The 57,170-nt window shown below is 64.6% G+C and carries 50 protein-coding genes and 2 pseudogenes (2 of these 52 cut by a window edge); 29 read left to right on the forward strand and 23 right to left on the reverse strand.

Annotation, left to right across the window (positions count from 1 at the left end):
- Window positions 1-330: the 3' portion of a YccF domain-containing protein gene (locus ATC04_RS04990; RefSeq protein ID WP_181728127.1), read on the forward strand. The gene continues 69 nt to the left of window position 1, outside the view; 330 of the gene's 399 nt are visible here — the last part of the coding sequence; its start codon lies beyond the left edge, outside the window; its stop codon occupies window positions 328-330.
- Window positions 331-424: 94 nt separating this feature from the next.
- On the opposite strand, the gene ATC04_RS04995 is transcribed toward ATC04_RS04990, so the two are convergent.
- Complete coding sequence (locus tag ATC04_RS04995; protein ID WP_047119863.1) at window positions 425-1,609, reverse strand: TerC family protein; 1,185 nt, start codon at window positions 1,607-1,609, stop codon at window positions 425-427.
- Between the two features lie 246 nt (window positions 1,610-1,855).
- Complete coding sequence (locus ATC04_RS05000; protein ID WP_047119862.1) at window positions 1,856-2,359, reverse strand: DinB family protein; 504 nt, start codon at window positions 2,357-2,359, stop codon at window positions 1,856-1,858.
- Window positions 2,360-2,505: 146 nt separating this feature from the next.
- On the opposite strand from ATC04_RS05000, the gene clpB reads away from it, so the two are divergent.
- Window positions 2,506-5,097 (forward strand): ATP-dependent chaperone ClpB, encoded by a 2,592-nt coding sequence (gene clpB, locus ATC04_RS05005; protein WP_047119861.1) that lies wholly within the window; start codon window positions 2,506-2,508, stop codon window positions 5,095-5,097.
- A 104-nt stretch (window positions 5,098-5,201) separates the two neighbouring features.
- Here clpB and ATC04_RS05010 read toward each other — a convergent pair whose 3' ends face one another.
- Window positions 5,202-5,852, reverse strand: a complete 651-nt coding sequence (locus ATC04_RS05010; RefSeq protein WP_147407163.1) for a septum formation family protein — start codon at window positions 5,850-5,852, stop codon at window positions 5,202-5,204.
- 224 nt (window positions 5,853-6,076) lie between these two features.
- Here ATC04_RS05010 and ATC04_RS18700 point away from each other — a divergent pair, with 224 nt between their 5' ends.
- Both ATC04_RS18700 and ATC04_RS05015 read left to right on the forward strand, forming a co-directional pair.
- Window positions 6,077-6,295: a DUF3073 domain-containing protein gene (locus ATC04_RS18700; protein ID WP_082123962.1), complete on the forward strand. Its 219-nt coding sequence runs from the start codon at window positions 6,077-6,079 to the stop codon at window positions 6,293-6,295.
- A 290-nt stretch (window positions 6,296-6,585) separates the two neighbouring features.
- Window positions 6,586-7,380 (forward strand): annotated as a pseudogene (locus ATC04_RS05015) (Sir2 family NAD-dependent protein deacetylase).
- Window positions 7,381-7,385: 5 nt separating this feature from the next.
- On the opposite strand, the gene ATC04_RS20010 reads toward ATC04_RS05015, so the two are convergent.
- The 3 genes and pseudogenes from ATC04_RS20010 to ATC04_RS18705 form a co-directional block, all read right to left on the reverse strand.
- Window positions 7,386-8,159, reverse strand: a complete 774-nt coding sequence (locus ATC04_RS20010) for a LuxR family transcriptional regulator (protein ID WP_052772460.1) — start codon at window positions 8,157-8,159, stop codon at window positions 7,386-7,388.
- A gap of 36 nt (window positions 8,160-8,195) precedes the next feature.
- Complete coding sequence (locus ATC04_RS20015; protein ID WP_286158841.1) at window positions 8,196-8,324, reverse strand: hypothetical protein; 129 nt, start codon at window positions 8,322-8,324, stop codon at window positions 8,196-8,198.
- A 623-nt stretch (window positions 8,325-8,947) separates the two neighbouring features.
- A pseudogene (locus tag ATC04_RS18705) lies at window positions 8,948-9,586 on the reverse strand (transposase); the annotation flags it as partial.
- 232 nt (window positions 9,587-9,818) lie between these two features.
- Between ATC04_RS18705 and ATC04_RS05035 the strand changes: the two are divergent.
- Window positions 9,819-10,244 carry a hypothetical protein gene (locus tag ATC04_RS05035; RefSeq protein ID WP_047119859.1) on the forward strand — a complete coding sequence of 142 codons (426 nt, stop codon included), beginning with the start codon at window positions 9,819-9,821 and terminating at the stop codon, window positions 10,242-10,244.
- Window positions 10,245-10,362: 118 nt separating this feature from the next.
- Here ATC04_RS05035 and purM read toward each other — a convergent pair whose 3' ends face one another.
- The 5 genes from purM to ATC04_RS05060 form a co-directional block, all read right to left on the reverse strand.
- A complete protein-coding gene (gene purM / locus ATC04_RS05040; protein WP_047119858.1) occupies window positions 10,363-11,505 on the reverse strand; it encodes a phosphoribosylformylglycinamidine cyclo-ligase in 1,143 nt (380 codons plus the stop codon).
- Between the two features lie 84 nt (window positions 11,506-11,589).
- A complete protein-coding gene (gene purF, locus ATC04_RS05045) occupies window positions 11,590-13,113 on the reverse strand; it encodes an amidophosphoribosyltransferase (protein ID WP_047119857.1) in 1,524 nt (507 codons plus the stop codon).
- Between the two features lie 104 nt (window positions 13,114-13,217).
- Window positions 13,218-13,544, reverse strand: a complete 327-nt coding sequence (locus ATC04_RS05050; protein ID WP_047119856.1) for a hypothetical protein — start codon at window positions 13,542-13,544, stop codon at window positions 13,218-13,220.
- Window positions 13,545-13,548: 4 nt separating this feature from the next.
- Entirely contained in the window at window positions 13,549-13,929 is a 381-nt protein-coding gene (locus ATC04_RS05055) for a sterol carrier family protein (protein ID WP_047119855.1), read from the reverse strand.
- Between the two features lie 41 nt (window positions 13,930-13,970).
- Window positions 13,971-14,954: an asparaginase gene (locus tag ATC04_RS05060; protein WP_082123961.1), complete on the reverse strand. Its 984-nt coding sequence runs from the start codon at window positions 14,952-14,954 to the stop codon at window positions 13,971-13,973.
- Between the two features lie 98 nt (window positions 14,955-15,052).
- Between ATC04_RS05060 and purD the strand changes: the two genes are divergently transcribed.
- On the forward strand, window positions 15,053-16,339 hold the full coding sequence (purD, locus tag ATC04_RS05065; RefSeq protein WP_047119854.1) for a phosphoribosylamine--glycine ligase: 1,287 nt from the start codon (window positions 15,053-15,055) through the stop codon (window positions 16,337-16,339).
- Between the two features lie 14 nt (window positions 16,340-16,353).
- A complete protein-coding gene (locus tag ATC04_RS05070; protein WP_047119853.1) occupies window positions 16,354-17,259 on the forward strand; it encodes a phosphoribosylaminoimidazolesuccinocarboxamide synthase in 906 nt (301 codons plus the stop codon).
- An 83-nt stretch (window positions 17,260-17,342) separates the two neighbouring features.
- Here ATC04_RS05070 and ATC04_RS05075 read toward each other — a convergent pair whose 3' ends face one another.
- The 4 genes from ATC04_RS05075 to ATC04_RS05090 form a co-directional block, all read right to left on the reverse strand.
- Entirely contained in the window at window positions 17,343-19,151 is a 1,809-nt protein-coding gene (locus ATC04_RS05075) for an ABC transporter ATP-binding protein (protein ID WP_047119852.1), read from the reverse strand.
- Entirely contained in the window at window positions 19,148-20,971 is a 1,824-nt protein-coding gene (locus ATC04_RS05080) for an ABC transporter ATP-binding protein (RefSeq protein ID WP_231735912.1), read from the reverse strand. Before ATC04_RS05080 ends, ATC04_RS05075 begins: the two co-directional genes overlap by 4 nt.
- A 173-nt stretch (window positions 20,972-21,144) precedes the next feature.
- On the reverse strand, window positions 21,145-22,098 hold the full coding sequence (locus ATC04_RS05085; protein WP_047119850.1) for a metallophosphoesterase: 954 nt from the start codon (window positions 22,096-22,098) through the stop codon (window positions 21,145-21,147).
- Window positions 22,099-22,211: 113 nt separating this feature from the next.
- Complete coding sequence (locus ATC04_RS05090) at window positions 22,212-24,416, reverse strand: transglycosylase domain-containing protein (protein ID WP_231735913.1); 2,205 nt, start codon at window positions 24,414-24,416, stop codon at window positions 22,212-22,214.
- Window positions 24,417-24,755: 339 nt separating this feature from the next.
- Between ATC04_RS05090 and ATC04_RS05095 the strand changes: the two genes are divergently transcribed.
- Complete coding sequence (locus tag ATC04_RS05095; RefSeq protein WP_047119848.1) at window positions 24,756-25,232, forward strand: RidA family protein; 477 nt, start codon at window positions 24,756-24,758, stop codon at window positions 25,230-25,232.
- Window positions 25,233-25,293: 61 nt separating this feature from the next.
- Window positions 25,294-26,208 carry an NUDIX hydrolase gene (locus ATC04_RS05100; RefSeq protein ID WP_047119847.1) on the forward strand — a complete coding sequence of 305 codons (915 nt, stop codon included), beginning with the start codon at window positions 25,294-25,296 and terminating at the stop codon, window positions 26,206-26,208.
- A gap of 86 nt (window positions 26,209-26,294) precedes the next feature.
- On the opposite strand, the gene ATC04_RS05105 is transcribed toward ATC04_RS05100, so the two are convergent.
- A complete protein-coding gene (locus tag ATC04_RS05105; protein ID WP_047119846.1) occupies window positions 26,295-26,972 on the reverse strand; it encodes a Crp/Fnr family transcriptional regulator in 678 nt (225 codons plus the stop codon).
- 204 nt (window positions 26,973-27,176) lie between these two features.
- On the opposite strand from ATC04_RS05105, the gene ATC04_RS05110 reads away from it, so the two are divergent.
- On the forward strand, window positions 27,177-28,367 hold the full coding sequence (locus tag ATC04_RS05110; protein ID WP_047119845.1) for a MarP family serine protease: 1,191 nt from the start codon (window positions 27,177-27,179) through the stop codon (window positions 28,365-28,367).
- A gap of 36 nt (window positions 28,368-28,403) precedes the next feature.
- On the opposite strand, the gene aroQ is transcribed toward ATC04_RS05110, so the two are convergent.
- Entirely contained in the window at window positions 28,404-28,856 is a 453-nt protein-coding gene (aroQ, locus tag ATC04_RS05115; protein WP_047119844.1) for a type II 3-dehydroquinate dehydratase, read from the reverse strand.
- 168 nt (window positions 28,857-29,024) lie between these two features.
- Here aroQ and ATC04_RS05120 point away from each other — a divergent pair, with 168 nt between their 5' ends.
- Window positions 29,025-29,663, forward strand: a complete 639-nt coding sequence (locus ATC04_RS05120) for a hypothetical protein (protein ID WP_047119843.1) — start codon at window positions 29,025-29,027, stop codon at window positions 29,661-29,663.
- A 97-nt stretch (window positions 29,664-29,760) separates the two neighbouring features.
- On the opposite strand, the gene acs is transcribed toward ATC04_RS05120, so the two are convergent.
- The gene (acs, locus tag ATC04_RS05125; RefSeq protein WP_152666881.1) at window positions 29,761-31,737 is read right to left on the reverse strand and encodes an acetate--CoA ligase; all 1,977 of its coding nucleotides are present in this window, start codon (window positions 31,735-31,737) and stop codon (window positions 29,761-29,763) included.
- 236 nt (window positions 31,738-31,973) lie between these two features.
- Here acs and nth point away from each other — a divergent pair, with 236 nt between their 5' ends.
- The 3 genes from nth to ATC04_RS18710 all read left to right on the forward strand — a co-directional run bounded on the left by nth (window position 31,974) and on the right by ATC04_RS18710 (window position 35,471).
- Entirely contained in the window at window positions 31,974-32,756 is a 783-nt protein-coding gene (nth, locus tag ATC04_RS05130) for an endonuclease III (RefSeq protein WP_286158842.1), read from the forward strand.
- Entirely contained in the window at window positions 32,753-33,430 is a 678-nt protein-coding gene (locus tag ATC04_RS05135) for a CoA pyrophosphatase (protein WP_047119840.1), read from the forward strand. The genes nth and ATC04_RS05135 overlap by 4 nt, the downstream gene beginning before the upstream one ends.
- Before the next feature lie 607 nt (window positions 33,431-34,037).
- A complete protein-coding gene (locus ATC04_RS18710) occupies window positions 34,038-35,471 on the forward strand; it encodes a DUF4365 domain-containing protein (RefSeq protein ID WP_160309097.1) in 1,434 nt (477 codons plus the stop codon).
- Between the two features lie 561 nt (window positions 35,472-36,032).
- Here the strand turns inward: ATC04_RS18710 and ATC04_RS05140 are convergent.
- On the reverse strand, window positions 36,033-37,697 hold the full coding sequence (locus ATC04_RS05140) for a bifunctional 3'-5' exonuclease/DNA polymerase (RefSeq protein WP_047119839.1): 1,665 nt from the start codon (window positions 37,695-37,697) through the stop codon (window positions 36,033-36,035).
- An 87-nt stretch (window positions 37,698-37,784) separates the two neighbouring features.
- Between ATC04_RS05140 and ATC04_RS05145 the strand changes: the two genes are divergently transcribed.
- From ATC04_RS05145 to ATC04_RS05175, 7 genes are all read left to right on the forward strand, one after another.
- The gene (locus ATC04_RS05145) at window positions 37,785-38,921 is read left to right on the forward strand and encodes a hypothetical protein (RefSeq protein ID WP_047119838.1); all 1,137 of its coding nucleotides are present in this window, start codon (window positions 37,785-37,787) and stop codon (window positions 38,919-38,921) included.
- Complete coding sequence (locus tag ATC04_RS05150) at window positions 38,918-40,159, forward strand: TadA family conjugal transfer-associated ATPase (RefSeq protein WP_047119837.1); 1,242 nt, start codon at window positions 38,918-38,920, stop codon at window positions 40,157-40,159. The genes ATC04_RS05145 and ATC04_RS05150 overlap by 4 nt, the downstream gene beginning before the upstream one ends.
- Window positions 40,159-40,848, forward strand: a complete 690-nt coding sequence (locus ATC04_RS05155; protein ID WP_052772457.1) for a type II secretion system F family protein — start codon at window positions 40,159-40,161, stop codon at window positions 40,846-40,848. Before ATC04_RS05150 ends, ATC04_RS05155 begins: the two co-directional genes overlap by 1 nt.
- A 119-nt stretch (window positions 40,849-40,967) precedes the next feature.
- Complete coding sequence (locus tag ATC04_RS05160; protein WP_231735914.1) at window positions 40,968-41,393, forward strand: type II secretion system F family protein; 426 nt, start codon at window positions 40,968-40,970, stop codon at window positions 41,391-41,393.
- A gap of 126 nt (window positions 41,394-41,519) precedes the next feature.
- Window positions 41,520-41,702 (forward strand): DUF4244 domain-containing protein, encoded by a 183-nt coding sequence (locus ATC04_RS05165; RefSeq protein WP_047119835.1) that lies wholly within the window; start codon window positions 41,520-41,522, stop codon window positions 41,700-41,702.
- A 2-nt stretch (window positions 41,703-41,704) separates the two neighbouring features.
- The gene (locus ATC04_RS05170; RefSeq protein ID WP_047119834.1) at window positions 41,705-42,043 is read left to right on the forward strand and encodes a TadE family type IV pilus minor pilin; all 339 of its coding nucleotides are present in this window, start codon (window positions 41,705-41,707) and stop codon (window positions 42,041-42,043) included.
- Window positions 42,040-42,426, forward strand: a complete 387-nt coding sequence (locus tag ATC04_RS05175) for an Rv3654c family TadE-like protein (RefSeq protein ID WP_047119833.1) — start codon at window positions 42,040-42,042, stop codon at window positions 42,424-42,426. The genes ATC04_RS05170 and ATC04_RS05175 overlap by 4 nt, the downstream gene beginning before the upstream one ends.
- Window positions 42,427-42,435: 9 nt before the next feature.
- Here the strand turns inward: ATC04_RS05175 and ATC04_RS05180 are convergent, their stop codons facing one another.
- Together ATC04_RS05180 and ATC04_RS05185 are read right to left on the reverse strand one after the other, a co-directional pair.
- Complete coding sequence (locus tag ATC04_RS05180) at window positions 42,436-44,706, reverse strand: DEAD/DEAH box helicase (protein ID WP_152666934.1); 2,271 nt, start codon at window positions 44,704-44,706, stop codon at window positions 42,436-42,438.
- A gap of 179 nt (window positions 44,707-44,885) precedes the next feature.
- Entirely contained in the window at window positions 44,886-45,542 is a 657-nt protein-coding gene (locus tag ATC04_RS05185; RefSeq protein WP_047119831.1) for a GNAT family N-acetyltransferase, read from the reverse strand.
- Between the two features lie 163 nt (window positions 45,543-45,705).
- Here ATC04_RS05185 and ATC04_RS05190 point away from each other — a divergent pair, with 163 nt between their 5' ends.
- Entirely contained in the window at window positions 45,706-46,605 is a 900-nt protein-coding gene (locus ATC04_RS05190) for a rhodanese-related sulfurtransferase (protein ID WP_047119830.1), read from the forward strand.
- Window positions 46,606-46,696: 91 nt separating this feature from the next.
- On the opposite strand, the gene ATC04_RS05195 is transcribed toward ATC04_RS05190, so the two are convergent.
- Complete coding sequence (locus ATC04_RS05195; RefSeq protein ID WP_047119829.1) at window positions 46,697-47,284, reverse strand: GNAT family N-acetyltransferase; 588 nt, start codon at window positions 47,282-47,284, stop codon at window positions 46,697-46,699.
- Between the two features lie 74 nt (window positions 47,285-47,358).
- Here ATC04_RS05195 and ATC04_RS05200 point away from each other — a divergent pair, with 74 nt between their 5' ends.
- From ATC04_RS05200 to ATC04_RS05230, 7 genes are all read left to right on the forward strand, one after another.
- Entirely contained in the window at window positions 47,359-48,948 is a 1,590-nt protein-coding gene (locus tag ATC04_RS05200; protein WP_047119828.1) for a methyltransferase, read from the forward strand.
- A 23-nt stretch (window positions 48,949-48,971) separates the two neighbouring features.
- A complete protein-coding gene (locus ATC04_RS05205) occupies window positions 48,972-49,622 on the forward strand; it encodes a helix-turn-helix domain-containing protein (protein ID WP_052772456.1) in 651 nt (216 codons plus the stop codon).
- A gap of 152 nt (window positions 49,623-49,774) precedes the next feature.
- Window positions 49,775-52,564: a type I DNA topoisomerase gene (topA, locus tag ATC04_RS05210; protein WP_047119826.1), complete on the forward strand. Its 2,790-nt coding sequence runs from the start codon at window positions 49,775-49,777 to the stop codon at window positions 52,562-52,564.
- A 30-nt stretch (window positions 52,565-52,594) separates the two neighbouring features.
- Window positions 52,595-53,611, forward strand: a complete 1,017-nt coding sequence (locus ATC04_RS05215) for a Ppx/GppA phosphatase family protein (protein ID WP_047119825.1) — start codon at window positions 52,595-52,597, stop codon at window positions 53,609-53,611.
- A gap of 55 nt (window positions 53,612-53,666) precedes the next feature.
- On the forward strand, window positions 53,667-54,488 hold the full coding sequence (locus ATC04_RS05220) for a sugar phosphate isomerase/epimerase (protein ID WP_181728120.1): 822 nt from the start codon (window positions 53,667-53,669) through the stop codon (window positions 54,486-54,488).
- Between the two features lie 4 nt (window positions 54,489-54,492).
- Window positions 54,493-55,335 carry a pyrroline-5-carboxylate reductase gene (gene proC / locus ATC04_RS05225; RefSeq protein ID WP_047119823.1) on the forward strand — a complete coding sequence of 281 codons (843 nt, stop codon included), beginning with the start codon at window positions 54,493-54,495 and terminating at the stop codon, window positions 55,333-55,335.
- A gap of 120 nt (window positions 55,336-55,455) precedes the next feature.
- A complete protein-coding gene (locus tag ATC04_RS05230) occupies window positions 55,456-56,631 on the forward strand; it encodes an FAD-dependent oxidoreductase (protein ID WP_047119822.1) in 1,176 nt (391 codons plus the stop codon).
- Window positions 56,632-56,643: 12 nt separating this feature from the next.
- Here ATC04_RS05230 and ATC04_RS05235 read toward each other — a convergent pair whose 3' ends face one another.
- Window positions 56,644-57,170, reverse strand: partial view of a TrkA family potassium uptake protein gene (locus tag ATC04_RS05235; protein WP_047119821.1) — the 3' portion only. Its footprint extends 145 nt past the window's final position; the window shows 527 of its 672 coding nt (coding positions 146-672); its start codon lies beyond the right edge, outside the window; it ends in the stop codon at window positions 56,644-56,646.

The following is a 57,170-nucleotide window of genomic DNA, read 5'->3' on the forward strand; positions in this document are numbered from 1 at the left end:
GCTGGCATCATCTGCTGCCTGCTGATCGTGACCATTCCGTTCGGCATCGCTTCATTCCGCATCGCGGGTTACGCGCTGTGGCCCTTCGGCCGCACCGTCGTGGATCGCGGCGCTGTGGGAGCCTTCTCCACGCTGGGCAACGTGATCTGGCTGGTTTTTGCCGGCATCTGGATCGCCATCGGCCACGTGCTTACCGCCATCCCGATGTTCGTGTCGATCATCGGCATCCCGCTGGGCATCGCGAACCTGAAGATGATCCCGGTGTCCCTGATGCCGCTGGGCAAGGTGGTGGTCGCTTCGGACTACTACATCGGGACCATGCGCCGCTAGCGCCTGCCGTTCGGCTCGCACGGATTAAACGGACCGGGGCTGCCCTTCCACGTGGAAGGGCAGCCCCGGTCCGTATTGGCGGTAGATGCCGTTGCTAGCTCTTGAGGTACTCGTCGTGCTGGCGGTGCGCCTCGGTGATTTCGTCGCGGATCTTGTCGATGTCCTTGACCTTGTCGCGGTACTTCTTGTCCATGGACTTCACGTAGGCTTCCTCTTCCAGCAGCTCGGTGTAGATCCGCTCGCGCTCGGCCTGGTCCGCGGTGTAGGAGAGGTCGGTGTAGTTGTTCGCATGGCGGCGTACGTTGTTCACGGCGGTCTGCGCCTTGCCGGCCTTGCTGAACAGGGAGGCGAGGACCGTGACTACCAGGACGCCGATGATCACGCTCAGCGACAGGCCGGTGGTGATCTCGATGACCGATACGTGCTCGCCGCCGTTGATGAACGGCAGGTTGTTCTCATGCAGCGCGTGCAGGATCAGCTTGACGCCGATGAACGCCAGGATCGCAGCCAGGCCGTAGGACAGGTAGATCAGTCGATCCAGCAGGCCGTCAAGCAGGAAGTACAGCTGGCGCAGACCCATCAGGGAGAATGCGGTCGCGGTGAAGACGATGAAGACGTTCTGGGTCAGGCCGAAGATTGCCGGGATCGAGTCCAGGGCGAAGAGGATGTCGGTACCGCCGATGGCCACCATGACCAGCAGCATCGGGGTCAAGACCTTCTTGCCGTCGATCTTGGTGAACAGCTTATCGCCGTCGTACTCGTCGGTGGTGTGGAACAGTTTCTTGGCCAGACGGATGATGAAGTTGTTCGCCTCGTCGGACTCGTCGTCCTTCTTGAGCAGGTTGCCTGCGGTCAGCAGCAGGATCAGGCCGAAGATGTAGAAGACCCAGGCGAACTGGTTGATCAGCGCCGCACCGACGAAGATGAATGCGGTACGGGCAATCAGCGAGAACACGATGCCGAACAGCAGCACCTTCTGCTGGTCCTCGCGTGGCACCTTGAAGCTGGCCATGATGATCAGGAAGACAAACAGGTTGTCGACCGAGAGGGCCTTTTCGGTGATGTAGCCGGCGAAGTATTCGGCGCCCATGTCCACGCCGCCGAAAATGAATACGACGATGCCGAAGATTAAAGCGAGGCCGACGTAGATGCTCGACCAGATGGCCGCTTCACGCAACGACGGAACGTGCGCCTTGCGGATGTGGAAGAAGTAGTCGAATGCCAAAAGTGCGAGGATCACGACAATCGTGATGCCCCAGATCAAAGGAGAAACTCCCATGGGGATTCCTGCTTTCGTAAGTTGGGTACAAGCCATCCAAGTAAGTCTCTTCGCCAACGGAAAATGGTTGGCCGCAGAACCCGGCAAGACTCCTGTGTCTTACGTACTGACGGATCAAACGCTTGTGAATACTCCCTTACGTGGGATCAACTCTATCTTGAGTTTTGCCCTCAGGGAAAGTTCAGGCATGTGCGGTGCGTTGACCGGCGGTGGTTGTTCGACCGGTGGAGCCGCCCATCGCCGGGCCTAGGGAGAGGCATTTCGCGCGGCTAGGACTTGTTCGCGCAGGATGTCCGCGTGTCCGCAGTGCTGCGCCAGTTCACGCAGCATGTGAAGCTGGATCCAGCGCAGGGGCAGCGGCCCCCGCTTGTTCCCGGGGAAGACCGTTTCGCCGGTCGTCCCCTCCAGGACCTGGTGGGTGTGCGCTATTTCTTCGCGATACTCGGCGATGACGCTGGCAATGTTGTCGCCCTCTTCGAGCTTGAACGACTCATCGGGATTCGGGGCGATACCCAAGATGGAGCGGGAACTGCTGGTGGGAGCCTCCCGGAACCAGACCTTCTCGACGAATGTTCCGTGCTTGACCAGCCCGAGCAGCGTGGTGCGCGACGGCACGAGCTGCACTCTGGCCTCCTCTTCGGTGAGGCCGTCGAGGCAATCGAGCAGCATCGCCCGATGCTGGTCGATGAAGGCCTTGACCTGCTCATCGTGTTCGGCGAAGAAAAGCTCTGGTGAGTTCGGGTTAGCCATAGCTCCATTGTTCGCAGGTCGGCTCGGTGAATACAAGGAAAAACTTTTTTGAAATTGTTCGGCGAAAACGGAATAACCCCTGTCAAACAAGAGTTGAGTTAAGTACACTCAAGTTTAAAGGTTCACCCACAAACGAAAGGAAGCGCGTGGACACCAAACTCACTACCAAGAGCCAAGAGGCTCTCTCGGCCTCCGGGATGAACGCATCGACCGCAGGCAATCCCCAGATTGAACCTGCGCACCTGCTCAAGGCGCTGCTGGACCAGCGTGACTCGGTTGCGGTGGCACTGCTGAAGACTGCAGGGTTGGATGTCGACGCGCTTTCGGTGAAGGCGAGCTCGCTGATCAAGGCGCTGCCTTCCAGCTCCGGTTCCTCGGTGGCCCAGGCCCAGTTCTCCCGCCAGCTGTTGCAGGTGGTGAACAACGCTCAGGAGACTGCGACGGAAATGGGTGACACCTACGTCTCCACCGAGCACCTGCTGATCGCACTGGCCAGCGACCAGACCAAGACCGGCGAGGCGCTGCGCGAGATGGGAGTTACCCGCGACCTGCTGGTGGGAACCCTGCCCACCATCCGCGGCGACCGCAAGGTCGACAACCCGAACCCTGAGGCGACCTTCCAGTCCCTGGAGAAGTTCGGCACCGACATGACGGCGCTGGCCCGTGCGGGCAAGCTGGACCCCGTCATCGGACGCGACCGTGAAATCCGCCGTGTGGTGCAGGTGCTTTCGCGCCGCACCAAGAACAACCCGGTGCTGATCGGCGAGCCCGGTGTCGGCAAGACTGCCGTGGTCGAGGGCCTGGCCCAGCGCATGATTGCCGGGGACGTCCCGGAATCGCTGCGCGGCAAGACCCTGATCTCCCTTGACCTGGGTGCCATGGTTGCCGGTGCCAAGTATCGCGGCGAATTCGAGGAGCGCCTGAAGGCGGTTCTGGAAGAGATCAAGTCCTCTGACGGGCAGATCGTCACGTTCATCGACGAGATCCACACCGTGGTCGGTGCTGGCGCCTCCGAAGGCGCCATGGATGCTGGCAACATGCTCAAGCCGATGCTTGCCCGCGGCGAGTTGCGCCTGATCGGTGCTACCACCCTGGACGAGTACCGCGAGAACATCGAGAAAGACCCGGCGCTGGAGCGCCGCTTCGCTCAGGTGTACGTGGGGGAGCCGAGCGTGGATGACACCATTGCCATCCTGCGCGGCCTGAAGGAACGCTATGAAGCGCACCACAAGGTGTCCATCGCGGACTCCGCGCTGGTTGCCGCCGCCGCGCTGTCCAATCGGTACATCTCCGGGCGCCAGCTGCCGGACAAGGCCATCGACCTGGTCGACGAGGCAGCCAGCCGCCTGCGCATGGAGATCGACTCCGCCCCGGAGGAGATCGACGAGCTGCGCCGCGAAGTCGACCGGCTCACCATGGAGGAGCTGGCGCTGAGCGATGAAACCGATCCCGCATCGGTGGAACGCTTGGAGGCCCTGCGCAAGGACATGGCCGACAAGAAGGAGAAGCTCGACGCCCTGAACTCGCAGTGGGAAGCCGAAAAGGCAGGCCTGAACCGGGTCGGCGACCTGAAGGTCAAGCTGGATGAGCTGCGCTCCGAGGCAGAGAAGTACCAGCGCGAAGGCGACCTGGAGAAGGCCTCGCGCCTGCTCTACGGCGAGATCCCGACGCTCCAGCAGGAGCTGGACGCCGCCGCGGCCGCCGAAGCGCATGGCGCCAAGGAGCACACCATGGTGGCCGACGAGGTCACCGCGGATGACATTGCCGAGGTGATCTCCGCCTGGACCGGCATCCCTGCCGGGCGCATGCTGCAGGGCGAAAGCCAGAAGCTGCTGGACATGGAGGAGATCATCGGGCAGCGCCTGATGGGCCAGAAGCAGGCAGTGGCTGCGGTCTCGGATGCGGTGCGCCGCACCCGTGCAGGCATCGCCGACCCGAACCGTCCGACCGGCTCCTTCCTGTTCCTCGGCCCCACCGGCGTGGGCAAGACGGAGCTGGCCAAGTCCCTAGCCGACTTCCTCTTCGACGACCCGCGCGCCATGGTGCGCATCGACATGTCCGAGTACTCGGAGAAGCACGCGGTCTCGCGACTGGTCGGTGCCCCTCCGGGCTACGTGGGCTACGAAGAGGGCGGCCAGCTGACCGAAGCGGTGCGCCGCCGGCCGTACTCGGTGATCCTGCTCGACGAAGTCGAGAAGGCCCACCCCGAGGTCTTCGACATCCTGCTGCAGGTGCTCGACGACGGACGGCTGACCGATGGGCAGGGACGTACGGTGGACTTCAGGAACACCATCCTGATCCTGACCTCCAACCTGGGCTCCCAGTTCCTGGTGGACCAGACCCTGGATGCCGAGACCAAGAAGGCGGCGGTGATGAACGTGGTCAACGCTTCGTTCAAGCCGGAGTTCCTGAACCGCCTGGACGAGGTCATCATGTTCGACCCGCTGAGCATCGACGAGCTGGGCAACATCGTCAAGCTGCAGATCGACCAGCTCTCCGAGCGCCTGTCCGAACGGCGACTGACCCTTGACGTGGATCCGGCCGCCAGCGAATGGCTCGCCTTGACCGGGTACGACCCGGCCTTCGGTGCCCGCCCGCTGCGCCGTCTGGTGCAGCGTGAGATTGGCGACCGGCTGGCCAAGGAAATCCTTGCCGGCGAGGTCCAGGACGGGGACACCGTTTCGGTCACGCTGGACGAGGGCAAGGACCGGCTGACCGTAGGACGCGCCGACAGCTAGCCTTCACGGGCCGTGAACAAAAGGGATGCGGTGTGAAGACCTCGTGGTCTTCACACCGCATTCCGGTATCCTGCGGCATCGGCCCAGCAGCGCCGAGAGCCGACTTAGGCGTTGGCGTTTTCCGTTTCCCTGGTCTTGTCCTCGGACGGGTTCGAAGCGGAGCTTCCCGGCTCATCCGAGGCAGGCAGCAGCGAACTGCGCACGTTGCCGTCGGTCAGGCTCAGGAAGCAGGAGACCAACCGGTCACCCTTTTCCCACGTGGCCTTCGACGGCCGCGAGAAGTGGTAAGTCCAGGTGGAGTCGATTCCCGCGCTTGGGTCCAAGGAGACCGACTTGCACAGGTCCTCGGACTGGGTCAGCAGCTCGTCCGCGCCGGGGTAGGGTGCCTCGGGGGCGCCCTCAAGCTCGAAGGTGCCGATCAGCTGCGCGTTATGGGAGGAATCGCAGGTTACTACGGTCTGCGGATCCAGCGGCGTGGTGAAACCCCGCAAGCAGTCGCCGAGCACCAGCTGCTCCGGCGGCATGCCCTCGGCGATGACGCCGTCCAGGCCGGGTGCCTCATTGCGCTGCACGTTGTTCGCCTCTGGCGAAGGCGGCGGATCAATGATTCTGAGCACTACGAAAACCACGGCAGCTGCTAAGGCGATGACGGCTGCGGCCAGCAGGAACCACTGCCCGATCTGACGCTTGGGTTTCTCCGGTTCCGGGCGCAACGGCGGCAGTGCGGCCTGCGGCTCCGGGAGATTCTTATCCACCACCTGATGAGCTCCTTTGTCAGCGGATCGGGCGAGAACTGCGACTAGTCATAAAATAGTCGTTGGACTAATCGCCAGTCTAGCGGTTCTGACCGGTGTTGCGTTCAGCGCTCGCCGTGGAATCGTGTTAACCTTTAATTACGAAAGAACTGATCACATATTCGGGGGCCTCCATCTATTAGGTGGACCACCTCCCGACTCTACTGAAAAGAGGGGGTCACGCCATGGGGCGCGGCCGTCAAAAGGCTAAAGCACAGCGTCAAGCGCGAGATATCAAGTACTACTCGCCCTCGACGGACCTTTCGGCACTCCAACGCGAGTTGGGTGTGCCCTCCGATCGTCATGCTCAGGATACTGGGCGTAATGATTCATCGTATGACGACGATTATTCGGATTACGACGAGTTGACTAAGAAGTATTCGGGAGAAGGCGAAGACGACTAAGGTCGTCGACGTTTACCGGGATACTTTTAGCTCGGGGTGCCACACCTGTGCAGTAAGTGGTACAGCTCTTCAATACATTTTTACGATAAGCCGCAGCGAATAAGCTAAATTAGCTTTGAGGTCGCTGCGGCCTTTGTCGTACCCGGAACGGTGAAAGGTCGAACATGAGCACGCCCGAGGAACTCTCGATCCAGATGGCGCACCACTCGGCGATCCGCTCCATGCAGCGCATCGTGGAACAGCAGGCCGAGGCATCACCCGAGGCCGAAGCCCGCGACGGGGTGCAATCCATGCTGGACGAGGGCAAGGTTCTGGTGGTCACCGGGGCCGGCGTCTCCACCGATTCGGGCATCCCGGACTACCGCGGTCCCAACGGCTCGCTGCAACGGCACCGGCCGATGACCTTCCAGGAGTTCCGCTACCGCCCCGAGGCCCGCCAGCGCTACTGGGCGCGCGGCTACGTGGGCTGGCGGCACATGGGCAATGCCGAACCAAACGACATCCATCGGCGTCTGGTCCAGTGGGAGCGCGAGGGTCGGATCAACGGGATCATCACCCAGAACGTCGACGGGCTGCACCAGCAGGCCGGATCCCGGCGCGTGATCCCGGTGCACGGCGACCTGTCGATCGTGCGCTGCCTGGACTGCGGCCACACCGAGGACCGGCTGCACTTTGAAGCGCGCCTGCAGGCGGCCAACACAGGATACCTGGAAGCGGTGGAAATCGACCCCGAAGCGGTCAATCCGGACGGGGACGTGGAACTGCCGTAGTACCTGGTGGACCAGTTCGCCATGGTCGCCTGCGAGAACTGCGGTTCGCTGGTTCTCAAGCCTGACGTGGTCTACTTCGGCGAAAGCGTGCCGCCGGCCCGCAAGGAAGCCATGGCGCAGCTGCAGGCGGAATCCACCTCGCTGCTGGTGCTCGGTTCCTCGCTGGCCGTGATGAGCGGCTACCGCATCCTGCTGGACTTCGTGAAGCTGGGGCTTCCGGTCGCGCTGATTACCAACGGGCACGTGCGCGGCGAACAGAAGGCGACCTGGCGTTGGCGGGTTCCGTTGGGGCAGGCGCTGGACCAGCTCTCCTAGCCTCGCTAGGCAAGGTGGTGGGCGAAGGTCCAGGCGGCCGCCGCGGTGCGCGACCCCACATCGAGCTTGGCGAAGATGTTGCTCAGGTGCCGGGCCACGGTCTTTTCGCTGAGATACAGCTGCGCGGCGATGTCCCGGTTGCTGCGCCCGGCGGCCACCAGCTGCAGTACCTGCACCTCCCGCTCGGTGAGCCCGACGGGATACCGGCCCGGTAGGGGAACCGGCAGCTGGTTTTGGGCCTCCCTCGCCTCGGGCAGTGCGCCCAAGCGCCGGAACGTGTCTGCGGCGGCCTGTAATTCAGCGTGGGCTGACCCCTGGTCGCCCAGCTGGCGCAGTGCACACCCCGGCACGAGCCTCGACCGGGCGGCCCGGTACGGGCAACCGACCCGGTCCCAGCCCTGGATCGCCTTGCGTGCGTAGAGCAGTACCGCCGGCGCATCGCCGCGGGCCAGCTCCAGGCAGGCATAAGCATGGGCGGCCGCGGCCAGCGCACTCTCGCACCCCGACTGCTGGGCCAGCGGCTCCAGCTCGGCAGCCAGCGCGCCCGCGTGTTCGGTGTCGCCCGCCATCAGGAACACGTCGTTTGCCTGGGGCAGCAGCCGGTTCCGTTGCGCGGGAACGGTGCGCACGCGCAGGCAGCGTTCGACCGCGGCCACCGCGGCCTGGGTGTCGCCCCTCCCGGCCCACAACCGCGCCAGCCCCGGCTGCGGGTCGCCGCCGTGCTCGGCCGAGACCTGGTAGGCCTGCTCCGCGGCGGCCAGTTCGCCGTAGATGAGCATCAAGTCCCCGCGTTCGCGTTCGGCCGCCCCCGCCGCCTAGATTTGGGAGTTGCTCTCGAAGCGCCGGCCGGCAGCGGAGAATTCCTCCATGGCTTCGTTCCACGCACCGCGCAGCGCCAGGAGCTGCCCGGTGTACAGCGCGCATTCACCTCCGAACGCGGTCATTCCCGGGTTGCTGCGTCGCCACTGGTCCAGGGTGTGTTTCGGCTTTTTGGAACTAGGCCATTAAGGCGGCGAGGCCAGGCCATTTCAGTGGCCTAAAGTAGACCATTTCGGCGCATGGGTTACCACCATGGTCATGCTCAACTACCTGACTGCTTTCAGCGGGGGTCAACCTTGCTTCGGGGATTGCTACTTCTGGGAGGGCTGCTTTACTGTCTCTTGCGGCTCGATGACTATGATCATGCGTTGCCCCTTTGTGTGACTAGGGCGTTCTTCACATGATGTTCCAACGGCCTCGGGGCACCATGGATTTCTACAGGTGCTGTCACTCTGCTCCGGAGTGCTGTTGATGAGTTGAGAGCTACTGGAAATGAGGATCCTGAGCCGGTGACTTAGCATTTATGAATCTCCTAGTCAGGAGGATTTGTTGGGGTGGGATGAAATGGCCTAAGTTCGCGCTGAATTGGCCCACTGTCTTAGCGCTTTAATGGCCTAGTTCTAGAAGCCGAAACACATCCAGGGCCGCGGTCCATTCGCCGACCCGTTCGAAGGCCCCGATCTCTTGGCAAGCCTCGATGGCGGCGCACCAGATCAGCCCGTTGGGGATGGGGGCCCTATGTATTTTGTCAAGCAACTTCCGGCACCGGGGCATCGTAAAGCGACCCGTCGCGGATCATTGTGAACATGACCGTTAGCCTCCGGTGGGCCAGCGCGAGGAGCGCCTGGTTGTGGCGTTTGCCCTGAGCCCGTTTCCGGTCATAGTAGGCGTGGCTGGCCGGGTCGAAACGGATGGACGCGAACGCTGAGAGGAACAACGCTCGTTTCAGGCGTCTGTTGCCTGAATGGCTGACCCGTCCGGACTTATTCGAGGTGCCCGACTGACGGGAGGTTGGCGCCAGCCCGGCATAGGAGGCCAGTGCTGCGGCACTGTCGAAGGTCTTGCCGGAGGTCTAGGCGATGAAGATCGCAGTGGCCCTGACGGCGACCCCTGGCATGGAAGTCAGGACCGGGTAAAGAGGGTGCGCCCGACCCATGGCTTCAAGATGCGTGGCCACGTCGGTCCGCTGGGCATGCAAGGCGATCAGCTGCCGGGCCAGGTGCGGAATGACCAAACCGGCGGCCTCGGTGCCAACCACGACTGCTGTCTGCTCATCCACGGCGTCCAAGATGGTGTTGGCCCACGCGGTGTGCCGGCGGGCTCCGTGCTTTGTGAGCTTCGCGTTGATCCTGGCCTGGCCGACATGCTTTAGCTGGGCCGGGGCGGGCTGGCGGTCGGCGGGAAGTCCCCGGACCGTTCACGCAGTCCACGCTACGGGCGGCGCAGGATCCGCGCGTTGGGCGGATCACCCATCATGCGGAGGAGGCCATGGGTCAACTTACCCAGACGCAAGGCCCGAGGCGAGGGCATTTCGCGTCGCGGCCAGCCTTGCCGCACCGGCCCGGGCAGAAGCTCATCGGGCACCGGCTGCCGACGGCAGTCACCTGCATAATTGATGCATGTGCCAAACCGTGCTCTGGGCGATCAACGCCCACTCGTTTACTGAGCGATTCGTCGCAGAAACCGCATCGCGGCTGGGCGTCGCCCCGCAGGACACCGAGCTGCGGATCAAGTCTTCACGCGTCCGCAGCAGCTCCAGGCACTTTGAACTGGTGCCGAACATGTGCAACTGCGGGAGCCTGGTGGGGCTCGGCCCCGGGAAAAAGCCCAGCGACGGACTCGACCCGCAGACCCTGATCGCCTGGCTGCACGTACTGCCAAGCATCGCCGAGCACGTGTCGCGAATCGCCATCCTCAATTGCTGGAGCCCGGCGGAAGCGGAGATTGTTCCGCGCCGAGCCTCGGGGATCCAAGTCTCGCAGCTTGCGGAGCAGTCGTTGCGATCGCTGCCGAGGGACTCGCTGCTGACCATCGACTACCGCTGAATCGATTCCTGTACGCCGGCCACGCGGAACCCATCCGGTTAATCATGCGTGTCGGGAAACGCAAAACCCCCTGCATGCCGGCCTTCCGGCCGGTATGCAGGGGGTTGAAGCGTTAGCCCTACTTGGCGTAGCTGCCGGTCAGCAGCACTGCGCCGCCGTCCACGCCCTTGGCGCCCTGGACGAAGTCCAGGCCTGCGGCGGAAGCCGACGGATCCAGGTTCTCGACCTCGCCCATGACCCAGGCGCCCATGCCCGCGGCGTTGAGCAGTTCGACGGCGCGGTCGGCCACGGCAGGATCCACGACGGCGACCATGCCCACACCCAGGTTCAGGGTGCGTTCAAGGTCGGCCTGCGGCACGTTGCCCAGCTGCGCGATGGTGGAGAAGACCGCAGGCAGCGACCAGGTCGAGCGGTCCACGCGGGCCATCAGGCCCTGCGGGAGCACGCGGGCCAGGTTGGCGGCCAGGCCGCCGCCAGTGACGTGGCTGAAGCCGTGCACGCCGAAGTTCTCTCCGTCGTTCAGGGCGCCGACCAGATCCAGGCAGGCGCTGGTGTAGATGCGGGTCGGAACCAGCAGTTCCTCGCCCAGGGTGCGGCCGAACTCGGCGACCTCCCGGTCGAGCTCCCACTTGGCGTGGGCGATGACGCGGCGCACCAGCGAGTAGCCGTTGGAGTGGATGCCGGAGGAGGCCATGCCGATGACCACGTCGCCGGCCTTCACGCGTTCCGGGCCCAGCAGCTGGTCTGCCTCGATGACGCCGGTGGCGGCGCCTGCCACGTCGTACTCGTTCTCGGCCAGCAGCCCCGGGTGCTCGGCGGTTTCGCCGCCGACCAGCGCGGTGCCTGCCAGCTTGCAGCCCTCGGCGATGCCGCGCACGATGTCGGCGATGCGCTCCGGAACGACCTTGCCGGTGGCGATGTAGTCGGTCATGAACAGCGGCTTGGCGCCGACCACAACGATGTCGTCCACGACCATGCCGACCAGGTCCTGGCCGATGGTGTCGTGGATGTCCAGCTTCTGGGCGATGGCGACCTTGGTGCCCACGCCGTCGGTGGAGGTGGCCAGGTACGGCTTCTTGTAGCCGGTCAGGAAGGAGACGTCGAAGAGTCCTGCGAAGCCGCCGACCCCGCCGACAACGCCGGAGGTGTGGGTCGCCTTGATCGCGCCCTTCATCAGCTCGACCGCGCGGTCGCCGGCTTCGACGTCTACACCTGCGCCGGCGTACGTGATGGACGTGGGCTGATCTTGCGTGCCGCTCATGGCAGGGGGTTCCTATCTGTCGTGGACACCGCAGCTGTGCTGAGGTGCGCTTGCAACGAGGTGGGTTACGTGGGTGGGCGTGGGCTAGAGGGTGACTTCGAGCTCGGAGTCCGGGCCCGGCTCGCAGCCGGCCTGGTTGGCGGCTTCCAGCAGGTTCTTGCCGCGGCGGGTGGCATCCGGCAGGGCGATCGGGTAGTCGCCGGTGAAGCAGGCGGTGCACAGGCGCTCGCGCGGCTGGCGGGTGGCCTCGATCATGCCGTCCTCGGAGATGTAGGCCAGCGAGTCCGCGCCAATCGACTTGCCGATTTCCTCCACGGCGGCGCCGTTGGCGATCAGCTCCGCGCGGGTGGCGAAGTCGATGCCGTAGAAGCAGGGCCACTTCACCGGAGGGGAGGAGATCTTCACATGAACCTCGGCCGCGCCGGCCTCGCGCAGCATGCGCACCACGGCGCGCTGGGTGTTGCCGCGCACGATCGAGTCGTCCACCACTACCACGCGCTTGCCGCGCAGCACGGTCTCCAGGGCGTTGAGCTTGAGCTTGATGCCCAGCTGGCGCAGGGTCTGCGACGGCTGGATGAAGGTGCGGCCCACGTAGGCGTTCTTCACGAAGCCGTGGGTGAACGGGATGCCGGATTCCTCGGCGTAGCCGATGGCCGCCGGGGTGCCGGATTCCGGCACCGGGATCACGATGTCAGCCTCGGCGGAGTTCTCGCGGGCCAGCTGGCGGCCCATCTCCACCCGCGATTCGTAGACCGAACGGCCGGCGATGGTGGCATCCGGGCGGGCCAGGTACACGTACTCGAAGACGCAGCCCTTGGGGGTGGCTTCTGCGAAGCGGGTGGAGCGCACGCCGTTCTCGTCGATGGCGATCATTTCGCCCGGCTCGATCTCGCGGATGAACGAGGCGCCCACGGTGGCCAGGGCGGGCTGCTCGGAGGCGACAACCCAGCCGCGGTCCAGACGGCCGAGCACCAGCGGGCGGATGCCGTGCGGGTCGCGGGCTGCGTAGAGGGTGTCCTCGTCCATGAAGACGAAGCAGAAGGCGCCTTCGATCTTCGGCAGCAGCTCCAGGGCGGTGTCTTCCAGGCTCTGGCCTTCGGAACCGGCCAGCAGCGCGGTGACCAGCGCGGTGTCGGTGGTGTTGCCCTGGGCGAGCTCGCCGCGGACCTTGCCGCCTTCGGCGAGCTGCTTGGCGCGGACCATGTCCGCCAGATCTGCCGAGTTGGTGAGGTTGCCGTTGTGGGCCAGGGCCACGGTGCCAGTGGTGGTCGGGCCCAGGGTCGGCTGCGCGTTGGCCCAGTGGCTGGAGCCGGTGGTGGAGTAGCGGCAGTGGCCGATGGCCAGCTGGCCGGTCATGGAGTTCAGGGTGTTCTCGTCGAAGACCTGGGAGACGAGGCCCATGTCCTTGTAGACGTTGATGCGTGCACCATCAGAGGTTGCGATGCCAGCGGATTCCTGGCCTCGGTGCTGCAGTGCATAAAGACCGTAATAGGTCAGCTTCGCGACTTCTTCACCCGGAGCCCAGACGCCGAAGACGCCGCATTCATCCTGCGGCCCCTTCTCGCCCGGAAGGAGGTCGTGATTTAGAAATCCATCGCCACGCGCCATGTAATTATTCTCTCATGTTTCTCAGAGGTCGACACCGACCAAATATGTGGTGGGTGGCGGCCAGGTGCGCGGCCGCCTGCCTTCCTGGGAAGGGGAAGGGAGCCCTAGCCTTGTGGTCCGCTGGAGTCGGTGTCCTCGGCCAGGGGAACCGCCAGATGATTGCTGGATTTGCGCATGGTCACGCGATCAACGATCACGTAGACCACGGCGCCGATACCGACGCCCAAGCCGCCGCAGAACATGGCAAAGAACCCGGAGGCCGATGCACGTGAATATTCCTCGGACGGCTCCCCAACCAGGCCGACAATCAGTCCAACCAACGCGCCTATGACGAGGAACGTCAAGACGAAAGGCCAGAACTTCGGTGATGCGTGAACCTGGACTTCGATGGGCTGATCGGCAGACGACGGGGTGGCGGGGTGTTGCTCCATACCTTTAAGGGTACTCAATCAGGGGAAGATGTGCCGACAAGTCTGCCCTAAGTCCAGAGGCGTGCAATTGCCCACTTTGCAGGGCCTGCGCCCAGACGAGCTTCCCTGTTGCCAGGCGAAGCCATAGATCGGCTGGCATTTCGACCACATTCGGAGGGGTCCCGCGGGTGTGCCGGGGCCCGGGTATGCACTGAGTCACACCGAAGGGCGGCACCCTGACTTCCACCGAGTTGCCCTCGGCCCGCGAGGCGAGCTCCTCTAGGGTGAAACGCACCGCGGTGGCCAGCACCGGGCGGGGCAAGGAAGCTTCGGCTTGCAACGAGTTAACCCATTCCCTGAGCGCGGAGCGCCCGTCGGTGTCGTTGATGCGCCGTTTGATGGCCATGTGCCAGGCCCCTTCGCTTGATGACGGTGAGGCGTCATGATTCAGTTTCCGGAGAAATCCCTACCCGCCAACTCTAGTCCAGCCGCGCGCGCCCCGGGTGTCGAGGCGGCCGGCGCCAGCGCTGCGCGAAGCTGCCGGTGCTCCTCCTTGCCCAGTGCTCCGGCGGAGGCCAGCAGGTCCAGTGCCAGCAGGTCGGTGCCGCGCGAGGAACCGTCGAGCATTTTCAGCGCCACGCTGTATCCGCCCGGGGTTCCCATGGCCAGCACGCCCTCGGCGCCGAGCTTGGCGATGATGCCGGTGCGCTCGATCACCAGGGTGTTGGCCGACCCTTCGCCGCGGATGGCCCACGGATTCTCGCGGATTGACTGCACCACCTGCTCGGCCTGGGGGTCCGTGGAAGAAACGAGCCGGCCGAATCCCCGGGCCAGGGACAACAGCGACATTTGCGGGGCCGGAGCGCCGCAGCCGTCGATCCCGACGAAGCTGATCGGTCCGCAGAATTCCTCCATGGCATCCAGCGCCGCGCGCTGCACCGGGTGGCCGGGGGAGAGATATGAGCCGGTTGGTTCGCCGGCGTGAACCGCGGCATTCAGGAAGGCAGCATGCTTGCCCGAGCAGTTGAATGCCAGCCTGCCAGGCCTCAGGCCTTGGCGATTCATTGCATCCCGGGTCGCGGAGTCGCCCGGCCAGGAACTGGGGCAGTGCAGGTCGGTTGTGCCCAGCCCCGCGGCTTCCAGCGTCTGCTCGGCGATGCGCTGGTGCCGGAAGGTGCCCAGGTGGCTGGCGCAGGCTAAAGCGGTACCCTGGGATGAGAGTTGCGCGCCGGCGCGCAGCGAGCCGATGGCCTGGAAGGGCTTGAGCGCGGAGCGCGGGAAGATCCGTGCCTGCGGCTTGCCCAGCACGGCCGCCACCTGCCCGGAGGGGTCCAGCACCACGGCTACCCCGAGATGGCGGGATTCAACCACTTTATTGCGGGTGATGCGCACCAGTTCGGCGCAGTCGGACAACTCAAGGCCAAGTTCCATGCCTGCCAGTCTAGGCCCTGGACCCGCCACTGGGGATGTGTGGCATCGCGCGGTCACACACGCCTGGGGGAGCGGGGATCTCCGGTAAACTTTGGCATGTGAAGGTACTGGTTATTGGCCCAGGCGGCCGCGAACATGCAATTGTCCGAGCACTGAGTGCAGACCCCTACGTCAACGAGGTCCATTGCGCGCCCGGCAACGCCGGCATGGCGCAGGACGTCACCACCCACGCGATCGACGCCCAGGATCCGGCAGCAGTGCTCGCCCTGGCCCGCGAACTGGCCAGCGACCTGGTGGTAGTCGGCCCGGAAGCCCCGCTGGCAGCCGGTGTGGCCGACGCGCTGATCGCCGCGGGCATCCCGGTCTTCGGTCCGACCAAGGCCGCGGCGCAGCTGGAAGCTTCCAAGGCCTTCGCCAAGGACGTCATGGCCGCCGCCCAGGTGCCGACCGCCATGGCGCACGTCGCCACGAACACCGATGAAGCCGCCCGCGCGCTGGACGAGTTCGGTGCGCCCTACGTCGTCAAGGACGACGGGCTGGCGGCCGGCAAGGGCGTGGTGGTCACCTCCGACCGCGCCGAAGCGCTGGCCCACGCCGAGGCCTGCTTCGCGGCCGGCGGCACCGTGGTCATCGAGGAGTTCCTGGACGGCCCGGAAGTGTCCCTGTTCGTCATCTGCGACGGGCTGCACGCGGTGCCGCTGTCTCCGGCCCAGGACTTCAAGCGCATCTTCGACAATGACGAAGGTCCGAACACCGGTGGCATGGGCGCGTACTCGCCGCTCGAATGGCTGCCGGAAGGCTTCGTGGACGAGGTCATGGAACGCGTGGCCTACCCGACCCTGCGCGAGATGGAAAAGCGCGGCACCCCGTTCACCGGCGTGCTCTACTGCGGCCTGGCCATCACCAAGCGCGGCATCCGCGTCATCGAGTTCAACGCCCGCTTCGGCGACCCGGAGACCCAGGCAGTGCTGGCCCGCCTGAAGACCCCGCTGGGCGGCGTACTGCTGGCCGCGGCCCGAGGCAAGCTGGATGACACCGAGCAGCTGGTGTGGTCCAAGCAGACCGCGGTGGACGTGGTCATCGCCGCGGAGAACTACCCGGACACCCCGGTCAAGGGTGCGGTAATCGCCGGCCTGGACGCGGCCAACGCCATCGACAACGTGCATGTCATGCACGCAGGCACCGCCAGCGACGAGCAGGGCAACATCACCGTGGCCGGCGGCCGCGTGCTGGCGGTGGTCGGCCTGGGCGAAGACCTGTCGGCGGCCCGTGCGGCGGCGTATGCCGGCGTGGCGGAAATCAGCTGGCCCGGTGCCCAGTCGCGCAGCGACATCGCACTGAAGGCAGAACGCGGCGAGATCGTCGTGGCAAACGAAAGCAAGTAGAGGACTACAGATTCATGGCAGGATTCCAGACCGACGTGCTCGCCCTTGAGGGTTGGGACCACTTCTACTCGGGCAAGGTGCGCGACCTCTACGTTCCGGCGGGCGTCAGCTTCCAGGACACCGACCGCGTGCTGGTGGTGGCCTCCGACCGCATCAGCGCCTACGATTTCGTGCTGACCAGCGAAATCCCGGACAAGGGCAAGGTGCTCACGCAGCTGAGCCTGTGGTGGTTCGAGCAGCTGGGCGACTTCGCCAACCACGTGATCTCCACCGAGGTCCCGGCCGAGGTGGCGGGGCGCGCAATGGTCTGCAAGAAGCTGGAGATGTACCCGATCGAGTGCATCGCCCGCGGCTACCTGACCGGTTCCGGCCTGGCTGAGTACAAGGTGTCCTCGACCGTCTGCGAGCTGCCGCTACCGGCAGGCCTGGTGGATGGCTCGCGCCTTGAGCCGGCGCTGTTCACCCCCTCGGCCAAGGCCGAAGTGGGCGAGCATGACGAGAACATCTCGTTCGAGCAGACCGTGGACCGCGTAGGCACCCAGGTGGCCGAGGCGCTGCGCGAGAAGACCGTGGCGCTCTACGAGCAGGCCGAGAAGATCGCGCGCGAGCGCGGCATCATCCTGGCCGACACCAAGGTAGAGTTCGGCGCGGATCCGGCCACCGGCCAGATCACCTTGGGCGACGAGGTGCTGACCCCGGATTCCTCGCGCTTCTGGGACGCGCAGTCCTACGCGCCGGGCCAGGCCCAGGCAAGCTTCGACAAGCAGTTCGTCCGCGACTGGCTGACCTCGCAGGCTTCGGGCTGGGACAAGACCTCGGGCCAGCAGCCTCCGGCGCTTCCCGCTGAAATCATCGAGAAGACCCGCGCGCGCTACATCGAGGCGTACGAGCGGCTGACCGGGCGCACCTTCACCGCCTAGTTTGCCCAGACGCCTACCAAGAGAACCCCGCACACTTCGGTGTGCGGGGTTCTCCCATTCCAGCGGGCCTTCGTTGCGTCTTGCTATACCAGCGAGTCCAGCCAGGCCTTGTGCAGGACCGCGAAGCGGCCCTCGGCGGCGATCAGTTCCTCCGGGCTGCCGTCCTCCACGATCTTTCCGTCGTGCACCACCAGCACCCGGTCGGCGATCTGCACGGTGGACAGCCGGTGGGCGATGATCAGCGCCGTGCGGTTGCCCAGCAGGGTCTGCAGACCATGCTGCACCGCGCGTTCGGAGGGGATGTCCAGCGAGCTGGTGGCCTCGTCGAGGATCAGCACCGCCGGGTCGGCCAGGAACGCCCGGGCGAAGGAGAGCAGCTGCCGCTGTCCGGCCGAGACGCGGCCGCCGCGCTTGTTCACGTCGGTGTCGTAGCCGTCGGGCAGGTCCAGGATGAACTCGTGCGCTCCCACGGCCCGCGCCGCGTCGTGGATTTCCTCCAGCGAAGCGCCCGGACGCCCCAGCGCGATGTTCTCAGCCACGGTGCCGGAGAACAAGAACGCCTCCTGGGTCACCATCACCACATGCCGGCGCAGCTCCTCGTTGGACAGCTCGCTGATCGGCACCGAATCCAGCTCCAGGCTGCCGGAGCGCAAGTCGTAGAAGCGGGCGATCAGCTTGGCCAGCGTCGACTTGCCGGCACCGGTCTGTCCGACCACTGCCACGGTCTGCCCGGCTTCGATCGCCAGATCGAAGCGGTCCATGACCACCGGCCCGTCGCCGTAGCCGAACACCGCGTCCCGGAAGACCAGTTCGCCGCGGACGCGTTCGATGCTGCGAGGGGAGCGCGGCTCGCGAACCGTGGGCTCCTCTTCGAGCAGGCCGGAGACCTTCTCCAGAGCCGCGGTGGCGGACTGCAGCGAGGAGTAGAACATGGCGATCTCGTCCATGGGCTGGAAGACGCGCTTGGCGGCCAGCAGGATCGCGACCAAGACGCCCACGGCCAAGGTTCCGTCGATGATGCGGAATCCTCCATAGGCAAGCAGCGCGGCAACCGTCAGGTTGCCGATCAGCACCAGCCCCGGCTGCAGCACGCCGAAGAGGTTGAAGGAACGCACGTTGTTGTCCCGGTACGCCCCGGCGATATCCGCGTAGTTCGCGTCGTTGGCGCGTTCGCGGCGGAAGGCCTTGACCGCGCGGATGCCGGTCATGGTTTCCACGAAGGTGGAGATCACCTTGGCGGAGACCACGCGGGATTCGCGGTAGAGCACCTCGGAGCGGCTCTGGTACCAGTGGAACAGGATGGCCACCGGCACCGCCGCGATGCAGACCACCACGCCCGAGCGCCAGTCCAGCGCGAAGATGGAGATCAGCGTGAAGATGATGAACACGCAGGAGGAGGCCAGCTCGGAGACACCCTGGTCCAGCAGCTCGCGCAGGGTCTCCAGGTCGGAGGTCTGGCGGGAGATGATGCGCCCTGAGGTGTAGCTCTCGTGGAATTCCAGGCTCAGGCGCTGGGTGTGGCGGAAGACCTTCTGGCGCAGGTCCAGCAGCATGGCCTGGGAGATCCTCGCGGCGCACTTGATGTACCAGGACAGCAGCACGCCGGCCAGGATGGCGCAGAGGATATAGGCCCCGCCGGTGACCCCCAGCGAGGCCCAGTTGCCCTGGCGCACCTGCGGTAGCGTCCAGTCGATGGCCAGCGCGATGAGCACCGGCAGCAGCACGCGGGCCGCATTGGTGAACAGCACCAGCACGATGGTCAGGATGAATAGCTTCTTCTGCGGCAGCGCCAGCGTGGCGAGCAGGCGGAAGGAACGCCGGCGCACGTCCTTGCGCTCGGCGCCCGTGAGCTTGACGGCGTCTTCGTTGGCGACGCCCAGGGGCCTGCTCATCGGACGACCTCCGATCGGATCTCGGGCTTGTTCTCGTCCAGGCTGGCGATGACGTAGCGGTAGTGTTCGTTGGTGCTCAGCAGGTTCGCGTGGCTTCCCACCGCGTCGATGCGCCCGTCGCGCAGCAGCGCCACGCGGTCGGCCAGCATCACGGTGGAGGGACGGTGCGCCACCACCAGCGTGGTGGTTCCGGACAGGACGCTGCGCAGCCGTGCGGTGACAGCTTCCTCGGTGCGTACATCCAGCGCCGAGAGCGGGTCGTCGAGTACCAGCACCCGCGGGCGGGCCGCGATGGCGCGGGCCAGGGCGATGCGCTGGCGCTGCCCGCCGGAAAGGGACAGGCCCTCCTCGCCGATCAGCGTGTCCACCCCGTCGGCCAGCTGGTAGGCGAACTGCGCCTGCGCGACATCCAGGGCTTCGGCCAGCAGCGCTTCGCGCTGTTCGGCCGTCAGGTCGCCGGGCGCGCCCATGAGCACGTTGTCCCGGATGGTGGTGGAGAACAGCGTGGTGTCCTCGAAGGCCACCGCGACCTCGGTACGCAGCTCGTCAAGGTCCCAGTCGCGCACGTCGACCCCGTGCACTTTCACCGTGCCGGCGGTCGCGTCGCGCAGCCGGGGGACAAGGTTCAGCAGCGTGGACTTGCCCGAGCCGGTGATGCCCACCAGCGCCATGGTTTCCCCGGGGCGGATCTCGAGGTTGATCTCCGCCAGAATCGGACGGGCGCGGCCCGCGTCGTCTGGGTAGGCGAAGCGGACGTGCTCCAGCTGCACCGCACCGGAGTATTGCGCCGGCCGCACCGGCGCTTCAGGGGAATTGATGTCGTTGACCGAATCCATGACCTCGAAATGACGTTCCAGGGCCGTTTTGGTGCTCAGCGTCATGCCCAGCAGCATGCCCATGGCTTCCACCGGAATGGCGATGACCGCGGCGATGGCAAAGAAGGCGACCAGCGAGCCCACGCTCAGCGTGCCGGCGGCCACCTGGGCGATGCCGATGATCAGCCCGATGCCGAGAATGGTTTCCGGGATGGCGACCACGGTGAGCAGGAAGCTGGCCAGCGTCCTGGCTTTGGACAGCTCGGTTTCCTGCAGCGACTTGGCCTGCTCGTTGAATCCCTCGTAGATGTCGCCCCCGCGGCCGAAGGCCTTGATCACGCGGATGCCGTGCACGGATTCCTCCACGGCGGTGGCCAGGTCGCCGGCCTGGTCCTGGCTGAGCCTGCTGGCGGCGCGGAAGTCGTTGCGGAAGCGGTAGGCCTTGATGGCGATCGGGATGGAACCGAGCAGGAACAGCAGGCCAAGGATCCAGGAGTGGGTGAACATCAGCACCAGGCCGGTGATCACGGTGACGGTGTCCACGATCAGCATCATGGCGCCGAAGGCGATCCAGCGGCGCAGCAGCGACAGGTCCGACATGCTGCGCGAGAGCAGCTGCCCGGAGCCCCAGCGTTCGTGGAAGGCGACCGGCAGGCGCTGCAGGTGCTGGTAGAAGCCCACACGCATGTTCATTTCAACGCCTGCGGCGGGGTTGAGCACGAACTGGCGGCGCAGGAAGATCAGCAGCGCTTCGACGAAGCCGAGCAGGGTGATGATGCCGACGGCAAACCAGACCTGCCCGGAGGCGCCGTCGACCGCGAGGACGTCGTTGACCAGCTTGGCCAGGACCTGCGGAATGGCCAGCGCCACGATACCCGCGCCCAGCGCGCAAAAGAATCCGCCGACGAGCCGGGGCAGTACCGGTTTGACGAAGGGTGCGAGTCTTTTCAATGTTTTTGACAGCGGAACGACCTCGGCGGTTCCACCGTTCTTGCCCTGCGCCACGATTCCCCGCATTCACCCAGATTTTCGACAGAGCTACAGACTACAGTCACTAGTTGGGAGAATTCAATCATTCACGGGATTGAGAAGTGAATGTTTCACATAGGACGAAAAAATGGCTTCGCGCCTGTCGCGCAACAATGCGGCAGGCACGAAGCCATCAGGATTAGAGGAGGTCAGTCTCGGGCGGTCAGCGTTACCAGCACGGCTTCCGGCGGGCAGGCGATGCGGATCGGGGCGAAGCGGGAATGCCCCAGGCCGGCCGAGACATTCAACGGCACGCTATTGCCTGCGTGCTCCCAGTAGGTCAGGCCGCGGGCGCGCCAGGTCGGCAGGTCGCAGTTGGACACCAGAGCCCCATAGCCCGGGATGCAGACCTGGCCGCCATGGGTGTGGCCGGCGAAGATGACGTCGGCGTTTGCCGCGGTGAACTGGTCCAAGACCCGCTGGTACGGGGCGTGGGTCAGGGCGATGCGAACATGCGGCGCCTCGTTGCTGGTGGAGGAGCCGCGGGTCCAGCCGGCGAAATGGTCGCGCGCGATGTGCGGGTCGTCCACGCCGGTCAGGTCCAGACGGATGCCCTTCAGCACGGTCGAGTAGGCCTGGTTGGACATGTTGATCCATCCGGCCGCTCCGAAAGCCCGGTGCATCTTCTCGAAGGGCAACGCGTCGCGTTCCGAAGGGTTCGGGGTGCCGGTGTGCCGGATCAGGTAGCGCAGCGGGTTCTTCGGCCGGGGAGCGAAATAGCAGTTGGAGCCTGGAACGAAGGCGCCGGGCACATGCATCAGCGGCTCCAGCGCGTGCAGCAGGTCGGGCACGCCGTCCAGGTGGCTGAGGTTGTCGCCGGTGTTGATGATGTAATCGGGGTTCAGCCTGGCAAGGTTCCGGATCCATCGGGTCTTCAGGTGCTGTCCAGGAATCATGTGGATGTCGGACAGATGCAGGATGCGGATGTCGGCGGAGCCTCGGGGGAGCACCTTCAAGGTCTCGCGGCGGACCCCGAACTTCTGGGTCTCGTACATGCCGTAACCGATGAGGGCTCCGCCTGCAGCCAGCGCTCCGGCGGCCAGCAGGGCCGCGGTGCCGGCAGCATGGCCCAATGCCGATGCAAAGTTTTTCTGTTCCGCCATGACCTGTCCGTCATCGTCCTTTCAATACGGCTTTCCACAAAGCCTTCAATAAGCCAATCTAAACCGAAGGGCCGCGTTCAACCAAAGTTGAACGCGGCCTTCTCAGCTACAAGCTAGTCATCAGATTTTGATTCTTTCTCGGAATCGGACTTGGATTCCTTGGACTCCGACTTGGACTCCTTCTTGGATTCCTTTTCATCCGACTTCGACTCCGAGCTCGATTCCTTCTTGGAATCGGACTTCGAGTCTTCCTTCGAATCAGACTTCGAGTCTTCCGTGGAATCCTCGGCAGGCTCCTTCTTCTTCACAACCGGGGCCTTGCGTGCCGAGCCGAGGGATTCGTGCGGGTAGTCGTAAACGGCTTCCTGCATGAAGTCCAGCCACAGCGGTGCGGCATAGGTCGAGGAGTCAACCATGGATGGTGCACGCTGGTCGTTGATCATGGCGCCGTGCATCAAGTTTTCCTCGCGGTCCTCGCCCTGGCCCTTCAGTCGGCCGACCCACGAAGCGGTGGAAATGCCGCTGGTGTAGCCGACGAACCAGGTGGAGGTCGCGCCGTTGTTCGTACCGGTCTTGCCGGCGATCGGGACGTCGATGCTTCCCTTGGCCACACGGGTCTTGGCGATCCGCGAAAGGGTGCCGTTCAGGTCGCTGACGTGCTGCTCCTCAACGGCTTGGCTGCAGGTGGTCTTCTTGACCTTGTACGAGTTGCCGTCGCGGTCGGTGACCGAGGTCAGTGCACGCGGTTCGCAGAACTCGCCCTTGTTGGCGAATGCCGCGAAGGCTGCGGCCTGGCTCAGCGGGGTGATCTTCTCGGAACCGATGATGAACGACGGGTTGGACGGGGTGAAGTCGGCCGGGGTGCCGTTCTCGCCCGCGTCCTGGGCTTTCACACCCAGCGCGTTGATGTAGTCGGTGATGTTGCACAGGTCGAGCTTGGCAGCTTCCTGCACGGTCGCGGAGTTGATCGACCAGTACAGGCCGTAGTCGACCTTCATCGAGCGGTAGAAGCCACGCGAAGCGTTCTTAGGTTCCCACGGGGCGCCGACGGTGGTGGTTCCTCCGGGAAGGCAGGATGCCTTGAACTTGTAACCAACAGGGAAAGTCTGCTTGCGGGCATTGATCGTGTCCCACATGTTGTGGCCTTCCTTGAGCCACGCGAGCGTGGTGTAAGGCTTCATGGTGGAACCGCCCTGGAAGCCGCCGGCGCCGCCGAGCGAACGTTCCACGGCGAAGTTGATCACGGTGTTTCCCAAGCCGCCGGATGGGTCGTACGTGGTGTTCTGCGCCATGGTCAGGATGTTGCCGGTTCCCGGCTCAACCGAAACGATCGAGGAGAAAACGTCCTTGTTCGACTTGGCCTTCGGATCGATGGCCTTGCGTGCGTCCTTGGCAGCCTTCTTGTTCAGCTTGCTGTTCAGCGTGGTCTTGATGGTCAAACCGCCGCGGTACAGCAGGTTTTCGCGGTCCTGCTTGGTCTCGCCGTAGGCGTCGTCGGTGAGGATCAAGTTGGTGACGTAGTCGCAGAAGTAGGCGTTGTCAGCCGCGGCGATGCAGCCCGAAGGGGAGCGGCTCGGATCCAGCTCCAGATCGCTCTTGACGGCCTTGTCGTATTCGGCCTTGGTGATCGCGCCGGCGCGCAGCATATTGCCCAGCACCTTGTTGCGGCGATCCAGCGAACGCTCCGGATTGTTGATCGGGTTGTAGACGTTGGGCAGCTGCACCATGCCGGCGAGCATTGCCGACTGCTGGAGGTTCAGGTCCTTGGCGTCAACGGAGTAGAAGTACTGTGCGGCAGCCTGCACCCCATACTCGCGGCCCGAGAACAGCACCAGATTCAGGTAGCCCTCGAGGATCTCGTCCTTGGACATTTCCTTCTCGATGGACACGGCGTACTTCAGCTCGCGGATCTTGTCCGCGTAGTCCTTCTGGCCGCTGATGGTGCTTTCCTCGGAACCTGTCAGTTCCTGGTTGTTCACCAGCAGGTTGTTCACGTACTGCTGGGTCAGGGTCGAAGCACCCGAGCGCGAGGAACCCGTGAGGTTGCCGACCACTGCACGGGCGATGCCCTGCGGGTCGATGCCCTTGTGCTCGTAGAAACGTTCGTCCTCCACCGAGACGATTGCCTTGCGCATGAAGGGCGAAATGTCATCAAGTTTCACCGGCTGGCGGTTCTGCTCGTAGAACTTCGCGATTTCCTTGCCCTCGGCATCCACGATCGTCGAAGGCTCCGAAATCGGGAGTGCCTCGAACGAGCTCGGAAGCGCGCTCACAATGTTGTTACCGGTGGTCAAGCCGGATTTTGCGATAGCTGCCACGGGCACAATCATGCCGGCGGCGAGCACACCACACAGAGCACTGATTCCGAAGAATGCGACGATTTTGCCCAGAGTGGTAGCTGTATCAAAAAAGGGTGACTTCTTAGCTGCCATACCCACTAGTTTACAAGGACACGCTAACGTATCGAGTATGACTAAATGGGAATACGCCACATTACCTCTGCTGATCCACGCGACGAAGCAGATTCTCGACCAGTGGGGAGACGACGGATGGGAACTGGTAACCGTTGTTCCAGGCCCTAACGGCACCTCTCCGGTGGCTTACCTCAAGCGCCCGAAGCAGTAATAACCAAACCTCGAAAAAAGGAGTAAAACCCCATGCAAGAAGCCACTTCCTCGCGTGTCGAAGCTCGCCTGTCCGAGCTTGGACTCACCCTTCCCGCCGTCGCCAAGCCGGTCGCCGCCTACCTGCCTGCCGTCACCACCGGCAACTACGTTTACACCTCAGGCCAGTTGCCGCTGATTAATGGTGAACTCTCAGCCGTGGGAAAGGTCGGCGCAGAGGTCTCCGCCGAGACTGCCAAGGCCATGGCCCAGACTGCGGCGTTGAACGCGTTGGCGGCCATCAAGGCCGAAATCGGTGATCTGGATCGCATCAAACGCATCGTGAAGGTTGTCGGCTTCGTGGCCTCGGCACCTGAGTTCACCGGCCAGCCGGGCGTCATCAACGGTGCCTCCGAGTTCTTCGGCGAGGTGCTCGGCGACGCAGGCCTGCATGCCCGTTCGGCTGTCGGCGTGGCAGTCCTGCCGTTGGATGCTCCGGTTGAGGTTGAGGTCATCGCGGAATTTGAGTAGTCCACGACGCGATTCCGTAGCGCGGTCCCGGCGGGCATTCCCGTCGGGACCGCGCCACGGCGTGGTGCGACGGCTCTTCGACGTGCCGCCGCATGAAGTCTCCGCGGCGGAAAACTGGTTCGCCTTCGGCACGCGCACCCCGCGCGCCGCCCGCAAGGCCTCCTCGGTGAGCCTGGTGCGCGACACCTCCCAGGGGGTGGAGACCTATCTGACCTACCGGCCCGGGGGATCCCCCCTTGGCAACGTGGCATTCCCCGGAGGCAGCCACGAAGCCAGCGATAGGGCCGCCTACAAGTGGTTCGGCCCGAGCTTGTCGCAGTGGTCCAAGCGCATGGACGTGCTGGACCAGCAACTGGTGCAGGCGCATATCGTCTGCGCCATTCGAGAACTTTTCGAGGAAACCGGCATCCTGTTGGCCGGCACCGACGAGCAGTCGGTGGTGGAAATGAGTGATCCCGAGGAATGGATGACCGCCCGGGAAACGATTGCGGGTCAGGACTTGGGCTTCGATGAATTCCTCAAACGACGCGGGCTGGGGCTGCGCACCGACCTGCTGCGCCCGGTGGCCCATTGGCTCAGCCCGAACTTCGCATTCAGGCGCTTCGACACCTGGTACTTCGCCGCGACCGTCCCGTTGCGGCAGGAGCCGACGCTGCTGCGCGGCAAGGGCAAATGGGGGCGCTGGTGCGTTGCCAGCCAGGTAGTGGCCAAACGCAACAGCAGCACGCTGGGGGACATGGTCGGCCAGCCGAACACCGTCGGCATGAGCCTGTCGCAGATCACCTACCCGGCGGTGGAAATCATGCTCGAACGAATGACCGATGCCAATGGCGTGGTGGCCTACCTGTCCCGGGTGCGCTCCTTCGACCTGCAGCATCCTGATCTTCTGGTGCGCGACGGCACCTACTATCTTGAGGTCATCGGAACGCAGAAGGCCGACTCGGCCAGCTCGTGGCAGGCCACGGCCGGCCACTGAGCCGGCGGTTGTGAGCCGGTGCGAAAACAGCGAGGGCCGAATACCTGTCACAGGTATTCGGCCCTCGCTGTTTTCGCTGGTGCGGCTTAGCGCGAACGCTGGCGCAGACGCTGGATATCCAGAATCACGACGGCGCGTGCTTCCAGACGCAGCCATCCGCGCTGCACGAACTCGGCCAGGGCCTTGTTCACGGTTTCGCGCGAGGCGCCGACAAGCTGTGCCAGCTCTTCCTGGGTCAGCTCGTGAGCGACCAGGATGCCGTCGGTGGCCGGGCGACCGAAGCGGTCAGCCAGATCCAACAGGGCCTTGGCCACACGGCCAGGAACGTCGGAGAACACCAGGTCGGCGAGGGACTCGTTGGTGCGACGCAGGCGGGCAGCCAGAGCCTGCAGCAGCTGGATCGAAACCTCAGGAGAGTTCAGGATCGCCTTGCGCATGTTCTCGTGGCTCAGACCGGCCAGTCGGGTTTCCGACACAGCGGTCGCCGTTGCGTTGCGTGGGTGTGGATCGAAAAGAGCCATTTCGCCGAACAGCTCGCCTGGGCCGAGAACGGCAATCAGGTTTTCGCGTCCGTCCGACGAAGTGCGGCCAAGCTTAATCTTGCCCGAGACGATGAAGTAGAGGCGGTCGCCCTGATCGCCTTCACGGAACACCGATGCACCACGGGACAGATCGACCTCGGTCAGTTCTTCGGTTAGCGTGGCGAATACTTCATCACCGAGCGACGCGAAAAGTGGCGCACGACGCAGTACCTCGATATCCATTAAATCTCCTGTCAACAGTAGTAGGCGCTTACTTCATTGTGCCGTATTCGGTAACAATGTGACAGTTTCCACACGTGGTTTACCCAAGAAAATGTTGAAAATCACGCAGTTTCGAACAAAACTCGCGAATATGCTCGCAGAAATCCATCAGCTTCTAAGGGTACCTTGGATTAATACCGTTTGGATGAATGAAGTGGAGTCTCGGTGCTCGAAGTTTTCGGCTGGCTGGACGCGGTCATTTGCGTTGTTCTGCTGACCTTTTTCATTATCGGGCTCCGCCGCGGCTTCCTCCTGACGGTCGGGGACATGCTCGGACTGGTCGTCGGCGGCGTGGCAGCCTTCTTCGCCATTCCGCTGGTTTCGACGCTGGCCAGCAACCCGTGGTGGAGGGTGGGCCTGATGGTCGCCACCGCCGCGGTGCTGATCATCATGGGGCAGGCCCTGGGCCGTTTCATCGCCACCAAGATCCGCCATTGGATGAACGTCGATTTCCTGCGTGCCGCGGACCGGCTGGCCGGTGGCGCGCTCTCGATCCTGATTACCGCCACCATCATCGGCGCACTGGCCTTCTCCGCCTCCAGCATGGGTATTCCGCGTCTGTCCGCCGAAATCGCCAAGTCGAAGATGATCGAAACGATCCGCGGCCTGACCCCGGACTTTGTCACCTCCGCCATTTCCACTGCCCGTTCCGCAGTGATGGCCCAGACAATTCCCGCGCTGATCGAGCCCTTCGCCCCGCCGGTCGCGCCGGTCGAGGACACCGATTGGAAGCCCAACGACCTGCAGCTGGCCTCGGCGAAGTCCGTGGCCAAGATCTCGGGCACCGCGGTTGAATGCGGCGTGAACCTGACCGGGTCCGGCTTCGTCATCGACGACGACCTGGTGATGACCAACGCCCACGTGGTCGCCGGCTTGAGCGCCGCCACCGTGGAAACCGGCAAGGGCCAGCTGAACCGCGGCAAGGTGGTGTACTTCGACCCGGAGGCGGATATCGCGCTGCTTTACGTGGAGGGGCTTGCCGCCGAGCCGATCGACCTGGCCACCGAGGACATGGTCCGCGGGAATTCAGCGGCATTCGTCGGGTATCCCGCCGGCGGCCCGCAGCAGGTGCGCGGCGCCGTGGTCGCTTCCAAGGCCACCGTGTCCATCGCGAACATCTATGGCGAAGACCCCTCGCAGCTGTCGGTCTACCAGCTCACCGCCGAGGTGGCCCAGGGCAACTCCGGCGGCCCGCTGCTGGATGAGTCCGGCGACGCCGTGGGGCTGATCTTCGCCAAGTCGCGCAGCGACGACGAGGTGGGCTTCGCCCTGAGCCTGGCGGAAATGCGCGAGGCGCTGAACGCCGGCGGGCATAGGACCACCTCGATCAAGACCGGCGCCTGCATCAGCGACTAGCGCCCGTGGCGGCAACCGCCCACGTGCCCTGCCGCGCTACTTGCCCAGCAGGTGGGCCATCTGCTCCACGGCCAGGCGGTAGCCGTTGACCCCGGCGCCGATGATGATGGAGCTGGCCACGGGGGAGATATACGAGTGGTGGCGGAACGCCTCTCGCTTGTGCACGTTCGAGATATGCACCTCGATGGCAGGCAGTTCCACGCCGCTGATGGCATCAGCCAGCGCAATCGAGGTATGGGTGAAGGCCCCTGGGTTGATCACGATTCCCGCAGCGGTGGTGCGCGCCTCGTGGATGGCGTCCAGCAGCACGCCCTCGTGGTTTGACTGCACCGCGGTGAGCTCGAAGCCCAGGGACTGCGCCGTGCTGCGGGCCAGGGCCTCGACATCGGCCAGCGTCTCGCGGCCGTAGATCTCGGGTTCGCGGGTGCCCAGCAGATTCAGGTTGGGTCCATTGAGCAGCAGGATGGTGCGTGAGGCGTTTTCAGTCATGAAGTCAATCTAGTACAGCCACGCACCCCGTCGACGTTCCATGACGAACTAATCCCTAGGCGAAGAACCCGTCGCGTCCCTGCCGTCACCTGGCCGTCCGGAATACCGGAACCTGTTTCCACTGGGTATATTCGATGGAGGAAAACAGGGAATCACCGGGAGGTTCGTGTGAACAGGAACGCCAAGCGCATTGTCGGCAACATTTCGGTCGGCGCGTTCCTGGCCGGGGTTCTCGCGATTCTGGCGGTGAACCACGTCGACCCTGACTTCCTGACAAATGATGCGGAGCTCACCGCCGAAGCCAACGCCGGCACCCCGATCGTCCAGGGCCCCATCGTGCCCCTGGAACTCCCCACTGCCAAGGCGACCACTCCGGCGCAGGTCGAGAACGCGCGCCAGATCGCTCTGGACATGGGGCGCTCGGAAGCGACCTGGGACAAGAACTGCGTCGCCTGGAATCCCGCCGAGTCCGGGGGAGCGCGGCAGCAGTGGGCCAATCGGGTGGCCGCGTCGTGGCTGGAGTCCGCGGGGGCAGGGTGCCCCGATGCCATGACCTGGCCGTATTACTATATTGAATCCTTCGACTCGACCGCGCCCGGGCAGCTGCGCATCACCATGGAGCAGGCAGTAGCCTCCGACCCGCAGATCTTCACCGGCGCTCCCGGAGACCTCGAATTCATCGCCGAGGAAGTCATCGACGCGACGCACCAGAAGTTCACTGACCTGGAGACGGTCCACGTGGTGGTCGAGGGCCACAGCTCCACGTCCTCGGTTGGTGTCGCTGGACGCCTAGAGTCCGCGCGCTAGAGCCTGCCGACGCGGGGCACGACACAGGCCGCCGCCCGGATGAGCTCCTCCTACTGGGAAGCACGTCCGGACGGCGGCCTGGTGCGCCGCGTGGCGGCTATTTCTTCATCGACTGCGCGATCTGTGACATGACGGTGTTGTCTGCCAGCGTGGTGGCGTCGCCGACCTCGCGGCCCTCGGCCACGTCCTTGAGCAGGCGGCGCATGATCTTGCCCGAGCGGGTCTTCGGCAGCTCGGGGACCACCAGCACGTGCTTCGGCTTGGCGATCGGCCCGATGTCCTTGCCCACGTGGTTGCGCAGGGTCGCCACGACATCCTCGCCCTCGGCCGGTTCGGCCTGCAGGATCACGAACGCGACAACTGCCTCGCCGGTGGTCTCGTCCTTCGCACCGACCACGGCGGCCTCGGCCACGTACGGGTGGGCGACCAGGGAGGACTCGATCTCGGTGGTGGACAGGCGGTGCCCCGAGACGTTCATGACGTCGTCCACGCGGCCCAGCAGCCAGATATCCCCATCGTCGTCCTTCTTCGCGCCGTCGCCGGCGAAGTACATGTTCTCGAAGCGGGACCAGTAGGTGTCCTTGTAGCGGTCCATGTCGCCCCAGATGCCGCGCAGCATCGCAGGCCACGGGTCGCGGATGACCAGGAAGCCGCCCTCGCCGTCGGCGACCGAGTTGCCGGCCTCATCGACCACGTCGATGCTGATGCCCGGCACGGCGACCTGGGCGGAGCCCGGCTTGGTCTTGGTGACGCCCGGCAGCGGCGCGATCATGTGGGCGCCGGTTTCGGTCTGCCACCAGGTGTCGACGATCGGGGTCGGGTTGTCCTTCTTCTCGCCGTTGGCGCCGTTGTTGGAGCCGATCACGTCGCGGTACCACATCCAGGCTTCCGGGTTGATCGGTTCGCCCACGGAGCCGAGCACCCGCAGGGAGGACAGGTCGTAGCCGTCCGGGATCTGCCGGCCCCACTTCATGAAGGTGCGGATGGCGGTCGGGGCGGTGTACAGGATGCTCACGCCGTACTTCTGCACGATCTCCCACCAGCGGCCCTGGTGCGGGGTGTCCGGGGTGCCTTCGTAGATGACCTGGGTGCCGCCGTTGACCAGCGGCGCGTAGGTGACGTAGGAGTGGCCGGTGACCCAGCCGATGTCGGCGGTGCACCAGTAGACGTCCGACTCCGGATGCAGGTCGAAGGTGTCGCGGTGGGTGACGGCGGTCTGGGTGAGGAAGCCGCCGGTGGTGTGCACGATGCCCTTGGGCTTGCCGGTGGTGCCGGAGGTGTACAGCACGAACAGCGGGTGCTCGGAATCGTGGCCCACGGCGGTGTGCTCGGTGCTGGCAGAATCCACCACATCGTGCCACCACGAATCCAGCGAGCCGAACTCGGTGGGCTCGCCGTTGCGCTTGACGACCACAACGTTCTGCACGGTGTGGCCAGGGGCGGACAGCGCCTCGTCGACCGCCGGCTTCAGCGGGCTCGGCTTGCCGCGGCGCCAGGTGCCGTCGGCGGTGACCACGAGCTTGGCGTCCGCGTCGTCGATGCGGCTGCGCAGCGCGTCGGCGGAGAAGCCGCCGAAGACCACCGAGTGGATGGCACCGATGCGGGCGCAGGCCAGCATGGTGATGACCGCTTCCGGGATCATCGGCAGGTAGACGGCCACGCGGTCGCCCTTTTCGATGCCCAGGGACTCGAAGGCGTTCGCGGCCTTCTTAACCTCGTCGGTCAGCTGCGCGTAGGTGTAGGTGCGGGTGTCGCCCGGCTCGCCCTCGAAGTAGATGGCCACGCGGTCGCCTAGGCCGTTCTCGACGTGGCGGTCCAGCGCGTTGTAGGCCGCGTTGACCTTGCCGCCGACAAACCACTTGGCGACCGGCGCTTCGGACCAGTCCAGGGTTTCGGTGAAGTCCGTGTCCCAGGTGAGGACCTGCCGCGCCTGGTCGGCCCAGTAGCCCAACCGGTCGGCCGCCGCGGCGTCATAGCGGGCCTGGGTGGCAACGGCGTTGTCGCTGAATTCCTTGCTCGGTGCGAATGACCGGGTTTCGTTCGACAGGTTATCCAAGGTCTTGGACTCGCTCACGGTAGGTTGGTCCTTCCAGTTAGACACGTTTAACTCTGTGATCAAAGTTACACGCTCCGGGGCCCTTGTGTGTGGTTTGTGTCACGGATTGGCGCGGGAGTGGGTGAATTCTGCGCCAAGCGGTCGAAGCGCGCGCTGAACTGCATGCCAGCCGTTGCGCGAATGCGCCGCAGAACCGGGAATGGATTAGTGAAAACCGCTGCGGTCCGTGGCAGTATCTAAGCGTGGCTGTGAATGTGAAAATTGAAACGGAGCTGGGGCTCAAGCGCCGGGCACGCAAGATGAACCGTCTGCTGGCAGAGGCCTACCCCTATGCGGTGCCGGAACTGGATTTCGAGAATCCCTTCGAACTGCTCGTCGCGACGGTGCTCTCCGCGCAGACTACCGATGTCCGCGTCAACGCGATCACCCCCGCGTTGTTCGCCCGCTTCCCGGACGCCCACGCCATGAGCCAGGCCGACCGCGGCGAACTGGAGGAACTGATCCGGGCCACCGGCTTCTTCCGCGCCAAAACCGAATCGCTGCTCGGGCTCTCAGCCGCCCTGGTCGAGCGCTTCGACGGCGAGGTCCCGCCCAAGCTCGACGAGCTGGTCAAGCTGCCGGGCGTGGGGCGCAAGACCGCCAATGTGGTGCTGGGCAATGCCTTCGGCGTTCCGGGCATTACCGTGGACACGCACTTCGGACGCCTGGCCAACCGCTTCGGGTGGACCGATGAGACCGACCCGGTGAAGGTCGAGCACGCCGTCGGCAAGCTGTTCGAGAAGCGCGACTGGACCATGCTCAGCCACCGTGTGATGTTCCACGGCCGCCGGGTCTGCCACTCCCGCAAACCCGCGTGCGGGGCCTGCGTGCTGGCCAAGCTGTGCCCTTCCTACGGCATCGGCGAGGAAATACCGGCCAAGGCAAAAGCGTTGCTTAAGTACGAACTCGCTCCGGGGCGTGAAGAGCTGCTGGACAAGATGCTCGCCGGAGCCACCCGCCGTGAACTGCGGGCCGAGGGATTTGGATTGGACGCATGAGCGCACTGAAGGACTTGAAGCAGGTTGTCGCCGAGCATTCGCACACGGTGGGTGCGACGCAAAAACTCCCGGATTCCTGGGCATTCAAGCAGCTTGACGCCAACAGCGTGCGCCGCGCCGCGATCCTGATGCTCTTCGGCTCGGCCGACGGCCGGGGACTGACCCAGAACGCTGATCCCGCCGACCTGGACCTCCTGTTCGTCGAGCGCGCCGAGACTCTGCGCTCCCATGCCGGGCAGATTTCATTCCCCGGCGGCGGGATCGATCCCGAGGACGCCTCGGAAACCGACGCCGCGCTGCGCGAAGCCTGGGAGGAAACCGGCGTGCAGACCTCGGGCATCGAGGTGCTGGGTCAGCTGGCAGCGACCGAGCTGCCGGTCTCCAACTTCATCGTCACCCCGGTGCTTGGATGGTGGCACACCGAATCCGCGGTGTTCCCCGTCGATCCCGGCGAGAGCGCGGGAGTCTTCCGCGCACCCGTCGCCCACCTGCTGGACCCGCGCAACCGGGTGCTGGGCGTGGTGCAGCGCGGAGGGCGCAAGTTCAGTGCTCCCGCCTTCGAATATGAGGGCCGGGTGATCTGGGGCTTCACCGCGATGGTGGCGGACAAGCTGTTCAACGAGCTGGGCTGGACCAGGCCGTGGTCGCCCAAGCGCGAAATCCGCATGCTCTAGGGGTTGTTTCTTTCATCATTGTCCAACGTGGCTTCAATCCACGGACGGCATACTGCCACATAGCATCGCAATGCACAGTTATAAAGCTGAGCAATAGTTGTATTCTGACACCGCCTGAAGTGAATTTTGGCTCGGTGCTAGAAGACTTTCGAGTTGCCGGATAATCATCGAGCAAAAAGTTCATTCTTTCGGATCCGAGAATTTGGGATGTCTCCGTGCCTATACCTCGAACGATGAATCCGTCTTACATTTAAGTCAGGTAGGTGGAATTATATCCAGTTATGGGTGTCGTTTTGTATTATTCAATGATTCTTTGGGAGCGGAAATCTGCGGATCTCCATGCGCCATTCTTAGAAAAATAAGAGAATATTTAGAAGCGCGGATGCCGATCGTGATTGACCACGGCGAGATCATTGACAGTTGCCAGCTGAGGGGCATCTGGCTGAGCGATCTCGTCGCTGTGTACAATTTCTTGTGATCATTTTTCTGCCAAGTAGTGAGATTTAGTGTCAATAGCGTCCAGAGGTTTGATATAACATCGCTGGAATGGAAGTAAGAAATACGTCTGATAAACACATGATTTTGAGTTTCTATGTAGGATATGAAGATGACACCGATTCATCACCCCAAAACACCGGGTAACGCGTTTACTGCGCAGAAGGCCGTTCACTATCTCAAAGGGCAGCTTCTGGATTTCGGGATTTACTCGTTTGAATGGCCGCAGGACCTGGATTCTGGCATTGATATAGTTGCTTTCGCAACACTCAGGGACGAGAATCCGGAGAAAGACGGTAGAGCGACGGCGTTTATTGCAGGGTTCCAGTCTAAGGGAACAAAAGATGCGTTTGGTGACAATGCTAAACGGTCTGTGAAAACCGGGAAACACATATCCTATTGGTTAAGCGCAACGCTTCCTGTTTTTGTGGTAGCAGTTGATACTACAAGCGGGCAAACATTAGTTGAAGACGCTGGTTCATTCTACCATATTAACTCGCTGGGAATGCGGCACGGTTTGGAGCTTAAGAGTATTCCCACGGAAATATCACTTGAGGCTGCGTCTACGGATATTCGACTTCGAATGTTTGCCCACGCCTTGGCGCCGTGGGTTTCCATGAAACTTCGAGCTCGGAAGATCGCTGATAGGGCCCCGGGCCATGGGCTCAACGTCCAGTCTCCTTGGTCACTTCTCGATTATATTTCCGGACCGGGGGCTTCGATTCCTGTGCCAGGATCGTGGAACGAGATCAGACAGTACTTTGCGCTCATCGAATATATGCTTCAAGACGCAGTTTTTTTTCAGCAACTCGCTGAAGACCTTCGTATCGGCACCTCGAGCGAAACTGCCGAATTTCTCAGTAAGCGTTACGAAGATTGTTTCAACGACGACATCGATGATGACTGGTCAGAATTCAACGAAAAAGCGAATCAAGAAGCGTCCGAACCTCAGATTGGAGCTGTCAGGTTACTTGTGGGGTGTCTGGAACTTTTCACGAAATATCCTAGTAAATTTCATCTTCCAAAGAATACTCATATAACAAAAAAGGAAATCCAGCGCCTTACTTCTTCAAAAAATGATAAACAAAAGCCAAGTAAAAAATCTAGTTATGAAGAAAATGTAGAATTCATGGCGAAAGATGATGATTTTCGAGATCCTGGAAGTGGTCTGCTTCGGGAGGACTTGGATGCATCAATCGATATTATCGTTGATTTCTGGAATCGCAGTGCGGCATCTCAGGATTTATCGGTCTCTGCGTTGGCCAAAAAAATCGATGAATTGGGTCTTTCTATCGGTAATTATGCTGAAGGTGCAAAAATCTTGGGCACCATGTCTAGGAGCTCGGAATCGCTCAAAACAATACTGCGTCGTTCAGTTGCGGAACGGGTGATCGACAGACTTGACGTTTATCATTGGACTGACGTAGTTGGTCCACATCGTCTAGTTCCTAGGCCACATGAATGCTCGCAGTCTGACGACGCAAATTTTCGTTCATATGCTGATTATCTAAGGGAGGTGAATAGTCGCAAGAGTACATCTCAGTAAACGGTAAAGTAACTGAGAGATATGAAATCGACCAGAAATCGGCGGCACTGAGTGATACCGGAGGAAGACGCGCCGGCTTGCTCAGTAGATCAAGATTGACGCTCAGTCGATGTGTATGGATTCCGGAGATGGTCGTTGGAATCCAGGCTGATTAGCTTCCGGAGCCAGCAAAACGTGAACTACGTTGATTGATGTATGCGCGATATACCCACGAAAATCCTTGCCTTTCAGCTTTTCTACTCTCTCGAAGTCATACCCTCGGGTAAGCTAAAGCCCCCTTCCGCCCTATTCGGTTGGAGGGACTTTGATTCTGTTGTTAACCGTGAGATTCGCGGTACTTTTCACTGTCGTTATGTGAATCACTCTCACTCGAGAACAGCGGAGTCGCAGTCGGTCTATTCCAAAGCTTCGAGCGTTGAGTCGAACAGGAAGTATCTTTGTACTTTAGGGTAGCTACGCCCGCGTGGATACCGCACGACTGCCTTCCGAATCAAGGTTGCGCTAATTACTGTGTACATGGACAACGTGTTCATTGTGGCCAAGTACTCAGAGCGCCTCCTGCTATTTCGCCTCGGCGTAGTTCTGGGTGATCGCCACGCTGACCGGGAAGCTCACCGACTGCTCCCCGAACAGGGTGCGGCCGGCGAGCGCCGCCGCATGCCTGATGATGTCGGCCAGCTGCGGAGCCAGCCCGGTGGGGCACTCGAAGACGATTTCGTCGTGGACGAAGAAGACCTGGCGGCACTCTTGGCTCCAGCCGGCCTGGTGGATCAGGTGGCGGGCGTGGCCCATCCAGATCAGGGCCCATTCGGCGGCGGTCGACTGCACCACGAAATTGCGGGTGAACCGGCCGCGGGAACGGGCCGCCGAGTCGGCGGCGCGTTGGGAGGCCTCGTCGCGGGTGCCGCGCTGCGCCTGAATCCAGCGTTCGTCCGCGGGCGGGCATCCGCGGCCCAGGAAGCTGCTCACCCCGTCGCCGCGCTCGCCGGCGCGGGCTGCCGTATCAACGAAGTCCATGGCCGCGGGGAAATTCTTCTTCAATGCCGCGCCCACTGCCTGCGCGCCCCCGGAGGTGCCGCCGTAGATGACCGACAGCATGCCCAGCTTGGCTTCGTTGCGGTCCTTGACCAGGCCTGCATCGATGAGCCACTGGTAGAGGTCGTCCTGCAGGCCCGCCTGCTGGAGGTTGCGGTCGCGGGACATGGCGGCGAGGATCCGTGGTTCTAGCTGGCGCCCGTCAGCCACCACGAAGGTCCTGCCGTCAGGGGTCCGCACCACCTGGCGGATGGAACGCGGCAGCTGCAGCGCCCCGCCGCCGGAGGCTGCCCAGCGCCCGGAAGCGACGGTGCCCAGGACATAGTGGGGGTGGAAGCGCCCATGGGTGACCCACGCGTCCAGCCAGGCGTCCCCGTGTGTGCTGGCAAGCCGCGACAGCTTCTTGTATTCAAGCACCTGGGTGATGGCAGGGTGCTTGATCTGCTCCAGCTCCCAGGCCCTGACCGACTGCACCGCGAATCCCGCCCGGTGCAGGGCGCGCAGCAGCTCCTGAGGGGAGTCGGGGTTCAGCCCCGGGGACTGCAGCGTCTGGCCCAGCTGCCGGGCCAGGGCGGCGAGCTTCGGCGGGCGCACGGATTCAGGGACGCGCTCGCCGAGCATATGGCGCAGCAGCTGCCGGTGCCCGTGCTCGTCCCAGGAAAGCCCCGCGTTCTCCATCTCCGCGGCGATCAGTGCGCCCACGGATTCTGCATGGATCAGCAGCTGCAGCCGCTTGAAGGCCGAGGGGTCGGAGGGCAGCGCCTGCAGCTGGGCGGCGAACATGTTCACGAGTTCGTGCAGGGACTCTCCGCTGACGGGGGTGGAGAACAGGGCTCCTTGGTCTCCCAGGTCGCGAGACGACGGCGGGTTTTCCAGGTCAATATCCGGAAGCCGCACTGCGGCCAGCGGGCTGCGGTGGAGTATGCGCTGGGCCAGCGAGAGCACATGCGCCTTGGCTAGGTGGATATCGGCGGAAGCCAGCAGCTCCAGCCACGGGGAGGTGCGCAGCATCACCCAGCGAGGGGACTGCGACTGCTCGATCTGCGCGACGACCTGGCAGAGCTCTTCCCGCGCGACGGTCCGGGCAGGGGTGAGCGGTTCGCCGCTGGCGGCGTCGCGCAGCTGCAGCAGGGCGAATCCTTCGGGATCCGCTGCGAGGAAGGCGAGTACGCCGGATTGTCCACGGGGCATGCTTCCATTGTGCCGTGGCCAGGGGCGATATCCCCAGTTCGCGGGCGCCGGGAACCGCATGGAACCGCGCGGTGGCAACCTCGACCCATGAACTGGTTACCCTTTCGCCCGCACGACCCGGGGTCCGGAGCAGATTCTCGGTTCGTTCCGCAGTTCCCGGAGACTGCGCGCTGGGAGCCGCCGCACCGCGCCCAGAGGCAGGAAGTCCAGCGGGACGACCCCGGGGGACCTGCCTGCGTGCTGGTGAGCGACGACGAAAACCTGGTGGCGCAGTGCGCGCTGATTTCCCTGGGCGCCGCGGTCCGGATTTCCCGGTGTTCCAGCTCCTCGCCGATGATCCATGACGCCGAGGGGCCGGTGCTGTGGGGCGCGGATGCGCTAGGCGAGGCCTTGGCCGGCTCCGCCCGGTGCGATGTGCTGGTGGGGCACGACGAGCAAGCGCAGACCTTGTGGGAAGCGGCCAGCCGGCTGCCCCTGTCGAGGGTTGCGATCCTTCCCGGCGCGAGCCAATGGCTGGGCGAGTACCTGGGGCTGTGGTGCATGCGATCGGGTCATGGGCATACCGTGGCCTTGGGCTCACGGGCCGGAGGGGTGGGCACCAGCACCCTTGCGGTATTGCTCGCCCACGCCGGAACGCTGAGCGGTCTGCACAGCCTCGTGGTGGACCTGGATCCCCACTCCTGCGGGTTGTGGCCGCGGATCTGCGCCAGGCCACCCACCGGCATCGGATGGGACGAATTGGCGGGCTCGGGCGGGGCGCTGGCCTCGCATCAGTTGGTCGAGACGCTTCCGACGGTGCGGGGGACTGCGGTGCTCACCTGGTCCGGAACTCCACCTCGTGCAGCGGTGGACGGAGCATTGACAGCCAGGCTGTTGACGGCTGCGCGGCAGGGATTCGACCTGCTGGTACTGGATACCGGGCGGACACCGCATCCGGGGTCGGAGGCGATAGGCCATTTCACCGACCGGCAGATCACGGTGTGCGATGCCTCGAGCATTCCGCCGCGCGGGGACTACGTGCTGCGCGCGGATCACAGAATGCCGACGGCGGCAATGGAGAGCCGCTCCCTGCTGGGCAAGCTGTCCCATACGACCTCGATAGAACGGGCCGTTGACCGCGGCGACCTGCTCGATGCCCTGAGATCCCGAAGGCTCAGGCAGCAGCTGGCGGACCTGCGCCTGCTCCCGGTGGCAGAGGACGCGGGATCGCGGGGCGCACCATGAGCCCCGGGCGCCATTCGCCATCAGCGCAGAAATTCGCCAGCACTCACGAACTGGATTCGCGCATCCTGCAATCGGTCCGGGACCGCGCCCTGGCCAGCGGAGGAGAACTCGACGCCATCTCCCTGGCGAGCGCCGTCCACGAGTCGGGAGCCGCCCTCGGCTCGCGCGGCGCGACCGAATCGCTGAAGGCCTTGCAGGACGAAGTCGCCGGTCTGTCGATCCTTGAGCGTTTCGCCCAGGGACCCGGGATCACGGATGTGCTTGTGGACGGCCAAGGCCAGGTGTGGACCGATTCGCCCCGCGGACTGGAACTCACGGGGTTCCGCTTTTCTTCACCTGAACAGGTGCGCTCGCTGGCCGTGCATCTGGCGACCCTGGCAGGACGGCGATTGGACGCTTCCAGCCCTTTCATGGACATGAGCGTCAAGAACTACCGGGTGCACGCGGTGCTCCCGCCCATTGCCACCGAAGGACCGCTGATTTCCATCCGCGTGAAAACCGAACAGCTGCTCTCCCTGGAGACCGTCCTCGCCCAAGCACCGGAATTCTGGCACACGGTGCTGAGCGAAGTGATGGGACGCCAGTTGAATTTCCTGGTGACCGGCGGCACCGGCAGCGGTAAAACGACCCTGCTCCAGGCCATGCTGGCACAGGCCAGCGGCAAGCAACGACTGGTGATCATCGAGGACTCCCATGAGCTCAACGTCGACCACCGCCACGTAGTGAGCCTGCAGACACGCACCGCGAACGTTGAATCCGCAGGCCAGATAGAGCTCAAGGATCTGGTCGCCCAGGCACTGCGCATGAGACCCGACCGGCTGGTCGTAGGCGAGTGCCGCGGGGCGGAGATCCGGGATTTCCTTGCGGCCATGAACACCGGCCACCAGGGAGCAGCCGGCACTCTGCACGCCAATAACCCAGAATCCGTCCCGGCCCGCCTGGCCGCATTGGGCGCCCTGGCCGGGTGGGGCCTGCAAGCCACCTCGCTGCAGGCAGCCAGCGCCTTTGACCTGATCATCCATATGCGTCGGCAGCCCTCCGGGGTGCGCTCGCCGGTGGCGTTGGGAAGCCTGTCCACCGATTCGAACGACCGCTTGGACGTGCGCATGCTGATCGACACGGGAACACCGAACTGCCCGGATGCCGGTAGCCTGAGACTGCTGCACGAGAAACTCGGTGCGCAGGCCTCTGCCGAGGTCGCCCAGTGGCATGCCAACCGTGCATGGCAGGGGGAGTGATGACTGCGGTACTCCTATTGCTGCTCGCCGGGTGGTGGCTGTGGCACCCTGGGCGGCAGTTGTCCGGCGGGACAAGGCAAATCAGCATCCTGGGCAGCGGAAAATTTCCTGCCCCACGAGCCGGCGCACAGCAGCAGGCACTGGCCCTGGACGCCCAGATCATTCGCGAGCTGGCCGCGCTGATGCGCAGCGGCTTGATGTTCCCGCAGGCCATCGAAGCCCTATTGCAGGTACGTACCGAACAAAGCCCGGTACTGGCCGCCTTGCGCCGGCTGAAAGCCCAGGCCGCGTTCCGTGGCGAGCAGGCCGAAGCAATGGAGCACACCGGGGAACACGAGGACGGTGGGCCGGTCCAAAGGCTCTCCTGGTGCCTGGATCTTTCATCGCAGACCGGCGCCCCGCTGGCCGGGGTGCTGGACCAGCTGGCCGAGGACCTGGAAGCGGAATTGCTCGCCCGGCAGTCGTTCGACGCCGCCATGGCAGGTCCCAGGGCGACCACACGGCTGTTGACCTGGTTGCCGGTGGCGGGGCTCGGTGCGGGGTTCATCCTCGGCATCGACGTCGGAACCACCTTGCTGACCTCATGGCCCGCGCAGCTGAGCCTCGCCGTGGGAGCAGGGCTGTGGGCGCTGAACAGGATCTGGTGCCGACGGCTGCTCGCGGCAACAACTGCGCAGGCCCTGCAATGACTGCGGTGGCGTTGCTCTGCCTGGTGTCCGCAGTCCTGCTGTGGAATCCCCGCAGGCCTGCGGGGACCCGCGAACGGGGGGTCAATCCGCCGGCCGCCCGGGTCCGGGACAAGTCTTCGGTGCAAGGAAGTGAACCCATTGACCTGGTCCTGGACCTCGGGGCCAGCCTCATGGATTCCGGGCTGCCCATGACCACGCTGCTTGAATCGATGGGGCGCTGCATTCCGCAGTGCTCGGCGTTGCGGACCGTGGCCCGATGCCTGGAGATGAACATGGAGTGGGACAAAGCCTGGGAACCCGCCCCGGCGTGGCTCGCCCCGCTGCAACGGTCCCTGGGCTTTGCCCAGGCTACCGGAGCGCCGGCGTCCGCGCTGCTGAGGAATACCGCCCAGCTGCAACGCCGGCAACGGGTCCAGCGCGTCGCCCGCTGCGGCGCGCAGTTCGCCACCGCACTGGTGCTGCCGCTGGGAGCCTGCGCCCTTCCTGCCTTCATCGCCCTGGGCGTGGTGCCGCTGATCATCGCGTTGTTCCCGCACTTCGGCTGACCCCGGCGGGTTATGCCCACTTTGCAGCCAACCCCAACCGCGGCAGCGGAATCAGTGCGAGCCTGAAAACACCATCGCCTCCCCACCCGGGAAGGAAACGATGCCACCCGAGCGAAAGGAACGGACATGACTACCACCCTGAACAGGCTGCGCGAACGGCTCGACGAGGAACAAGGCTCTACCACCGCGGAATTCGCCATGGTCACCCTCGCGGCCGTAGCCTTCGCCGGTCTGCTGATCAGCATCCTGTCCAGCGGCGACGTGCGGGGCATGCTGATGGGCCTCATCAGCAAGGCCTTGAGCCTGTAACCATGGACCGCATGGATGACCGCGGCAGCAGCACGGCGGAATTCGCCGTGCTGCTGCCGGCCATCGCGCTCATGCTGTCGCTGCTGCTGTGCCTCGGGGTCCTGGGGATGCGACAGATCCAGGTCCAGCAGGCGGCCGGGGCGATGGCCAGGGAGCTGGCCCGTGGCGATGACACCGGCGCGGCCCGGGCGCGGGGCATTCAGTTGGCCGGGACCTCGGCCCGCTACACGGTCGGCAACGGGGGAGGATACGCCACGGTCACGGTGGCCAAATCGGTAGACCTGCCGGTGGTGGGAGCGGTCGAGGTCCGAGGCACCGCACGCGTGGCGAACGAAAAATGAGTTGCGCTGAATTCAGCTCGCAACGGGGGAGCAGCACCGTCGCGGCCACGGCACTGGTGATCGCCGCACTGCTGCTCGCCGCGGGCATTCTCGCCTGGTCCGCGGTGACCCGAGCGGCGATGCAGGCCGCCTCAGCGGCGGACCTCGCCGCCTTGGCTGCGGCTGATACGGCCCGGGGACTGCGCGCGGGGGATCCGTGCCCCGCCGCCGGGCTGCTGGCCTCGGCCAACGAGGCACGGCTGGAATCCTGCGTCATCGAGGCGGACGGAACCACAGTCCGCGTGCAGGTCTCGGTGGCGATCACGTTTTCCGCGCTGGGAATCGAGTTCCCGGCGGCCTCCGCCCAAGCCCGGGCGGGCGCTCCGCCGCTGACCCAGCACTAGCTGAACCAGTTAGAAATGGTGCCGCGGCTGGACATCCTCCAGCACGGCGCTGAGCAGCAGCACCGCCCCGGCCTTGTCCAGCGGATTGTTCCGATTGCCGCATTTGGGTGACTGCACGCAGCTGGGGCAGCCGCTTCGGCACTCGCACGCTTCGATGGCATCCCGGGTGGCCCGCACCCAGGTGGAGAACTTCTCGAAGCCGCGCTCGGCGAATCCGGCCCCTCCCGGCTGCGCATCATACACGAAAATCGTTGGATGGCCGGTGTCCATGTGCAGCGCGGTGGACACCCCGCCGATATCCCAGCGGTCGCTGGTGGCCACCAGCGGCAGCAACCCGATCATCGCATGCTCGGCCGCGTGCAGCGCGCCGGGGAACTGGTCCACGGTCAGCCCCGCGCGCAGCAGCCGCTGCTCGGTCAAGGTGAACCAGACGGACTTGGTGTGCAGGTCCCGCGCTTCGAGGTCCAGCGGCTCCTCGGAGAGTACCTCGTTGGAGGCGATGGACTTGCGCTGGTACGAGACCACCTGGGTGGTCACGATGACATCGCCGAAGTAGATCTCCAGCTCGCGGTGCGTGCTGGTGCGCTCCTGGGCCTCGATGGCCACCGTGGTCAGGTCGCGGGCGGTGGTGTAGTAGTCGGGGTTCACCCGTGTCACGATCACCACGTGGTTCTGCTCGTCCAGTTCTTCCACGTGGTAGCTGGCGCCCTGGTGCACGTAGATGGCGCCCGGGTGGGCCTGGTAGTGGCTCTGCGGCGAGTCCATGGTCCCCAGCAGCGCGCCGGTCTCGGCATCGATGATGTCCACCGGCCCGCCCCCATCGGCCCGGATGGAGAACATCCCGGCCGCATGCTGGGGATGGGTCCAGAACCATCCGGCAGGCCGCCGCCGCAGATACCCGCGCTGCACCAGGGACTCAAGCAGCGCCTCGGTGTGCGGGCCGAAGATCTCCAGCTCCTCGGGCCGCAGCGGATTCTCCTGGGCTGCCGCGCACAGATGCCCGCTGAGGACATACTTGTTCTGCGGGTCGAAGACGGTAGCTTCCACGCCGAGGTCGAAGATCGCCTCCGGGTGGCTGACCAGGTAGGTGTCCAGCGGGTCCTCGGCGGCCACGAACAGCGCCAAGGCGTCCTGGCCGGAGCGCCCCGCCCTGCCGATCTGCTGGAAGAAGGATGCGCGGGTTCCGGGCCAGCCGGCGACCACCACGGCATCCAGCCCCGAGATATCGATTCCCAATTCCAGCGCTGAGGTGGAGGTGACGCCGAGCAGCTCGCCGGAACGCAGCTTGCGTTCAACCTCGCGCCGCTCTCTTGGCAGATAGCCCGACCGGTAGGCGGCCAGCCTGACGGACAGCTCGGGCGCGAAATTCTCCAAATGCTTGCGCGTGAGGGTGGCGATGGTCTCAGCCCCTCGCCGGGATTTGATGAAGACGATGGTTCGCACGTGGTCCGCCATCAGGTCGGTGAGAATCGACGCGCTCTCGGCGATGGCGGTGCGGCGCAGCGGGGCGCCGTTTTCCCCGGTGCGCTCGGACAGGGGCGGTTCCCACAGCCCGATCACCAGTTCGCCGGAGGCCGAGAAATCGCGCGTCACCGCCGACACCTCGGCTCCGATGAGCCGGCCGAAGGATTCCTCGGGATCGGAGCTGGTGGCCGAGGCACCGATGAACACCGGATGATTGCCGTAGTGCGCGCAGATCCGGCGCAGCCGCCGCATCAGGTTCGCCACATGGGCCCCGAAGACCCCGCGGTAGGAGTGGGCCTCGTCGATGACCACGTACTTCAGCCGCTTGAAGAAACGGGACCAGGCCGGATGGTTCGGCAGGATGCCGCGGTGCAGCATGTCGGGGTTGGTGAAAACGAAGTTCCCGTGCTGCCGCACCCAGGCGCGCGTGCCCTGGTCGGTGTCGCCGTCATAGGCTGCCGCTCGGACTCCGGGGACCTTGAGCGCTTCAACAGACGAGAGCTGGTCGGCGGCCAGGGCCTTGGTAGGGCAGATATACAGCACGGAGGCCTGTGCGCTGGCGTCGTTGGCGGCAGTGTCCTTGGTGCGGAAAAGCGCATCGATGGACGGCATGAGGTAGGCCAGGGATTTGCCCGAAGCGGTTCCGGTGGAGATGATCGTGTGCTTCCCTGCATGGATCAGGTCCGCGGCCTGCACCTGGTGCAGCCATGGTTCATTGATGCCCAGTCCTTGGAACGTCGCTTTAACTTCCTCGGCCAGCCAGCCGGGCCACGGTGCGGTGATCTGGTCCTTGGCCGGGACGCTGCGCCGGTGCATCACGGCTTCCGGATCGTTGCTCCGATCGTAGGGATCAAGCAGGGCGCGCACAGACTTCACGAAACACAGCCTTTCGACGCCGGAACGGTGGGATGCGCCGCGGTGGAGTCCGCGGTGTTAAAAGACTAGCGCCGTCGCAGCCGGGAACGGCTGCAACGGCGAGAGCAAAGAATTGTACTTTAGGCTTTGAAGTTGACGACCTTGCCCAGGGAAGTCCATCCCAGGGAGGCGTAGAGCTTCTGGCCGTCCACCGAAGCGATCAGCAGGCCCTCGTCCACGTCGTGCTCCTGGGCCAGCGAGGCCAGTGCACGCATCACCAGGGTGCCAAGACCCTTGCGTCGGAAGTCCGGTCCGGTGATGATGCGGTCGAAAATGGCGTAGCCTTCGACTGCGGAAACGTGGCCGGACGCGGCGACGATTTCCTGGTTGTCCTCGGGGTGCAGGGAGACGTATGCATGGGTGCCGTCGCGCTCGATCTGGAATATGAAGCCTTCGGCAGGCAGCGGGACCTCGACGTCGTGCACTGCCAGCTCCGTGACCATCAATACTTCATCGTCGGCGGCGACCTGCAGGCCAACCTCGGACGCGGTGGCCAGCAGCTGCTCGACGGAATCGTCGAATGCGGTCAAACGGCGGTTCGGGTGCTTCTTCAGGGTTTCGGCGACAGCGGCGAGCTCTTCCTTCGAAGGGCCGTAGATCACGTATTCCCAGTCTTCGGTGGTGTCGTGACGCAACGCTGCATGGACGCGTCCCTCATTACGGGTCTCGTAACCGCGGGCTCCCGCCCAGCCGGCGACCCAGGTGCCAATCAGTTCATCGCTTGCGTTTGATGCCATGTCTTGACCCTACCTTGTCTTTCCTAGGAATTAGCTGACATTGCGCCAATCGTTGCCTAGTTGAAACGAAAGAATCCTCCCGGCCCCCGGAATAGCGCGCCGGAGAATGTGATTTTGCTCGTTCACCCGGCGTTTCATGCCGTTCAACCACTAAACTTGGGGTGTGGCCATTGAACGCATTGTCTTGTATTACGCATTTACTCCGCTCCCCGATCCGGAGGCTGTCCGCCTGTGGCAGCGCTCGCTGCTGGAACGCTGGGGACTGCGCGGACGCATCATCATCTCCAAGGACGGGATTAACGGAACCGTCGGCGGCGAACTTTCAGCCGTCAAGAAGTACGTGAAAGCGACCCGCGAATTGCCTGCCTTCAAGAAGATGGACATCAAGTGGTCCGAGGGCTCCGCGGCGGACTTCCCGCGCATCTCGGTGAAGGTCCGCGACGAGATCGTCACCTTCGGAGCCCCGGGCGAACTCGAGGTCGACGAGAACGGGGTCGTGGGCGGCGGAACGCACCTGCGTCCCGAGGAGCTGCACGAATTGGTGGAGGCCAAGGAGCAGTCGGGTTCCAAGGTGCACTTCTTCGACGGCCGCAACGCCTTCGAAGCCCAGATCGGCAAGTTCAAGGACGCCATCGTCCCCGACGTGGACACCACCCGGGACTTCGTCGCGGAACTGGATTCGGGCAAGTACGACCACCTGAAGGACCAGCCGGTGGTCACCTACTGCACCGGCGGCATCCGCTGCGAGGTGCTCTCCGCACTCATGGTCAAGCGCGGCTTCCAAGAGGTCTACCAGATGCAGGGCGGCATCGTCCGCTACGGCGAGAAGTACGGCGACGCAGGCCTCTGGGAAGGTTCGCTGTATGTCTTCGACAAGCGCATGCACACCGAGTTCACCGAGGATGCGGTGACCATCGGCGAATGCGTGGGCTGCCAGGGTCCGACGAACAAGTTCGAGAACTGCTCGAATCCTTCCTGCCGGAACCTGCGCTTGTTCTGCGAGGACTGCGCCCAGGACGAGAAGCTGCGCACCTGCCCGGACTGCAGCATGGCAGCCGTCTAGGACCCATCGTATTAAATGGCGGCGGGCCACCGGAAAACCGGCGGGCTGCCGCCCTTTTTTCGTGCCCGGAAGGGGACAGGCTTCCTTGAAGCTAGCCCGCGTGGACGCTGGTTTCCGGCCACAGTCCGATCGAGGCGTCCTTGACGTCGGTTTCCTCGGCTTCTTGCTTGTAGACCTTCAAGCCGCGGGCCTCGTAGTTCGGCAGCGCGGCCGGACCGTCCAGCGAGCAGGTGTGCAGCCAAACACGGCTGACCGGAGGCAGCCCGGCGGTGCGCGAATCCACGGCCCAAGCCTGGCGCAGCACCTCGGTCAGCAGCAGGCCGCCCAAGCCCTGTCCAATGGCCTGCGGGAAGAGCCCGAAATAGAAGACCTCGACTTCGCTGCGTCCGTCGACCACTTCGGTCACCAGCTCCACGTAGCCTTGCGGCGCGCCGCGGCGGTACAGCACCCAGGTTTCCGAACCGTCCTGGCGCAGGACGGCGTCCCATTCTTCACGGGTCGAATTCAGCCGGTCGGCCCAGTTCAGGTCGCTGCCCACGCTGCGGTAGAGAAACTTTGAATACTCGGGCGAGATGTCCTGCACCAGCTCGATGCGCACATCTTGGGGCGCGGGACGTGAGGAAGGCTTGATTTCCTCGGGGGCGAGCAATTGCAGGTAGGTAATGGTGACGTTGGTCATGACCTATATTTTAGGCAAGCCGGGCGGGGAAATGCTCATCGGATCCTCTGTGTGTACTCGGTAGACTGGTTGGCGTGAATGCCGCCGAATTTTCAGCCCTTGAAGACGCCCCGCAGAGTTCAGATCTGCAGCTGCTCGAACGACTCGCCGAAGACCTGACCGCTATCGGGTTCAGCTACGACGAGGTTTCGCAGATGCTGGGCGAAGAAGCCTCCGCAGCGCTGGCCCGCGACCAGATCCTGCCGGCCCTGCGCGTGATCGAGCGCGACGCCGCCGACACGGAACTGGCCTGCGCCTTCCGGATCTTCCAGCTGGGCCGGACCGAGGAGGCCGCGGCGCTGAACAAGGCGTTCCCGAGCCTGAAGGTCGACGGGCTGCTGAAGCTCGGCCTGATCGAGCCGTGGGCCTCGGGGTACCGGGCCACCGTTGCGCTGACCTTGCATTCCTCGGACGCCGACGGCGAGCTGTGGGTTGCCCACGACCTCGGTGCGCACCAGCGCCCCGGGGTGCTGCGCACCGACCACGTGCTGGGCATCGGGCAGGCCTCGCTGACCCTGGCCCAGATCACCCTGCGCGAAAAGGTCGACCGCGCGCTGGATCTGGGGACCGGCTGCGGCATCCAGCTCTTCCACCTGCTGGGCCACGCCAACCACGTCACTGCCACCGATCTGTCGGCCAGGGCGCTGGCATTCACCCGGTTCAACCTGCTGCTGAACCACAAGGTGCTGAAGCTGGATCCGCGCAATCTCCAGGACCGTGTCAGCCTGCTGCGCGGAAGCCTCTTCGAGCCGGTCGCCGGTCAGAAGTTCGACTTGATCGCCTCCAACCCGCCGTTCGTGATCACCCCGCGCCGCGCCACCGAGCGTGAAAAGGACCGCTTCACCTACCGTGACGGCGGCATGTCAGGGGACCGTCTGGTCAGCACGCTGATCGCCCAGGCGGGGGACTACCTGAACCCGGGCGCATCGATGCAGATGCTCTCGAACTGGGAGATTCATCGTCTGGATGACGATTCGAATGAGCCATGGGACCGCCGGGTCAAGAGCTGGTTCCCCGAGGACCTTGACGTGTGGGTCATCGAGCGCGAACAGGCCACCCCGAGCGTCTACGCCGAAACCTGGCTGCGCGACGCCTCGCAGACCGAGGACAGCTCCTCGTACGCCGCCGCCTACAACGCCTACCTGGATGATTTCGAATCACGCGGGGTCGGGGCCATCGGCTTCGGGCTGGTGTATTTCCGCAAGGCCGCTACCGGCGCGGCAACCCTCCGCCGCTTCGAGCAGATCACCCACCCCATCGAGCAGCCGGTGGCCGGGACGCTGCAGCGCGACATCGCGATGGCCGACGAACTGGCCGCGGCCGGCGAGGCTTTCCGCGACTGGCACCTGCTCGTGGCCGATGACGTCACCGAAGAACGCCACCAGCGTCCGGGGGCCGAGCATCCCGGAGTGATCCTGCTGCGCCAGGGTGCGGGGCTGCGGCGCACCGAGCTGCTGGACACTGCGCAGGCGGGTTTCGCCTCGGCCTGCGACGGCGATTTGTCGGTCGCGCAGCTGGTCAATGCCCTTGATTCATTGATCGGGGAAGGGGAGGAAGACTTCACCGAACGGCTTTATGAAGCGGTGTCACGACTATTGCGACATGGCTTGCTTCGAAAAATGTGAAACAAGCGCTAAAGTTTTTCGGTATGACAGGGAACACACACCAGGAGCACGCTTTGGCGACGCAGGACGGCAACGGCACCGTGCCGCACGTCGTCTCCATAACCGATCCGCAGGCGATCCGGGCCCTGGCTCACGATGCACGTCTGATCGTGCTTGACGAACTTTTCGCTTCACAGACCACGCGCACCGCCACGGAGCTGGCGTCGCTGTGCGATCTGACACCCAGCGCCATGAGCTACCACCTGCGCGCGCTGGAGAAATACGGCTACGTCATCCGTGCCGCCAGCGAGGGCGACGCCCGGGAGCGCCGCTGGCGCGCCGCGGGCGAGCGCCTGGAGCTGAACACCCAGATCGACTCGGCCAACGCCAAGACCGCCTACCTGAATGTGCAGTTGAACGCATTCAGGACGCGCTTGAATGACGAGGTGCAGCGCCGCGAGGCGGAAGCGAAGGCGGGCATCGCCCCGTCTCCGGACAGGCCGCCCATGCTGACAAGCGGATTGGTCTTCCTTTCCGAGGAAAAACAGCTTCAATTCAACCGCCGCCTGCTGGACCTGGTCTACGAGTATGAAGCCATGGCCACAGCCGAGGAACGCAGCATCGACTCACAGCGTATGTTCTACTTAATCTCGTTGCTTCCCGAGTACCCGAGCGTCGGGGAGGCCAAGTCCTAGAAATATGTCTGGCGCAGGATCTTTTGATTTTCGGTGTAATATCATCGGGAATTGGGCCTGGCACTGCAGGCTCAATGAGTCAAAGCTGCGCTGGCGGCATGAGGGGCACCCCGCAAGGGGCTCCGGCATGCCGCGTTGTCTGAAGGAGAGCCGTGCCCGCCAAGGCCAAGGAAAAGACCGGTAAGAAACTCGTCATCGTCGAGTCTCCTGCCAAGGTGAAGTCGATCGCCAAGTATTTGGGTGAGGGCTTCGATGTGGACGCCTCGGTGGGCCACATCCGTGATCTTCCGCAGCCCTCGGAGCTTCCAACCGAGCTGAAAAAGACCTCGGTCGGCAAGTTCGCCGTGGACCTGGACAACGACTTCGAGCCGTATTATGTCGTCTACCCGGACAAGAAGAAGCGCGTCTCCGAGCTGAAGGCAAAGCTCAAGGAAGCCGACGAACTCTACCTCGCAACCGATGCGGACCGCGAAGGCGAAGCCATCGCGTGGCACCTGCTGCAGGTCCTGAAGCCCAAGGTTCCGGTACGCCGCCTGGCGTTCACCGAAATCACCAAGGAAGGCATCGCCCGCGCACTGGAGAACATGCGCGAGCTGGACACCGACCTGGTCGACGCGCAGGAAACCCGCCGCGTGCTGGACCGCCTCTACGGCTACGAGATCTCCCCGGTGCTCTGGCGCAAGGTCGCCCGCGGCCTGTCCGCCGGCCGTGTGCAGTCCGTGGCCACCCGACTGGTCGTGGAGCGCGAGCGCGAGCGCATGGCGTTCATCTCCGCCGGCTACTGGGACATCAAGGGCACCTTCGCCACCTCCAACGGCGAATCCTTCGCCGCCAAGCTCTCGGCAGTGGACGGCGCCCGCGTTGCCTCCGGCCGCGACTTCGACGACCGCGGCCAGCTCAAGACCGCCCGCACCAAGCTGGCGCATCTGGACCAGGCCTCGGCCGAGTCCCTGGTGGCGAACCTGGCCAACACCGACTTCGCCGTCACCTCGGTCGAGGACAAGCCGTACACCCGCCGTCCGGCGGCCCCGTTCACCACCTCCACGCTGCAGCAGGAAGCCAGCCGCAAGCTGCGCTGGAGCTCCAAGCTGACCATGCAGATCGCCCAGCGCCTGTATGAAAACGGCTACATCACCTACATGCGTACCGACTCGGTGTTCCTGTCCAACGAGGCAGTCACCGCGGCGCGCAAGCAGGCCACCGAGCTCTACGGCGCGGAATCCGTGCCGGACAAACCGCGTGTCTACAAGGCCAAGTCCGACGCCGCCCAGGAAGCCCACGAAGCCATCCGCCCGGCCGGCGACATGTTCCGCCGCCCGACCGACGTGCGCTCCTCGCTGTCCAAGGACGAATACACCCTCTACGAGCTGATCTGGAAGCGCACCGTCGCCTCCCAGATGGCCGACGCCAAGGGTTTCACCGCCACCATCAAGCTCGCCGGCACCGCCAGCGACTCCCGTGTGGCCGAATTCTCCGCCTCCGGCACCGTGATCACCTTCCGCGGCTTCCTGTCCGCCTACGAGGAGGGCAAGGACCAGGAGCGCTCGGAGAACGCGGAGTCCGAGAACGCCGAAGCCCGCCTGCCGCAGCTGGCTACCGGCCAGCAGCTGGCCGGCGACGAGCTGACCGCGCTGGGCCACGAAACCACCCCGCCGGCCCGCTACACCGAGGCCTCGATCGTGGCCGAGCTGGAAAAGCGCGAGATCGGCCGCCCGTCGACCTACGCGCCGACCATCTCCACCATCATGGACCGCGGCTACGTCACCAAGCGCGGCGGCGCCCTGGTCCCGAGCTGGATCGCGTTCTCCGTGATCCGCCTGCTCGAAGAGCACTTCGCCCAGTACGTTGACTACGACTTCACCGCCCGCCTGGAAGACGACCTGGACGAGATCGCCAAGGGCCAGCGCGCCCGCACCGACTGGCTGAACCTGTTCTACTTCGGCAAGGACAACTCCGAGGGCCTGAAGCACGTGGTGGAGAACCTGGGCGACATCGATGCCCGAGCCATCAACTCCATCAAGATCACCGACGACATCACGCTGCGCGTGGGCAAGTTCGGACCGTACCTTGAACGCGCCCTACCCGAGGGCGCCGAGGAAGGCACCGAGCCGCAGCGCGCCAACGTGCCCGAAGACCTGGCGCCGGACGAACTGACCGCGGAAAAGGCCGAGGAGCTGTTCGCCAATTCCAAGGTCTCGGAGAAGGAACTGGGTGTGGACCCGGAAACCGGCCGCAAGATCGTGGCCAAGGACGGACGCTACGGCGCCTACGTCACCGAGGTCATCCCGGAGCTGACCGAAGCGGAAATCGCGGCCCTGCCGGTCGAATACTACAAGAACGGCAAGCCCAAGCCCCCGAAGAAGCCGGCCAAGGTCAAGCCGCGCACCGGCAGCCTGTTCAAGTCCATGTCCGTTGAGACCGTGACGCTGGAGGACGCGCTGAAGCTGCTGAGCCTGCCGCGCGTGCTGGGCACCGACGCCGAGGGCGAAGAGATCACCGTGCAGAACGGCCGCTTCGGCCCGTACCTGAAGAAGGGCAGCGACTCGCGCTCCATCGAGAGCGAGGAGCAGATCTTCACCATCACCCTGGACGAGGCCCTGGCCATCTATGCGCAGCCCAAGCAGCGCGGCCGCCGCGCCGCGGTGCCGCCACTGGCGGAGTTCGGCGTGGACCCGACCAGCGAGAAGAACATCGTGGTGAAGGACGGCCGCTTCGGCCCGTACATCACCGACGGCGTCACCAACATCACCGTTCCGCGCGGCACGTCTCTGGAGGAGCTGACCCGCGAGCAGGCCATCGAGCTGCTGGCGGATAAGCGCGCCCGCGGCCCGGTGAAGCGCACCGCGGCGAAGAAGGCGCCTGCCAAGAAGGCTCCGGCCAAGAAGCCGGCAGCCAAGAAGGCTCCGGCCAAGAAGCCCGCCGCGAAGAGCACCGAGAAGTAGACCGAGCACCACCCTGTTGAGGAGCGCACCATGAGACTAGGCGTACTGGATATCGGGTCCAATACCGTGCACCTGCTGCTGGTCGATGCGTACCCCGGCGCCCGTCCGGTGCCCTATGCCTCGCACAAGCGTCCGCTGTCGCTGGTGCGCTACCTCAACGAATACGGCGCGATCACCGAAGAAGGGCAGAACGAGCTGATCTCGTTCATCTCGGAGGCCGCCGAGTTCGCCCGCAGCCACCAGGTGGAAGACTTCATGGCCTTCTGCACCTCCGCCATCCGCGAGTCCTCCAACGGCCACGCGGTGCTGGAACGGGTCAAGAACGACACCGGGGTCACCCTGATGGAACTGTCCGGCGAGGAAGAAGCCGGGATGACGTTCTACGCGGTGCGCCGCTGGTTCGGCTGGTCCTCGGAATCCATCCTGAACCTGGACATGGGCGGCGGCTCCCTGGAGCTGGCCCTGGGCACCGACGAGTTCCCGCAGGTGGCCTTCTCGGTGCCGCTGGGCGCCGGACGGCTGACCCGCGAATGGCTGCCCAACGACCTGCCCGGCATTAAGGAAGTCCGGGAGCTGCGCAACTACGTGCGCGACGTGCTCACCGACCCGACCACCGAGCTGCGCCAGTACGGCAAGCCCACCCTGGCCACCGCCACCTCCAAGACCTTCCGGTCGCTGGCCCGCATCACCGGTGCCGCGCCGAGCACCGAGGGACCCTACGTCAAGCGGGTGCTGCACCGCGACGCGCTGAAGATCTGGACCAATCGCCTGACCGCCATGAGCTGGGCCGAACGTTCCGAGCTGCCTGGTGTGTCCGAGATCCGCGCGCCGCAGCTGCTGGCCGGCGCGATCGTGGCGCACGAGGCCATGAGCGCGTTGAAGCTCAAGACCGTGCGCATCTGCCCGTGGGCCCTGCGCGAAGGTTTGATGCTCCGGCGTTTTGATCACGTGATGTTCGACTCTACGACACCGCTCAGTAGTAGCGTGGGGGTAGGGGAAGTTGCCTTGGGTTCCGCCATCCCACAGACGGCGGCGACGCAACACTAGGTATCCTCGGATATAAGCGACCGGCGTCAGCCGGTTCGGTTAGGAGGGCATGACCATGGAAGCACATTCACCAGCGAAGGTCCCGGTGACGCTTTCAAGTGCCTCGGTCTATCCGCTGACGGTCCACGATGCCTTTGCCATCGCGAAAGACGTCGGTTATGACGGCTTGGAGGTGCTGATCACCGGCAACGCGGCCAGCCAGTCGGCCACCGCGCTGCGGGCGCTGATGGACAAGTACCAGCTGCCCATCATGGCGATCCACGCGCCGACCCTGCTGCTGACCCAGCAGGTGTGGGGATCGGCCTGGGCCAAGATCGAGCGTTCGGTCATCCTCGCGCAAGCCGTGGGGGCCAGCGTCGTGGTGGCGCACCCGCCGTTCCGCTGGCAGGGCAGCTACGCGGAGGAATTCGCCGAAGGCGTGCACCGCATCACCGAGAGCACCGGCATGAAGATCGCGGTCGAGAACATGTACCCATGGCGGGCCCGCGGCCGCGAGGCCAAGATGTACCTGCCGCACTGGAACCCCGTTCCGCAGCCCTACCAACACGTCACCTGGGACTTCTCCCACGCGGCCATCGCCAACATGGACTCGCGCCAGGCCATGGAGGACCTGGGCGCCCGGCTGGCCCACGTGCACTTGTGCGACGGCCTGGACAACGGCAAGGACGAGCATCTGGTCCCCGGCCTGGGAACCCAGCGGGTCTCGGAATCCCTGCAGTACCTGCATGAGAGCGACTGGGAAGGCGTGATCGCCGTGGAAGTCTCCACGCGCAAGGCCAAGAACGCCGGCCAGAAGGAAGAATGGCTGGGCAACACCTTGCAATTCGCCCGGGATCACTTCAACGTCAGCAAAGATCCCAAGCCAGTGGCAAAATAGCCATATGAGCGAAGCAACCAGCAATCTGAAACTGTCCTTCCTTGGCGCCGGTTCCATGAACGGCGCCATCCTGCGCGGCATCCTGGCCTCGGGCCACGACCCGAAACTGGTCACGGCCACCGTGCGCAGCGAGAACCGCGTGGACGAGCTGCGCGAACTGGGCATTGCCGTGCTGGTCAATTCACAGGACGAGGAGGCGAACCGGAGCGCCGCCGCGGACGCCGACGTGGTCTTCCTGGGTGTGAAGCCGGTGGGCATCACCGCCCTGTGCGAGGAGATCGCCCCGGCCCTGAAGCCGGGCACCGTGGTGGTTTCGGTCGCTGCAGCCATCACCCTGGCCTCCATGCAGGACAAGCTGCCCGCAGGCCAGCCGGTCATCCGCTCCATGCCGAATACCCCGCTGATGGTGGGCGCCGGCGTAGTGGGAATCTCCCCGGCAAGCACCGTCAGCCACGCGCAGGTCCAGTCCGTGACCGACCTGCTCTCCGGCTCGGGGGACGTGCACGTGATCGACGAGGAGCAGCAGAACGCGCTCTCAGCGATTTCCGGCTCCGGCCCTGCCTACGCCTTCTACTTGGCCGAAGCCATGGCCAAGGCCGGCATCGCCCTGGGGCTGGACGCCGAGCTGTCCACCAGCATCGCCCGGGCCACCGTGGCAGGCGCCGGCAAGATGCTGTCCAATCCGGATGCCGACCCGGCGGCACTGCGCAAGGCAGTCACCAGCCCGAACGGCACCACCGAGCGGGCCATCGCCGCCTTCGACGAGGGAGGCATCCGTGCCGTCATCGAGGCCGGCGCCCGCGCGGCCTCCGAACGCGCCGCGCAGCTGAGCCGGGAACTGGGCTAGCCGCTTGGCACCCTGCCTGCGCCCGGCGGAAGCAGGCGGCCATCGCCTTGGAAGGTCCTTCCTGAAGGCGTCTGGCAGGCAGTAGCTTCCAGTCAAGGAAGAAGACGCCGAGGAGGCATCATGGCCCATAGCGCAGTCGTCGTGGGCGGCGGAATTGCAGGACTTGCGGCGGCGATTTCTTTGGCCGGACAGGGATGGCAGGTCACGGTCCTGGAACGCCGCGGGGAACTTGGCGAAGTCGGCGCAGGCGTGGCGATGTCCCGCAATGCGGTGGCCGCTTTCCTGGGTCTGGGCTTCGAGCCAGAGCAGGCCCGGGCGCTCGGCTTCCCGACCGTTGCCGAAGGTACCTGGACGGCCAAGGGCACACCTATCCTCGCGATTCCCGAGGACCCGGTGGTTCGTGAAGCGGTAGCGGTGACCGGCGTGCACCGGCGTCGCCTGCACCAAGCACTTCACCACCGGGCGGAGGCCCAGGGTGTTTCAATCCTGACCGGTGTTCAAGTGGCCCAGGTGTCGCCCGGCGACCCCGAGGGGGCGCTGGCGCAGGTGGCCGGGCACGAGGCGGACTTGGTGGTGGCAGCCGACGGCATGCGCAGCACGATCCGTGAAAAGCTTTTTCCATCCAGCACCTTGGCCTACAGCGGATTCTCCAGCTGGCGGGCGGTGATTCCCGGTATTTCGAACGGCCGCACGCTGCGCCAGTATTGGGGTGCGGAAGCAGAGTTCGGTTTCATGCCGGTAGACGCCGAGCAGACCTATTGGTACGGATACGTCTCGATGCCCGAGCTCACCGTGATCGAGGACGAGCTCGCCGCCGCCCGCGAGCGTTTCGCAGGTTGGGCGGACCCCGTGCAACGGCTTCTCGCCGCCACGGACCCGGGAGCGCTCTTGCGCCATGATGTCTACCATCTGCCGGGCGGGGTGCCGCGCTATGCGCTGGGCCGGGTGGTCATGATCGGCGACGCCGCGCACGGCTTCCTGCCGACCATGGGCCAGGGTGTGGCAACGGCGTTGGAGGACGGCCTGTGCGTGGGGCTGCTCGTGGGCCATCCAGTAGCCGCCGGCGGTTCGCTCAGCGCGGCGCTTGAAGGCTTCGACCAAGCCCGCCGGCCGCGGTGCAGCGCGCTATCCAGAGCCGCCGGGCTGTCGGCCCGGTTCGGCGCGCACCTTGGCGGCGGCTGGCGCCAGCCGATGCGCAATGCCCTGATGAGACTCACGCCCCCGGCCCTGCTCACCCGCGGCGCTGATGCTGCGATGGGGTGGATACCGCCGGAGCCCGCGCAACCGGTGCGCTGAGAGCCGGCAGGGCTACGGACGCGCCGCGAAGCGTTCGAGCAAATCCACGTGCCCGGAGACGATCAGCATGTCGCGCCGGGTGACCATGGTGTCGGGCACCGCGTAGGTGAAGTCCTCGCCCGGGGACTTCACCCCGACAATGGTGACGCCGTATTTGGAGCGAACCTGGGACTCGCCGAGGGTGAAGCCCTGGGTCTCCTTCGGCGGGTACATCTTCACGATCGCGAAGCCGTCGTCGAATTCGATGAAGTCGAGCATGCGACCGCCCACCAGGTGCGCGGCGCGCACCCCGGCATCCGCCTCGGGGTAGATCACGTGGTTCGCGCCGATGCGGGTGAGGATCTTGCCGTGGGACGGGGTGATGGCCTTGACCCACAGGTGCTCGATGCCCAGGTCCACCAGGTTCACCGTGATCAGCACGGAGGATTCGATGGAGGTGCCCACGCCGACCACCGCGGAGGAGAATTCCTGCGCGCCGAGCTGGCGCAGCGCGTCGATGTTGGTCGCGTCCGCGGCGACCACGTGGGTCAGCGTGCTGG

Origin of the sequence: Arthrobacter sp. YC-RL1 (assembly GCF_001454985.1) — a bacterium.
In the GTDB taxonomy this organism is placed as follows: Bacteria; Actinomycetota; Actinomycetes; order Actinomycetales; family Micrococcaceae; genus Glutamicibacter; species Glutamicibacter soli.

What these genes read in the sequence shown, in the direction of transcription:
- purM (WP_047119858.1), bottom strand. Translation starts at nt 11,505, where the DNA reads ATGAGCGGCACGCAAGATCAGCCCACGTCCATCACGTACGCCGGCGCA.
- ATC04_RS05145 (WP_047119838.1), top strand. Translation starts at nt 37,785, where the DNA reads ATGAACTGGTTACCCTTTCGCCCGCACGACCCGGGGTCCGGAGCAGAT.
- ATC04_RS05175 (WP_047119833.1), top strand. Translation starts at nt 42,040, where the DNA reads ATGAGTTGCGCTGAATTCAGCTCGCAACGGGGGAGCAGCACCGTCGCG.
- ATC04_RS05035 (WP_047119859.1), top strand. Translation starts at nt 9,819, where the DNA reads ATGTGCCAAACCGTGCTCTGGGCGATCAACGCCCACTCGTTTACTGAG.
- ATC04_RS20010 (WP_052772460.1), bottom strand. Translation starts at nt 8,159, where the DNA reads ATGCTCATCTACGGCGAACTGGCCGCCGCGGAGCAGGCCTACCAGGTC.
- ATC04_RS05140 (WP_047119839.1), bottom strand. Translation starts at nt 37,697, where the DNA reads ATGCCCCGTGGACAATCCGGCGTACTCGCCTTCCTCGCAGCGGATCCC.
- aroQ (WP_047119844.1), bottom strand. Translation starts at nt 28,856, where the DNA reads ATGACTGAAAACGCCTCACGCACCATCCTGCTGCTCAATGGACCCAAC.
- ATC04_RS05215 (WP_047119825.1), top strand. Translation starts at nt 52,595, where the DNA reads ATGAGACTAGGCGTACTGGATATCGGGTCCAATACCGTGCACCTGCTG.
- ATC04_RS04995 (WP_047119863.1), bottom strand. Translation starts at nt 1,609, where the DNA reads ATGGGAGTTTCTCCTTTGATCTGGGGCATCACGATTGTCGTGATCCTC.
- purF (WP_047119857.1), bottom strand. Translation starts at nt 13,113, where the DNA reads ATGGCGCGTGGCGATGGATTTCTAAATCACGACCTCCTTCCGGGCGAG.
- ATC04_RS05075 (WP_047119852.1), bottom strand. Translation starts at nt 19,151, where the DNA reads ATGAGCAGGCCCCTGGGCGTCGCCAACGAAGACGCCGTCAAGCTCACG.
- ATC04_RS05055 (WP_047119855.1), bottom strand. Translation starts at nt 13,929, where the DNA reads ATGGCCATCAAACGGCGCATCAACGACACCGACGGGCGCTCCGCGCTC.
- ATC04_RS05050 (WP_047119856.1), bottom strand. Translation starts at nt 13,544, where the DNA reads ATGGAGCAACACCCCGCCACCCCGTCGTCTGCCGATCAGCCCATCGAA.
- ATC04_RS05230 (WP_047119822.1), top strand. Translation starts at nt 55,456, where the DNA reads ATGGCCCATAGCGCAGTCGTCGTGGGCGGCGGAATTGCAGGACTTGCG.
- ATC04_RS05135 (WP_047119840.1), top strand. Translation starts at nt 32,753, where the DNA reads ATGAGCGCACTGAAGGACTTGAAGCAGGTTGTCGCCGAGCATTCGCAC.
- ATC04_RS05060 (WP_082123961.1), bottom strand. Translation starts at nt 14,954, where the DNA reads ATGGAACTTGGCCTTGAGTTGTCCGACTGCGCCGAACTGGTGCGCATC.
- ATC04_RS05085 (WP_047119850.1), bottom strand. Translation starts at nt 22,098, where the DNA reads ATGGCGGAACAGAAAAACTTTGCATCGGCATTGGGCCATGCTGCCGGC.
- ATC04_RS05185 (WP_047119831.1), bottom strand. Translation starts at nt 45,542, where the DNA reads ATGGCATCAAACGCAAGCGATGAACTGATTGGCACCTGGGTCGCCGGC.
- ATC04_RS05095 (WP_047119848.1), top strand. Translation starts at nt 24,756, where the DNA reads ATGCAAGAAGCCACTTCCTCGCGTGTCGAAGCTCGCCTGTCCGAGCTT.
- ATC04_RS05105 (WP_047119846.1), bottom strand. Translation starts at nt 26,972, where the DNA reads ATGGATATCGAGGTACTGCGTCGTGCGCCACTTTTCGCGTCGCTCGGT.
- ATC04_RS05000 (WP_047119862.1), bottom strand. Translation starts at nt 2,359, where the DNA reads ATGGCTAACCCGAACTCACCAGAGCTTTTCTTCGCCGAACACGATGAG.
- ATC04_RS05165 (WP_047119835.1), top strand. Translation starts at nt 41,520, where the DNA reads ATGACTACCACCCTGAACAGGCTGCGCGAACGGCTCGACGAGGAACAA.
- proC (WP_047119823.1), top strand. Translation starts at nt 54,493, where the DNA reads ATGAGCGAAGCAACCAGCAATCTGAAACTGTCCTTCCTTGGCGCCGGT.
- ATC04_RS05150 (WP_047119837.1), top strand. Translation starts at nt 38,918, where the DNA reads ATGAGCCCCGGGCGCCATTCGCCATCAGCGCAGAAATTCGCCAGCACT.
- ATC04_RS05180 (WP_152666934.1), bottom strand. Translation starts at nt 44,706, where the DNA reads ATGCACCGGCGCAGCGTCCCGGCCAAGGACCAGATCACCGCACCGTGG.
- ATC04_RS20015 (WP_286158841.1), bottom strand. Translation starts at nt 8,324, where the DNA reads ATGACCGCGTTCGGAGGTGAATGCGCGCTGTACACCGGGCAGCTCCTG.
- ATC04_RS05195 (WP_047119829.1), bottom strand. Translation starts at nt 47,284, where the DNA reads ATGACCAACGTCACCATTACCTACCTGCAATTGCTCGCCCCCGAGGAA.
- ATC04_RS05205 (WP_052772456.1), top strand. Translation starts at nt 48,972, where the DNA reads ATGACAGGGAACACACACCAGGAGCACGCTTTGGCGACGCAGGACGGC.
- ATC04_RS18710 (WP_160309097.1), top strand. Translation starts at nt 34,038, where the DNA reads ATGACACCGATTCATCACCCCAAAACACCGGGTAACGCGTTTACTGCG.
- ATC04_RS05070 (WP_047119853.1), top strand. Translation starts at nt 16,354, where the DNA reads ATGGCAGGATTCCAGACCGACGTGCTCGCCCTTGAGGGTTGGGACCAC.
- ATC04_RS05170 (WP_047119834.1), top strand. Translation starts at nt 41,705, where the DNA reads ATGGACCGCATGGATGACCGCGGCAGCAGCACGGCGGAATTCGCCGTG.
- ATC04_RS05155 (WP_052772457.1), top strand. Translation starts at nt 40,159, where the DNA reads ATGACTGCGGTACTCCTATTGCTGCTCGCCGGGTGGTGGCTGTGGCAC.
- ATC04_RS05220 (WP_181728120.1), top strand. Translation starts at nt 53,667, where the DNA reads ATGGAAGCACATTCACCAGCGAAGGTCCCGGTGACGCTTTCAAGTGCC.
- ATC04_RS18700 (WP_082123962.1), top strand. Translation starts at nt 6,077, where the DNA reads ATGGGGCGCGGCCGTCAAAAGGCTAAAGCACAGCGTCAAGCGCGAGAT.